The organism is Paenibacillus sp. D9 (assembly GCF_001188365.1).
In the GTDB taxonomy this organism is placed as follows: domain Bacteria; phylum Bacillota; class Bacilli; order Paenibacillales; family Paenibacillaceae; genus Paenibacillus_O; species Paenibacillus_O humicus.
In genome coordinates this window covers 2,434,333-2,491,647 of sequence record NZ_JZEJ01000001.1, presented here as the reverse complement: position 1 = coordinate 2,491,647, position 57,315 = coordinate 2,434,333, and the positions used below count along the sequence as shown (strand labels likewise).

Here is a 57,315-nt window from a genome sequence, read left to right as displayed (position 1 = left end):
TAGCTCCGTTTCCAGACGCTTTGCTCGTTGTGTCCTTCGGTATAAACGATCGTCTCGGGCTTCAGCTCCAGCACGACGATGTTGGGGTCCTCGGGGCCGTCCCAATACTGGCTCATGTCATCTTCCCAGAGTTCTTTCACGATGCCCTCGTCTTTTTTAATGCTCGCTGTCCCCTGCATGTCCACGATCACCCCGGGATGCTTGCGCCCCTCGAGCCCCAGCAGCAGGCTGGCATGCGGATTGTCCTCCAGCTGATCGACCTTATGGGATCTGCGGTCGGCGAGAAACAAGGCGTTCAGTCCGTCATGGAAGACGGCCATGTAACGAGAGCGCGGCTTGTCGTCCTCGATCGTGGACAACACGCCGTACTCGTATTTGTGCAAGGCTTCGGCAATTTTATTTTCCAGTTCGGCACCTTCAAGCTTGTTCGCCATAAGGCAATCTCTCCTGTCTGATGATGGAATAGGAAAAAAGAGTCGTCGTGTTCCTGTACCCTGCCCGGACAGGAATGAACCGAAGCGGGAGCGCTTTAAGGAAGGAGGCTTGGGGAACGGAACGCTCTCTCCGGAATCAGCCATTCATTTCGTCCTGACGATGTCCCTCATGTCGGCAGATTCCATGGAACGATCGGTTATGTTCCCATTCCTTAGGTTAATGTCCTGTAACAATGGAGAACGGAAGGAGGGGCTGGCTGTGAATGAGTGGATCGGCATGTTCTCATGGATGTTCATCCTGGTCATCGTCACGCTGCTGCTGATCAGCTTTAGTCTCTCCCTGGAAAAGCGCGCGGCCTGGAGAGAGGCGAGAGGAAGCCGCAGCCGTTACGATTCGATCTTCGAGCATAACCCGGACATGGTCTGCCTGTTCAATCCGGAGGGCGAGCTCATTCGGCTTAATCCGGCCGCCCTCAAGCTGACGGGATACCGATTCGGGGATTTGGCGGGACTTTCGTTCTGGCAGCTGATCCATCCCGACGACGCCATGCGTGTCAGCCGCAGCTTTCTGCGTGCAAGGCAAGGGATGACCCAGACGGCGGAGGTCCGAATCATCACGAAGGAAGGACGGGAGCTGGAGCTGTCCACGGCTTTCGTCCCGTGGAATGCCGGCTCGGGAGTAGCCGACATATATACGATCTCCAAGGATCTGACCCCGCGCAATGCGGCCCAGAGGGAGTTGTTGAAGGCGAAGACCGAGGCGGAGGAAGCGTTGAAAATCAAAAGCGAGTTCCTGGCTGTGATGAGCCATGAAATCCGGACTCCGATGAACGGCGTGCTCGGCATGAGCGACCTGCTGCTGGATACGGAGCTTAGCGAGGAACAACGGGAATATGTGCATATCATAAGGGGGAGCGGGGTCAACCTGCTGGCCGTCATCGACGACGTGCTGGATTATTCCAAGATGGAGTCGGGCCATATGACGCTTGCTTCCGACCCCTTTTCGCTGCGGGACGTCGTCCTGGATTCCATGCAGCTGTTCATCGGGAAGATGCGCGAGCGGCAGCTGCAGGCTCTGCTGGAGCTGGATTCCGGGCTCCCGGAAGTGCTTGTCGGGGATGAGATGAGACTGCGCCAGATTCTGACCAACCTGATCAGCAATGCGGTTAAATTCACGGAAGAGGGCGGAATCGCGGTCAAGGTCAGGGAGACGGGACGCAGCGGCTCGGAGATCGAGGTGGAGTTCCTGGTGGCGGATACCGGCATCGGCGTAGATCCGGATAAGCTCGATCTGCTGTTCCAGCCGTTCAGACAAACCGATTCGTCCATCTCCCGTCTGTACGGAGGGACGGGGCTTGGCCTTGCCATCTGCAAAAATCTCGTCCAGAGGATGGGCGGCGGCATCCATCTCAAGCCGCTCGACAAAGGAACGGAAGTCGCGTTTCGGATCAAAGCCGGCTATAAGGACAGCTAAGCGGCATCCTTCGGGCAAGACGAGAACCGGAAGCAGTCCGTTTGATACTAAGTAAAGAAATAACTTGAGAAACTAGGAGGATCGAGTATAATAAAGAAAAAAGCTTCCAGCCTATGGGAGCCGGAGGGATGGAGAGAACCATGAACATTGCCGTTATCGCCGGAGGAAACCGGATCAATTCGACCAGTACGCTGCTGCTTCGGTATATGGAGAAGGAGCTGATTAAGCAGGACATCGAGGTGACGTTCATCGATCTCCACAAGCTTCCGCTGCCGCTGTATTCCGCGGATCAGCCCGAAATTACGCAGGAGCTCCAGCTTCCGATCTTCACTTCTCCCGAGACGATGGAGTACTTCGAAAACAATGTGAAGCAGCTGGTCGAGGCGGCGCAAATAGCCGACGGCCTCATCCTCGGCACGCCGGAGTACCACGGCTCCTTCTCCGGTACGCTCAAAAACGCGCTTGATTATCTCGGCTCTGCCCAGTTCGAAGGCAAGCCGGTGCTCGTCGCGAGCTCCGCGGCGGGAGCTGTCGGAGTCAGCTCGCTGACGCAGCTCCAGACGATCGTGCGCAACCTGCACGGCATCAACTGCACGGAGTGGGTCTCCATCGGCGGAGACAACCGCAATTTCGGCGAAGACGGCGAGCCCGAGCAGGACAAGGTCAAGCAGCGCGTGCTCTATGCGCTGGAGCATCTGACCCGTCTGGTTCGTCAGCTGAGACTTTCCGGAGAGTAAGCTTTTCGAGCGGATCGTCTTCGGAGTAAGCTTCCTGTGCGGAGCGTCTTCGGCGAGCCGACGGGGTTCCTCTAGCGGCCGGTATTTCTCCTTCCCAATTGGAGGGGTGGCATTTCCTTGACCGATGATGAGAGCTGCGCTGGCCGCTGCCTCAATCAAAAAAACCGCGCTTTTCCTTCGACAGGAGAAGCGCGGTTTTTTGGGTTGGCCCATAGCAATCCTGGATGGCCGTAAATCCGGTTTTGGGCCGGTCGTGGTGGACTAGCGGTTCGAGGCCGAGGACGCAGCAGGCAGTCTGCTTGAAACTCGCCTGCAGATGAGTCGCTAGAGCCGAAAAAAACGTCTAATTCGCCTGCACGCGATTGGTTATACCATTATTTCAAGGCTCGTACAGGGCAGGAATACATGGGATTGAATTCAACATAAGCGAAAGTCCTGCGCAGAGAGGGAAAAGCCCCTCGCTCCCGTTCCAATCTTGAAGCGAGAGTAGGATGCAAGCCGAAAAGAGGCCGTCCCCAAGTCAACGGTTGACTTAAAGGCGGCCTCTTTATGCCTTAATCTCGATTGCCGGCTTTCCTCAATAGCCCCGGCCGTAATCCACGATGTTCCGCGCCGGCTTGCCGGTACGCACATATTCCTTGAGATTCTCGATGAACAGCGCCGCAATGCGCTCCTTATAGCGGTCGGTGTCGCCGCCGACATGCGGGGAGATGATGACCTGCTCCAGCTCCCAGAGCGGATGGCCCTGCGGCAGCGGTTCCGGCTCGGTTACATCGAGGCCCGCGCCTGCAATGGCGCCGGAGCGCAGAGCGTCGACGAGGGCATCCGTATCGACGGATTTGCCGCGTCCGATATTGATGAACACGGCGGAGTCCTTCATCGCTGCAAATTCCTTCTTGCCGTAGACGTTTTCCGTCTCGGATGTATGCGGCAGCACATTCACGACGTAATCCGCCTGCTCCAGAACGGAAGTCAGATCCGAGATTCCGAACACCTCGTCCATATGCGGGGTCGGCTTGGCCGTGCTGCGTACGCCAATCGTCGTCATGCCGAGCGCTTTGGCGATGCGGCCGAGCTCGGTGCCGATCTCGCCCGCTCCGATGACGGCCAGCGTGCGTCCGTACAGCTCGGTATGACCGCTGCGCTCCTGCCATTCGCCGCTCATCTGGGCGCGGATTGACAGATGCAGCTTACGCGAGAATGCCAGCATCATGCCGAGCGCCGTCTCCGACATCGGGACCGGATGGACGCCGCTGCCCGTCGTCAGGATGACGCCGGCCTGCTCCAGCTTGTCCAGCGGCATTTTTTCCACGCCGGCAGACCAGGACTGGAGCCATTTCAGGCTGCCGCCTTCGCCGAGCGATTCCTTCTCGACGGCAGGGCTCCAGCCGCAGACGATCTCGGCTTCACGGAAGAGGGCGTCCTCCAGCTCCTTGGGCCGTCCGAATACGATGTTCCAGCCCGGCGCGGCGTCGCGCACCTGCTGTTCGAGTTCTGGCGTGAGTCCGTGCAGACAAATCATGGTTGGCATAAGGGCTCATCTCCTAACGGGGTTATGCAGCCGCAGCTGCCGATGGTTCTTCTCCTAGTCTATCAACGAATGCGGTCTCAATTCAAACATCGGCCGCGGTCATGTCTTGACATTGCCGATTCGTGTTTGTAAGATAGTCCCTAATCGAATACGAGACGGCAATGACCGAAGACATGATCTCCGATACCGGACGGCACAGAGAGGGAAGCCCAGGCTGCAAGCTTCCCCGGGAACCGGGCGTGGATTACCCCTTCGCAGCCGTCCGCCGAAGCCCGCGCTGCGGGTGGGTAGGCGGCACCGGCCGATCCCCGTTACCCGATTCCATGAGGACTCGCAGCTCCGCACGCAGGGCATTTTTTCGCCTTTGCGCCTAGCGCCTGCTTGTCGAACAAGGGTGGAACCACGAGCTGAACGCACTCGTCCCTTTCCAGGGACGGAGGCGTTTTTTTTGTTGGGCGAAAAGCAGTTGTCGGCTGCTCTTCCCCTCCGGCGCCAGCGTCCGCTGCCGGATAAGGCGGCGAACAGCAAGCATGCGTTCAATATTCGGAAAGGGAGGAAGAAATCGTGGACATCAACATTCGGCTGGCAGACGGAAACGCAAGGAGGTACCCGCAGGGAACCACGGGCAGGGATATCGCAGAGTCGATCGGCCCAGGACTTGCCAAGCAGGCTGTCGCGGCAAAAATCGACGGAAGCTTGGCGGATCTCGGAGTCCCGGTACGGGACGGCTCGCTCGTCGAGATCGTCGCACTGAGCAGCGAGGACGGACTCGGAATCTACCGCCACAGCACGGCCCATATTCTGGCCCAGGCGCTCAAGCGGCTGTACGGCCAAGAAGCCGTCAAGCTCGGCATCGGTCCGGTCATCGCGGACGGGTTCTACTACGACATCGACATGGAACGAAGCTTGTCCAGCGAGGATCTGGCCTCCATCGAGCGGGAGATGGAAGCCGTCATCCGGGAAAACCTGCCGATCATCCGGAGAGAGGCGAGCCGGGAGGAGGCTCTTGCCCTCTTCCGAGATCAGGGGGAGCCTTACAAGGTTCAGCTTATTCAGGATCTCCCGGAGGATGCCGTCATCACTCTGTATGCTCAGGGCGAATTCGAGGATTTGTGCCGCGGTCCGCATCTGCCTTCGACGGGGCTCGTGAAGGCGTTCAAGCTGCAGAGCGTGGCGGGAGCGTACTGGCGCGGGGATTCGGCCGGTCCCATGCTGCAGCGCATCTACGGCACGGCCTTCTTCAAGAAGTCCGAGCTGGAAGAGCATCTGCAGCTGCTGGAGGAAGCGAAGAAAAGGGATCACCGCAAGCTCGGCAAAGAGCTCGGCCTGTTCATGTTCTCCGAGGAAGCGCCAGGGATGCCGTTCTATCTGCCGAACGGAATGACGATCCGCACGGAGCTGGAGGACTTCGCCCGGGAGCTGCAGCGCAAGCGGGATTACGACGAGGTGAGGACGCCGCTCATGATGAACAAGCGCCTGTGGCAGGAGTCCGGGCACTGGGACCATTACAAGGACAACATGTATTTCGCGCAGGTGGACGAGGCGGAATTCGCGCTCAAGCCGATGAACTGCCCGGGGCATATGCTGGTGTTCAAAAACAGCCTCCATTCCTACCGCGAGCTGCCGATCCGCATCTCCGAATTCGGCCAGGTGCACCGCCACGAGTTCAGCGGCGCTCTGAGCGGCATGACGCGAGTCCGGACGTTCTGCCAGGACGACGCCCATCTGTTCGTGCGGCCGGACCAGATCGAGAGCGAGATCGCTTCCATCATGGAGCTCATCGACCATGTGTACACGGTGTTCGGATTCACCTACGAGATCGAGCTGTCCACACGCCCGGAAGACTCGATGGGCTCTGAGGAGCTATGGGAGGAGGCGGAGCGCTCCCTGCGGCAGGTGCTGGAGAGCCGCGGCGTGAAGTATCGGCTGAACGAAGGCGACGGAGCCTTTTACGGGCCGAAGATCGATTATCATATCAAGGACGCTCTCAAGCGGAGCTGGCAGTGCGGCACGATCCAGCTCGACTTCCAGATGCCGGAGAAGTTCGGCCTCTCCTATGTGGGCGAGGACGGAGGCAAGCATACGCCTGTCGTCATCCACCGCGCCGTGTACGGGTCGATCGACCGGTTCATGGGCATTCTGACGGAGCATTACGAGGGAGCGTTTCCGCTCTGGCTGGCGCCCGTACAGGTCAGGCTGCTGCCGGTATCCGACAAGTATTTGGACGATGCGCTCCGGGTCAAGGCCCAGCTCCAGGCAGCGGGAATCCGAGTCGAGGCGGATGTCCGTACGGAGAAGCTCGGCTACAAGATCCGCGAAGCCCAGCTGCAGAAGGTGCCGTACATGCTGGTGCTCGGCGAGCAGGAGGCTGCTTCGGGCCGTGTAGCGGTACGCAAGCGCGGTGAAGGGGATCTCGGAACGATGAGTCTGGAGGATCTGATCATGAGCATGCGGGAGGAGATTGCTTCCCAGCGGAGAGGAGACGGGCCGTGCTGATCGATTTGACCCATGCGGTGCGCCACGATCGCCACGATCTTCCCGTCTACCCCGGCGACCGGGAGACGGTGCTCATCCAGTCCAGCGAGATCGGCCGGGATGGGTACAACAACCACCTCCTGACGGCCAATATGCATGCGGGAACCCATATCGACGGGCCGATGCATCTGCTCGACGTTCACGATTATCTGAGCCGGCAGCCGCTGGAATCGTTCATCGGGGAAGGCTGCCTGATCGAGGCGGAAGGCCTTGAGAAGGTGGAATACCGGGCGGAATATGAGGAGTTGTTGAAGCCCGGAGGAATTGTTTTGATCCGTACGGGGCATGACCGGCTGTTCGGGAACCCTGACTATTTCCAAGATTATCCGGTGCTGAGCGAAGCCTTCGCAGAGCTTCTCGTACGCAATCGGGTGAAAATGGTCGGACTGGATACGCCGTCTCCGGACCGGTATCCGTTCGAGGTGCACAAGCTCTTGTTCCGCAGCGGGATTCTGATCGCGGAAAATTTGACGGGCCTGGAGAAGCTGTCCGGCCAGGGGGCGTTCGAGGTCATCGCGCTCCCGCTCAAGATTGAAGCCGACTCGGCGCTGGCGCGGGTCGTCGCGCGCATTCTTGAAAAGTAAGTTCCTAAAAAGCCCGAATGCCCAGCGATATGCGGCATTCGGGCTTTTCTTCGACGTTCGACGAAAGCTCCAGACAGAGCGGTTATTAGCATCGACGGGCCAATTCGGAATAAATCTCGAACAGATCGGAAGCGAACTCTCGTTCAGTTTATGAAAATATATTCTATTATTGTAAAATGTAGCAATGAATGTATTCTATTTATACCAAGATACGATGTATAAGGAAGCGCATGAGACATGGCGAAAGGAGAGGGAACCCTTTTTCTGTGCTGAACGAGCCTGCCAGCGTAGAAATGAACATGAGGTCCGTAATTCAACACATCGCTAAACCGATCGGAGAAGGCCATAATAAATAGGCGAGACCGCTCCGGCGCAGAAAGGCTCTATGCCGAAAGGGATAGACAGTCAGCCCGGACGGTATCGCAACTATACCCGCAGCGGGGAGGGCAGAAGGCTGTGGCATGATGCCGCAGAAAATTGTAAGCGTTTACGGCTTGTCCTCTATCATTCTCTCTATTATTAAGGAGGCAATTGACGAATGGCAAAAACGAAACGCGCCTCAATGCTGCTGCTTGCCCTGGCGCTGATCTTCGGATCGCTGTCGCTGCATCCGAATGCGGCTGAAGCGGCGACGAACCTCGCGCTCGGCAAGTCCGTGGCGGCAAGCGGCTACGCGGATGTCTACCAGGCATCGAACATCAACGACGGCAATGCATCGACTTATTGGGAAAGCGTCAACAATGCTTGGCCGCAATGGGTCCGAATCGACCTCGGAAGCTCGCAGAGCGTCGGCCAAGTCGTCCTGAAGCTGCCTTCGGGATGGGAAGCCCGCACGCAGAATATCCTCATCTCCGGCAGTACGAACGATTCTGCTTATACCACTCTGAAAGCCGCCGCCAACTACACCTTCGATCCCGCCAGCGGCAATACGGTCACCGTCTCGTTCACGGCGGCAAGCGTACGTTACGTGAAGCTGACGATCGCCTCCAACACCGCTTGGCCGGCTGGCCAATTCTCGGAGTTCGAGATCTACGGCGGAACCGCCCCGACACCAACACCAACACCAACACCAACACCAACACCAACACCAACACCAACACCAACACCAACACCAACGCCAACGCCAACGCCAACACCGACACCGACACCGACACCAACACCGACACCAACCGTCACACCAACGCCTACAGCCACCCCGACGCCGGGTCCCGGCTCGAATCTTGCCCAGGGCAAGCCGATCTCGGCCAGCTCGACGGTGTATACCTTCGTAGCGGCCAACGCCAATGACGGCAACACGGCTACTTATTGGGAAGGCGCCGGCGGCTCCTATCCCAACACGCTGACCGTCAGCCTGGGCGCGAATGCTGCCTTGAGCTCGATCGTGCTGAAGCTGAACCCCGATTCGTCCTGGGGCAAGCGCACACAGACGATCCAGGTGATGGGCAAAACCCAGAACGGAAGCTCCTTCACGAGCCTCGTCGCCGCCAAGGACTACGTCTTCGATCCGGCTACGGGGAACACGGTGACGATTCCTGTCTCCGGCACCGCGAGCGACGTGCAGCTCGTCTTTACGGCGAACACGGGCTCCTCGGCAGGCCAGGTCGCCGAGTTCCAGGTCATCGGCACGCCGGCTCCGAATCCGGATCTGACGGTTTCCGCTCTCACCTGGACTCCAGCCTCTCCAGTGGAAACAGACTCCGTGACGCTCACTGCTGCCGTCCGCAACATCGGAACGGCGGCATCGGCCGCCACGAAGGTCAACTTCTACCTGGGCAGCACTTTGGCCGGAACAGCCGATGTCGGCGCTCTTGCGGCAGGCGCTTCCGTCAACGTGCCGCTCAGCATCGGGGCCAAGGACGCAGGCTCCTATCAAGCGACCGCCAAGGTCGACGAAAACAACGCGGTCGTTGAACTGAACGAGAACAACAACAGCTTCACGGCCTCGTCGCCGCTCGTTGTCAGCCCCGTATCGAGCTCCGACCTCATCGCTTCCAGCGTGAGCTGGAGTCCGGGCAATCCGGCTGCAGGCAATACGGTCAGCTTCTCGGTCATCCTCAAAAACCAAGGAACGGCGGCATCCGCGGCCGGCGCTCACGGCATTACTCTGACGCTGTCGGACGCATCGAGCGGAGCGGTGCTGAAAACGCTTACCGGTTCCTACAGCGGCACGCTTGCGGCCGGCGCTTCGACGCCTCCGATCAGCCTCGGCACCTGGACGGCCGTGAACGGCAAATATACCGTCAAAACCGTCATCGCCGTCGACGGCAACGAGCTGCCGGTCAAGCAGGCGAACAACACGAGCACGCAATCGTTCTTCGTCGGACGCGGCGCGAATATGCCGTATGACATGTACGAAGCCGAAGACGGCGCTACGGGCGGCGGCGCCTCCGTCGTCGGGCCGAACCGGAACATCGGCGACATCGCCGGCGAAGCTTCCGGCCGCAAGGCGGTCACGCTGAACTCGACCGGCAGCTATGTGCAGTTCACGACGAAGGCGAGCACGAACACGCTCGTCGTCCGCTTCTCCATTCCCGACGCTCCCGGCGGAGGAGGCATCGACTCCACCCTCAACGTGTACGTGAACGGCAGCTTCGCCAAAGCCATCCAGCTCACCAGCAAATACGCCTGGCTGTACGGCAATGAAACGAATCCCGACAACAGTCCTTCCTCCGGCGGACCGCGTCATATTTATGACGAGGCCAACATGATGTTCGACACGACGATTCCGGCGGGCAGCACGATCAAGCTGCAGAAGGATGCAGCCAACACGACGAACTATGCGATCGACTTCATCAACCTGGAGCAGGTGGCCCTGATCGCCAACCCGAACCCGGCGAAGTACGTCGTTCCGGCCGGCTTCACGCATCAGGACGTGCAGAACGCGCTGGACAAATTCCGCATGGACACGACCGGCACGCTGGAAGGCGTTTATCTGCCGGCGGGAACGTACTCGACCTCGAACAAGTTCCAGGTCTACGGCAAGCCGGTCAAAATCGTCGGCGCAGGCCCTTGGTATACGCGCTTCACGGCGCCGGCCAACCAGGACAATACGGACATCGGCTTCCGCGCCGAAGCGACGGCCAATGGCTCGACCTTCTCCGGCTTCGCCTACTTCGGCAACTACAAGAGCCGCATCGACGGACCGGGCAAAGTATTCGACTTCTCCAACGTGGCGAACATGACGATCGACAACATCTGGACGGAGCATCAGGTGTGCATGTACTGGGGCGCCAACACCGACTACATGACGATCAAAAATTCCCGCATCCGCAACACCTTTGCCGACGGCATCAACATGACCAACGGCAGCACGAACAATCTCGTCTCCAACATCGAGGCGCGGGCGACGGGCGACGACAGCTTCGCGCTGTTCTCGGCGATCGATGCAGGCGGAGCGGACGAGAAGGACAACATCTTCGAGAACCTGACCTCGATCCTTACCTGGCGCGCGGCAGGCCTGGCGGTGTACGGAGGTTACGGCAACACGTTCCGCAACATCTACATTGCCGACACGCTCTGCTACTCCGGCATCACGATCAGCTCGCTCGACTTCGGGTATCCGATGAACGGCTTCGGCGCTTCGCCGACGACCAATCTGCAGAACATTTCGGTCGTCCGCTCCGGCGGCCATTTCTGGGGACAGCAGGTATTCCCGGCCATCTGGGTGTTCTCGGCGTCCAAAGTATTCCAGGGCATCCGCGTCAGCGACGTGGACATCATCGACCCGACTTATGTCGGCATCATGTTCCAGACGAACTACAGCGGGGGCCAGCCGCAAAACCCGGTCACCGACACGATCTTCAGCAACATCTCGATCTCCGGTGCGCAGAAGAGCGGGGATGCCTACGACGCCAAGTCCGGCGTAGCCATCTGGGCCAATGAAATGCCTGAACCCGGCCAAGGGCCGGCAGTCGGTTCCGTGACATTCAACAACCTGAAAATGACGAACAACTTCACGAATATCAAAAACACGACCTCAACGTTCAAGATCGTGGTCAACTGATATCGACATGCGCGAGACTGCCCGCCGGATACATTCGGCGGGTTTTTTTGGCTTGGCAGCCAGCCTATCAACGACGATGCTCTATCATTCCTGCGTTCTCATCCCCGCAATCAATCGGTCGAAATAGAGCTCAATCGAGGAATAATCTTCATCCATCCATTTTTCATAGAAGACCTGATGCTTCATGGTCTTGAAAAAGTCCATCAGAGCTTGCTTCAAGGTCATATCTTGCAGCATCAGCCATTTGGGATCCAGCAGCTTCCGAAAGACAAGATCGACCTGGGTCAGATAAAGCCGCGTATTGATGGGATAAAATACCCCGAGCTGAATGCCGCTCTCGAAGTAGTCGGACAGCTTGATTTTGCAAAGCTCTACGGCTTCAGCAAGCTTGACGGCCAAGCTCGGATACGTCGCGCTCAGATCCTGAATCAGAACATCCGTCAAGTAGTAAGACAGCTTGATCGTGAGCTTGAACGCCTGGGCGAAGGATTCGTTGTAGAACCTCCGCTCCTCGGCGGACGGCTGCGAGAGCCGCTCCGGCGACAGCCTCGGCGGAGCTTCCGACAGCATTTGATCGGATACGAACGCCGCGAATTTGTGGACAATGCAGCCCACAATTTCATCTTTGGAAGCAAAATATTTATACATCGTCGCTTTGCTGATATCCATATATTTGGCCAGTTCATCCATTTTGAGCGGGCTGATGCCATGCTTATGGACATAGGGCATCAAGCGCAAGACAAGCTTCTCCCGTTTCTCGAACAGCGGATCAAATGGGGTTTCCGACATTTTAACACACCTCCAGGTTGGCCCCTTTAGTATAAATCATCTCTTCTTGAATATAAACGTGATATACGAATTGAACTTTTTTTATAAAATTAGTTTACTTTGTATGGTCTCCTATGCTACTTTAGGGGCAAGAAAATGAATACGCTTGGGGGAGATTGTCATGTCCACACAAACTGGAGAGTCCTTGCCCGTTCGTTCGCTTCTGGCTCCGCTGATTGCGATTGTCGTCGGGCTGTTCATGGTGATTCTGGATACGACGGCGGTGAACGTCGCTATTCCGGTACTGGCGGATGACTTGCATAGCAAGCTGAGCTTGATTCAATGGACGATTACGGGCTATTCGCTCGCGCAGGCTGTCGTCATTCCGATGGCGGGATGGTTCTCCGACCGGTTCGGGGCGAAGCAGACGTTCATCGTCTCGATTATCTTATTCACGGCGGGATCCATCCTTTGCGCTTTCGCGGGCACCGCAGAGCAATTGATCTTCTTTCGTGTCGTGCAGGGGCTGGGCGGCGGAATGGTCGTGCCGATTGCATTTGCGATGACCTACCGGATCAGTCCTCCCGAGTCGGTGGGCCGGATCATGGGCATGATGGGACTGCCTATCCTGCTTGCGCCTGCGCTCGGACCGGTCGTCTCCGGCTATCTCGTCGATTACGTCAGCTGGACGTGGATTTTCCTCATCAATATTCCGGTCGGGATTGCCGGAGTGGTCATGAGCGCCATGTTCCTGCCGAATCTACCGAAAAAAGCCTCGGCTCCGCTGGATTACGCCGGCATCGCGCTGGCGCCGTTCGCCTTCGGCGGCCTGTCGTACGGACTGAGCGAAGCGGGGGAGGGATGGTCCTCGGCAAAAACGATTGCCGGCCTGGCCGTAGGAGCTGTCGCGATGATCTTGTTTGCCGTCGTTGAGCTGCGGCGCCAAAAGGAGCCCCTGCTGGAGCTGAGGGTATTCCGGTCCATTCAATTTACGCGGGGAATTCTGGTGCAGTGGGTGATGCAATTCGCCATGTTCGGATTGATCTTCGCCATTCCGTATTTCATGCAGCGATTGATGGGAATGAGCGCGTTCGAGGCTGGGCTGTGGACGCTGCCGCAGGCGCTGGCCTCCGCGGTCATGATGCCGTTCAGCGGAAGGCTGTTCGATCGGATCGGAGCGCGTCCTTTGGTAATTGGCGGCTTGATCCTGATTACGGCCGGGGCTTATCTGGTCTCTCTCATCGATCCGAGCGACAGCCCGTGGCTGTTCTTGGTCCCGCGCGCGCTGATCGGATTCGGGACGGGAATGTCGTTCATTGCGCTGAATACGCATTTGATCCAAACGGCGCCCAAGGAGCTGGTCGGCAGGGTAACTTCGCTCACAAGCGCCGCCCAGCAGGTCGTCGGTTCGTTCGCCATCGCGGGACTTACGACGCTTCTGGTCAATCGCACCGACCATTATGCGCGCAAAGGGGAAGCGGTGCTTCCGGATGCGATGTCGCATGCGTTCCACAACGCGTATCAATTGATCGCCATTCTGGCGGCGGCAGGGCTGCTGCTGGCGATTACGCTGAAGAGGCCGGCCATCGAAAAAGCGGACCGGCCGGCTGTAGTCGCGGACGCAGGTCTTTGATGGAAGGCGATGAGGAGACGGCGCGGAGCCGGCCGCTCGGCTGGTCAGGAATCCTCGAGATCGGAACGAGGATCTCTTGACGCGCAGAATGCAAAAGACACCCGAAACGGGTGTCTTTTGCATTCTTGGGGTACAGCTGCGAGGCCATTCATGCGCCTTGCCCATGCAGCTCTCTATCCTTGGGCAGCAGCAGGGTGAAGATGCCGAGCAGCGGAAGGTAAGAGCAGATCTTCATGACCAGGCCGATGCTGGTCGCGTCCGCGATCTCGCCGAGCAAGGCGGAGCCGAGTCCGCCAAGTCCGAAGGCAAGGCCGAAGAACAAGCCGGAGACGAGGCCGATTTTGCCCGGCAGCAGCTCTTGGGCGTAGACCACGATGATAGAGAAGGCCGAGGAAAGCACGAACCCGGCGCATACGCACAGAACGGCCGACCAGAAGGGACTCGCATAAGGAAGCAAAAGGGAGAAAGGAGCGGTTCCCAGGATGGAGAGCCAGATGATATTGCGGCGGCCGAAGCGGTCTGCCAGCGGTCCGCCGATGAAGGTGCCGACGGCGGAAGCGACGAGGAAAGCGAACAGATACCATTGGGCCGACTGCTTGCCGATTCCGAAATCGTCGATCAGGTAGAGCGAGTAGAAGCTGGTGAAGCTGGACAGGTACACATGCTTGGAGAAGACAAGGAGCACCAGGATGCCGATGGAGAACTTCACCTTGCCCGAAGACAGCCTCGGCAGGGCGGAGCTTGCGGCCGCGGCCGTATTTTTGGGGCGGGGAGCGGCGTTGATGGAACTATACCAGCGCGCGACGAAAGTCTGGATCGCGATGCCTGCAACGGCGGCCGCGACGAACAGCAGCACTCCCTTTTGGCCAAGCGGGATGAAGATAAGCGCCGTCATGACGGGGCCGAGCGCGCTGCCGATATTGCCGCCGACCTGGAAGATCGACTGGGCGAGTCCTCTGCTGCTGCCTGCGGCCAGATAGGCGACGCGCGACGATTCGGGATGGAAGATGGCCGAGCCGACGCCGATTGCTGTTACCGACAGGAGAATGGTCACGAAATTCGGCGCAAGCGCAAGACAGACGACGCCGACGAGCGTGAAGCAGACGCCGAAGGGCAGGATGTAAGGGCGCGGCTTTTTGTCGGCGAACAGCCCGACGAGAGGCTGCAGGAATGAAGCCGTTATATTCATCATAAAAGCGATCAGGCCGATCTGCCCGTAGCTGAGATGCTGGGTCTCGCGAAGGACGGGAAAGAGGGCCGTCACGGTCGATTGCATGGAATCGTTGAGCAGGTGGACCGTGCTGATCATGAACAGGATCGGGAAAACGGTGGCATTCGTCGATATTCTACGGGCGACAGCTTGTGACATGGTTTCGGTTTCCTCTCTGTTCCAAGTGGTCTATTCATCTCTAGCTTCAAAACGTGGGGCTTCAGCTGTCATCAACCGAAATAAGCGGACATCCGCTTGCTCTGGCGGACATCGACCGGATCGGTTGGCATCAGCTGGCCTTGGCAGACATCGGCCGAATCAGCGGACAGGCATAAGGGATATCGGCTGGCATTAGCTCACATACAAGGCAGGGTTCTTTGCCGTCAAGGAATATCCCAGCCATAATCATGGCGGTAGCGGTCAAGCAGCTTCTCATAGTCGGAGCCGTAAGCTTCGGCCAGCTGAGGACCGAAGTCGCGCTCCATGTCCATCATCAGCAGGTCGTGATGGAATGCCTGCAGGAGCATTCCGGATACGGACGGATGGTCCGTCTCCAGGGCGGAAGGCTTGCCGGGCTCGTTGAAGCTGCCGAGCAGCCCGTCCTTCCAGTCGCAGAGGATGTAGAAGCCTCTCGATTTTTCCGGAAGCCACATCTCCATCCGCTTGTGGGTGAATACATGCCTGAGCCCGGTCTCGACCTCGCCGATCGTAATGACGATGACCGTCTTGCCCCGGCTTTCGGCTTCGGCCAGCATCGGCTCCAATTCATGGAAGTCCTCGCTCCATATATCGACGACGACGGTGCGGCGGGCGCCAGCGATCAGCCGGCGGATCGCGGTCCGCATATTCCCTTCGCCCGTCCAGGTATAGAAGCCCGGCGCAGGAGGCTGAGGCTTCAGATCCCGCTCCAGAATGCCGGCATTCTCTTCGAACTCCGAGCGCAGCTGGCGAATGACATCCTCGATGGGAATGGCGGCGTACATGGATGTCTCGCCTTCCGACACGCGGCAAATCCCCTTTTCCACGAGCGACCTCAGAGCCGCATAGACGTTCGTGCGCGAGACGGACACGCGCTTGGCGACTTCGTAGCCGGACAGCACAGGCTCTTCATGCAGCGCCAGATAACAGCGGGCTTCCAGCTCGGACATGCCGAGCCGCTTGAGCCGATCGATCATCGATGCCGACCTCCTTTATGTAGTAGTATTAATGAATACGACTAATTGGAATAAGCTGATTATGCCATTGAATCCGATTTTCCGTCAACAATAAAGATGAGCGGCAATTCCGAAAGATTTCCAGCCGGATATCATTATTCGCCGGCAGCTTTTCGATCGTAGGCGCAGCCTGCCCGAACTTTGCGGACGACGGACTTCGGTTAGGATCGCATGCTCCACTATGGTAAAGTAATAAGATCACGCATTTCCGCCCTGTAGGGGCAAGACTGTACATAAGGAGCTTGGTTGCCTCATGGAAATCTTCATCATGGTGATGGCGCTGCTGGTCCTGATCGGGGTCTCCAACATCATCAACCGCTTCATTCCGTTCGTTCCGGTGCCGATTATTCAGATCGCGCTCGGCATCGTGGCCGCCTATTTCCCGTGGCTGCATCATGTGCCGCTGAATCCGGAGCTGTTCTTCGTCCTGTTCATCGCGCCGCTGCTGTTCAACGACGGCAAGATCACGCCTCGCGAGGAGCTGTGGAAACTGCGCTCCTCCATCCTGCTGCTGGCGCTCGGCCTCGTGTTCGCGACCGTGCTCGTGGCCGGCCCGTTCATCCACTGGATGATTCCCGCCATCCCGCTCTCGGCGGCGTTCGCGCTGGCGGCGATCCTGTCGCCGACGGATGCCGTCGCCGTCGGCTCCATCGCGAGCCGCGTCAAGCTGCCGGGCAGCATCCTGCGGCTGCTGGAGGGCGAGGCGCTCATGAACGACGCCTCCGGCCTCGTCGCGTTCAACTTCGCCATCGCGGCGACAGTGACCGGCTACTTCTCGCTGACCAATGCCGTCGGCAGCTTTTTCGTGATCGCGCTCGGAGGGCTGGCGCTCGGAGCCGCGCTCGGCTTCGCCGTCGTCTGGCTGCGCGTCTGGCTGCGCCGCTGGGGGATGGAGGACGTCACGGTCCATATGCTGATCCTCATCCTGACTCCGTTCGTCATCTACCTTGCGGCGGAGCATCTGCATGTGTCCGGCATCCTGGCCGTCGTGGCCGCAGGCGTCGTGCATGCCATCGAGAGGGATCGGATGGGTCCGTCCACGATCAAGCTCAACGTCGTCTCCGACAGCACCTGGTCGGTCATCATCTTCTGCCTGAACGGTCTTGTGTTCATGCTGCTCGGCCTCGAAATTCCGGATGTCATCCAGGTGGTCTGGGAAGATCCGAACTACAACAACGGCAAGGTCATCGGGTACATTTTCGCCATTACGGCGCTGCTGCTCCTGCTCCGCATGGCTTGGGTATGGGCCAAGGAACGCAAGTTCAAGACGTCGCTGCTGACCGCCTTGTCCGGCGTGCGGGGCGCGGTGACGCTGGCGGGCGCGTTCTCCATTCCGCTTTTCCTCGGGGACGGCTCCGTGTTTCCGGAACGCAACCTGATCCTCTTCATCTGCGCCGGCGTCATCCTGATCACGCTGCTGCTCGCCAGCGTCATGCTGCCGCTGCTGACACGCTCGTCCGAAGACGGCAAGACCAAGGATATGGAGGCGGCGTCCAAGGAAGCGGAGCGCCGCGCGCGCATTCTGGTGCTGGACGCCGGGCTGAGGACGGTGCAAGGGGAAATGCGAGAGGACAACCAGGCGGCCGCTCTTGAGCTGCGCGCCGATTATGTCCAGCGCATCCAGCAGCTGCGGCTTGGCCTTGCTTCGGAGGCGGAATCCAGAAGCGCCGTCGTCGACCTGCGCCTTCACGCTCTCGAGGCGGAGCGCAAGGTTGCCCGCGAATGGCTGGAGGAAGGCAGAATCACGCCCGACATGGAAGAAGCCTTCCAGCATTATCTCAACCGCGTCGAGCTGGCCCTGACGAACCGGGTCAAGCTGCTGGCTACGCTGCTTTACGGCTTGTTCCTCCGCCTGTTCACCAAGCGGGGCAGGCACCGCAAGGCCAAGCTCAAGGGAACCCGGAGCAAGGAAGCCTATCTGGAGCTCAAGCAAGCTTCGGTCAAGGCGGCCGGGGAACGGATCAAGGAGCTGGAAGGCCGTTACAGCAAGGATATCGTGCTTGCCATGGTGGCGCATTACCGCGAGCTGGAGCTCCGTCTCTGCAGCGGCCAGGCGGCGCTCGGCCGCCCGCTGGGCTCCAAGGAAGGGCGCAAGGAGCTGGAGCAGAAGGCCGTCCAGGCCGAGCGCAATGAAATCCAGCGCTTGTTCGAGAGCGGGAACATCGACCGGAAGCTTGCAGGTAAGCTGAGGGTTTACGTCAATTACCGGGAAGCCAGCCTGCACGAGAACGAAGAAGTAGGGGCCCATGCCCATTAGGCTTCTATAGCTCGCTGTACGACGGCAGGCCCCATGACAAGGCTGATCCAGCCCAGTCAGCGGAGCAGATGGAATGATTCCGGAGAAGCGGAAGGAACGCTTGCGAAATGGTTTTCTCCGAAAAACGTTGGCGTTGACCTTTTAGCCTCAATTCCAATCCTGGGAATTGTCCAAAAATCCGGAAGTTACCGCGATCTGAACGAACATTCCGCCTGCACAGCGGCATTCATGAAAGGGGAATTGAGCCCGATGGACGGCATTCAGGAGCAGAAGCAAATGCAAGAGCAGGTGTTGGAGCCGATACGGTACCTGCCGATGGACGACAGCCATTACGACGACTCCGTCTCTCTGTGGAAGAGGATGGACGGGCTGGTGCTGAGCGGGGCTGATTCGCGCGAGGCGATCTCGGCCTATCTGGAGCGGAATCCCGGCCTGAGCCTGATCGCCTCAGCCGGGGACAAAGTCGTCGGCACGCTCATGGCGGGCCATGACGGAAGGCGCGGCTGGCTGTACCATCTGGCCGTAGACCCTAAATTCCGGGGAAGAGGCATAGGCAGCGAGCTCGCGGAGCGTTGCCTGCGCGGACTCGGAGAAGCCGGCATCGAGCGCTGTTATCTCATGGTCATGGAGAGCAACGACGGGGGAGCGGCTTTCTGGACGAAGGCCGGCTGGGAGAAGCGGGACGGCATTCTGCTGTTTTCGAGGGATCCGGAGAAGCCGGCTGCCGGCGCGGACAGATCGGGAGCCGCCGTCTCCAAGGAAGAGAAGAGGGCGGGAAGCAGCTGCAGCTGCTGAGCTTGGCCGACAAATCCGAGAATGGAAGGCGGGGCGGTTCATGCACACAACAAAGCTGCCGAAGGAACAGAAGAAGCAGCTCATCGGAGAGCTGCAGCATTATTTCCTCATGGAAAGGGACGAGGAGCTCGGAGAGCTGCCTGCGGAGCTGATGCTGGACTTCATGCTCTCGCTGCTGTCGCCGGTCATCCGCAATCAGGCCGTCGAGGATGCCGTCCGAACCGTGCGCGAGCGGATGGGGGCGCTGGAGGAGGACCTGTATTCTCTTCAGCAAGCGAGCCGGACGGCGCGGAAATGAACAGCGGCTGGGATATGGCGCCGCTTGAAAGAACCGCGGCTGAAAAAGAAGCGAAGCGGAAAAAGAACCGAAGCGGGAAAAGGATCGCAGCCGAAAAACTGCAAAAGAATTGAACAAGCCTGTCCTGCAGCCGGCGAGCCCGGCGCGGGACAGGCTTTTTTTTATTCAATACATGTTCTTGCCGTAGAAAATCTCGTCCATCTCGCCCTTGAGCTTCTCGGTTATCTCCTGCTGCTCTTCCTCGCTCAGCTTGTCCTTCGTATAACCGAACAAGTAGTTGTTGAGATCGAACTGCTTCAGCTTGCACTTCGTGTGGAAGATGTTCTCCTGATAGACGTTCACGTCGATCATGTGGAACAGGTCCTTCGCCTCGTCCGGAATGTAATTCTGGATGGAGCTGATATCGTGGTCGATGAACAGCTTATGTCCGGTAATGTCGCGGGTGAAGCCCCGCACCCGGTAGTCCAGCGTCATGATGTCGGTATCGAAGGAGGAGATGAGATAGGTCAGCGCCTTCAGCGGACTGATCTCGCCGCAGGTGGACACGTCGATGTCCGCGCGGAACGTGCTGATGCCTTCGTCGGGATGGAATTCGGGATACGTATGGACGGTGATATGGCTTTTGTCGAGCTGGAGGACGACGTTGGAGGGCATCGGTCCCGGAGATTCGCCGAAGGTACCCTGGGGAACCTGCACGACGGGGCCTTCGGAGACGAGCAGCGTGACGCTGGCGCCCTGCGGCTCGTAATCCTGCTTGGCCGTATTGAGCACATGCGCTCCGATGATATCCGACACATGATGAAGGATGTGGTTGAGACGGTCGGAGTTGTACTGCTCGTCGATGTAAGCCAGGTAGGCCTCGCGCTCCTGCTTGTTGCGCGTGTAGCATATATCGTACATGTTGAAGCTCAGCGATTTGGTCAGGTTGTTGAACCCGTGAAGGGCGATGACCTGCTCGTGGGTCAGTTTCATCCGGCAATCCTCTCCTTTGCGCGCCTGTGCCAAGTTATTCGTACTATTACCCCGGCCTGCAAAAGTTTACCCTCGCCCCCTTCTTGCCTGTGCCGGGGGAGGCAGGCGGCGAGGCTGAGCATCGCCGGATACGTTTAGCGCGCCAAGCGCCAGAGCCGCAAGGTTTGCAAAGCGTGCCAAGCACGCAAAGCTCATCGCCCGACCGGCATGGCGGCGAGGCCTCCCTATCCAAGCCTCCTTCCGCACAGGAGACAGCCTTTAAGCGCTGCTCCTCAGGAACGGGAGGGCAGGCTTAATCAGCCCTGCGCCTTGGGCACCGGCGGCACCGCCTGCTCCGCCTTGCCGCCGCCCCGCCTGCGCGAAGCCCGGTCGGCCGGATCGAACCGCCGCTGCACATATCCGAGCACAATGTCGGCGAAGATGGCGAGCAGGGCGGCAGGAAGAGCGCCGGCATAGATGCGCAGCGAATTTTGGCCGTTGATGCCGGCATACACTTCGCGGCCGAGGCCGTCGCCGCCCACGAGCGGGGCGATCGTGGCCACCCCGATGGCGATGACGGCCGCGATCCGGATGCCGGTCATCATATAGGGCAGCGACAGCGGCATGCGCACGCTCCACAGCAGCTGCCAGCGGCTCATGCCGACGCCCCGGCCGGCTTCGAGAAAGCTGCTGCCGACCTGCTGCAGACCGACATAGGTGTTGCGCACGATCGGGTTGAGGGAGTACAGGAAGAGGCCGGCCATGACGGTCGTGTTGCCCAGACCCATCCAGAGCATGAGCAGGACGAGCATCGCTAGGCTCGGCACGACCTGAAGGATGCCGGTGATCGCCAGGATGATCCGGGCGAGCGGCCTGCTCCTGGTGCACAGGATGCCGAGCGGCACGCCGGCCGCAAGCGCGAGCAGCACACCGGCCGCCACCAGCTGCACATGCTGGATGAAATATTCGGACAGCAGGCCGCGGTTGCGGTACAGGTAGTCCCAGAAGTCGGCAAGCGTCTCTCGCTGCTCGGGCATTATGGAATCAGTCCTTTCTCCTTCAGGTAGGCGAGCGCGACTTCGCGCTCGCTCTTTTTCTCGATGTCGACCTGGTAGTTGAGGCTCACCATCGTGTCGCGGTCCATCGTGCCGAACAGCGGGGCAATCGCTTGCTTGATCTCCGGATGGCGGGCTTCCATGTCCTTGCGCATGACGGCCGACGCGTCATAGGGCGGGAAGAAATGCTTGTCGTCCGCCAGAGTGGCCAGATCGAATGCTTTCAGCCGGGCGTCGGTCGAGTACGCGAGGACGATGTCGACCTGCTTGTTCTTGACGGCGGAATAAACGAGGCTGAGCTCCATCGGGTAGGACTTGGCGAAGGAAATGCCGTAAGCCTTCTGAAAGGCCGGGTAACCGTCGCTGACCCGCTCCAGCCAGGAAGTGTCCACGCCGAAGCGCATGGAGGCGGCATCCGGCTTGATGTCGGATATCTTCTTGTAACCTTTCTGCTCCGCGACCTCGCGCCGGACGGTGAAGGCGTACGTGTTCTCGAAGCCGAGCGGATCCATCCAGTCGAAGCCGAAATACTTGTCGAAGCCTTCCTTGGCTTGGCGCAGCACCTCGGCGCGATCCTTGGTCGGCTCAACGGGAAAGTGGTTGTTGAAGATCTCGCCGGAATACAGCGTGGCCAGATCGATGTCGCCCCTGTCGAGCGCGCTGAATACGAGCGGGCTGGCAGCCAGGTCGGGAATGACCTTCACCTGCAGATCCGTGCTGCGTTCAATGAGGGCTTTGTACATTTCGGCCAGAATCTTCGTTTCGGTAAAAGTCTGGGCGCCGATCCGCAGGTCCGCCTTGCCTGTGCAGCCCGGCGCGAGCAGAAGGAACGCCAGCAGCAGCGGCAGCGCCGCTATGCGGCCTGCCTTTCCGGAGTATTCCGGCTTTTCCGGCCGGCTTGACGCCTTCAGGAACGCGGATCGTGCCGCCTGCCTTGCCGCCTTAAGGAACGCGGACCGATCCCCCGGCGGGTTGATCGCCTTAGGGCGCGCCCTCCCAATCACGGACATGCCTGTCCAATGCCTTCTCCTCACGCGGCTGCGCCTCCCCTCAAGCCGAAGCGGCGGGTCAGGGCGCCTTCAATCCAGCCGAGCAGCAGATCGGCTGCCAGCGACAGCGCGATCGCACCGAGCGCACCGGCGACGATGAGGTAGGGCTGGTTGACGCCCATGCCGGAGACAATCAGCTGTCCGAGGCCGCCGGCTCCGATCAAGGTCGCCAGAGTGGCCCAACTGATGACGTAGACGGTCGTCAGCCGGATGCCGGACATGATGTAAGGCACGGCGAGCGGCAGCTGGACGCGCAGCAGCCGCTGAGCGGACGAATAGCCCATGCCGCGCGCCGATTCCAGCACATGGGGATCGACGCTGCGGAAGCCTTCATAGGTGTTGCGGAGCACCGGCATGATGGAGTAGAGCAGCAGCGCGAGCACCGCCGGCTTGACGCCGATGCCCATGAGCGGAATCAGGATGGCGAGCAGCGCCAGGCTCGGAATCGTCTGCAGCAGGTTGGCTGCGAAGAACACGGCGCTGTTCAGCCAGCGGATCCGGTTGTAGACGAGCAGCACGCCGAGCGGCAGCGAGATGGCGCAGCCGAGCAGCACGGCGGCGAGCGAAATGCCCAGATGCTCACGCAGCGCGGTCAGGATGTCGGGAAAGCGGTCCCGGACAAAAGAAAAGAAGCCGCTCATGAACGATCCTTCCCTTCGTCGTCGGAACGCTCCGGCGCCGTCCCGCCGTGTCCGACGCTATCCGAATTTTCCCTGCTGCCGGGGCTTATGGAGATCGAGGAGGTTCCCGTCGGTTCAGCGTCCGTTCCGCTCTGGCGGATGTCTCCGCCTTCTCCGCCTTGACCGCCTGGGGCTATGGTTTCGCCCAAGCTTTCTTGGCCCTTGCGGACTTCTCTCTCCGCACTGCCGCGAGCACCTTGATCGTCAGAATCTCTCTCCTCACCGCCGAGAGCTCTTTGCCCGCCAGCATCGGAGACGCTGTCCCCCGCGGAACCGCCGTAACCTCTCGTTCCGGTATCCCCTTCACGCTCCCCGTCGCCTCCATCGCCGAGCGACGGCAGCAGCTCCGCCAAGTGGCGGACGACGCTGCCGCGGGTAATAAGTCCGATGAAGCGCCCGCCTTCGTCCACGACAGCAACGTTATGCAGCCGGTGGCTGGCGAGCAGCTCAACGGCCTGCGCCAGCGGAGTGCCGGACTGGACGACGTAGCGCACCGGCATCATGACGTCGGACACAGTCTTTTCCTCTTCGCCGTACCGGTCCAGAACGTTGTAGATCGACACGCTGCCGAGCAGGCGCCGCTGGCGGTCCACGACATAGAGGGAATCGACCTTGCGCCGTTCCATCGTCAAAATCGCTTCGGCCAATCCGCGGTTCGGATAGGTGACGGCCGGCTGGGTGACCATGACGTCGTTGACGGAAGCGGAAGGGGAATCGATCGAAGCGTTCGCTCCTTCAAGCTGCAGCGCTTCTTCCTGTCCCATGCCCGCGTCCAAGCGCTTCTGCCCGATGAAGGTTCGGACGAAGTCGTTGGCCGGCCGGCGCAGAATCCGGTCCGGCGTATCGCTTTGCACGACTTCGCCGTCCTTCATGAGGACGATGCGGTCGGCGATCTTGAGCGCTTCGTCCATGTCATGCGTGACGAAGATGATGGTCTTGTGCAGCTCCTGCTGCAGCCGCGCCATGTCTTCCTGGAGCTGCTCGCGGCTGAGCGGATCGAGGGCGCTGAACGGCTCGTCCATGAGGATGATGTCGGGATCGGCCGCCAGAGCCCGGATGACCCCGATCCGCTGCTGCTGGCCGCCGCTCAGCTCCGAAGGGTACCGGTCGCGGTATTGATCCGGATTCAAGCCGACCATCTGGAGCAGCTCGTCGACGCGGCGCGCGATCCGCTCCTTGTCCCAATGCTTGAGGCGGGGAACGGTGGCCACGTTGCGTGCGATCGTCATGTGAGGGAACAGCCCGACGCTTTGAATGACGTAGCCGATGCTGCGGCGCAGCTCTACGGGATCGATCGATGCGATGTCCTTGCCGTCGATCGTGATGGAGCCGCTGGTCGGAACGACGAGGCGGTTGATGAGCCGCATCGTCGTCGATTTCCCGCAGCCGCTCGGTCCGATGAGGACGGTCATCTCGCCTTTGCGGAATTCGAGGTTGATATCTTTGAGGGCATGGAAGCCGTCGTCGTATTTCTTGTGGACATTCTTGATCACAATCATGGCACGCAACCTCCGCCCGATTCCTGAAGTGGTAGTTAAAGTATGGCCTTCCAGCGCCGTTTCATCCGCAGGAATTCCTTCCCGGGAACAGAAGGGGCGGTTGGACTTGAGCCTCTCGACTCAGCAGCGGAGAACAGGGATTTCGGGCTTCATGCCCGTTGCAGCCGGGGACGTATTGGCGCTGCTTCCCCGGTTAATGCTACAATTTAATTCTAGAGGAGGCGATTGACGTGGCGTTTTGGCAGCCTTCCAAGTTGACGGTCTATCTGGTCGCCGGCGTCGCGACTTATCCTTCCACGTTTCAGGAATGCAGGCGCATGCTGGATCGGCTCTTTGGCGAGCAGGGCACGGAGGCGACCATGGAGGTGCTGTTTCCCTATGGCGATTATTCCCGCAAGCTGTGGCGGCAAGTATGGGAGGTCCGGTCGGATCTGACCCGGCTGCTGCTCCCGAGCCGGATCGGAGCCCGCGCGATGATCCGCGATCTCGAGCGCTCCTATACGGGCGGACCGGTGCTTCTGCTCGGCCACAGCGGCGGAGGAGTGGCGGCATGCCGGGCCGCGCGGCTGCTGCTGGAGCAAGGCATATCGGCGGATGACATTCGGGTCGTCCAGATCGGTTCTCCCCGGGTGCCGGTTCCGGATGAGCTGCAGGAGAGCAGCGCGTATTTCTATGCGCTCGACGGCAGAGGCCGGCCGGACGATCCCGTGACGCGGCTCGGGAGCTGGGGAGGCTGGCTGCGGCTGCCTGGCGGAATTCCAGCCTGGAACCGGATGCGCTACGCGCCGGGTTATGTGAGGGGGCTGCCGGTCATCGGCGGGCATACGAATTATTTCCGCCACCAGCTTCCCTATGTGGACGGAGACTCCCGCAGCAATCTCGACAAGACGATCAGCGCCGTGGCGGACTGGTTGAAAGGCGACCTGCCTTCCGTTAAACTGCAAAAAGGTAAGTAAATATAATTAGAACAGAGAAAGGGGCAGGCCCATGTACGAGATTCGCCGCAACGAGGACCGTTCCCATCGCGAGAACGAGTGGCTGAAAAGCAGCCAGAGCTTCAGCTTCGGGGATTATTATGAAGAGGGCAACCGCAGCTTCGGCTCCATGGTCGTGTTCAACGAAGATATCGTCGCCGGAGGCCGAGGCTTCGGCGCCCATCCGCATCGCGAGATGGAGATCGTGTCCGTCGTCCTCAGCGGCAGGCTGAAGCATGAAGACAGCTCCGGCGGCAGCGCCGAGACGACCTACGGCGGCGTTCAGCGCATGACGGCCGGTACAGGCATCGTGCATTCGGAGGTCAATCCCGACCCCGACGAGCCGGTTCATTTCCTGCAGATCTGGTTCACTCCCGAGACCAGGAAGCTGGAGCCATCCTACGAAACGAGCTTTTTCGACCCGAAGTCCATCCATGGACAGCTGCTGCCGATCGTCTCCAGGGATGCTGCGGGACCTGGAGCTGCAGGCATCCATCAGGATGTGAACCTGTTTCTGAGCGCTCTCGACGGCGGACAGGGCATCACCCACTACACGCGCGGAGAGCGCCTGCTGGCCGTCTTCGTGCTGGACGGCAGCCTTGCCGTGGAGGGCGTCGACGGAGAGCTCGCCCAAGGCGATATGCTCCGGGCTTCGAGCTTCGACAAGCTGGAGCTGAAGGCGGGCCCGGACGGGACGCGGCTGCTGCTGATCGACATGGCTCCAGTCGGCAAGGGAGGCGATCCGGCATGAGCGAGCGGCTTCTGATCAAGCTGGTCATCGGCCGGACTCTCCTCGATACAGGGGCGCATTCCCTTGCTTTCCAGGTGGAAGAGGGCGGCAGGGGATGGGTCATTACGGTGTCCAACCTGGCTGCGGCCGACGCGTCCTATATCGGAGACAACATCGATCAGCTGAATTTCTTTCACTTTATAAGCGACGATTCCTCCGGACTTATCCGCAAGTTCTGGCTGTACGACCTGGACAGGCCTTCGTATGTGTACGATCCGGCGATGCAGGAAGCGGTATTCGAGGTGGATTCCAGGGTGGCTTACTCCAATGAGAAGGTGTAACCGCCCAGCAAGCGGTTTCATAGGATAGGGCATGAGGAAGGAGGAAGGGACTTATGGCAAATACGTATACGTACACGCGGCGCGAGGAAGTGGCCAATGCGGTCACGCATGGAATCGGCACGGCGCTGAGCGTCGCGGCACTCGTGCTGCTCATCGTGTTCGCGGCCGAGAAGGGAACGGCGCTGCATGTCGTCAGCTTCACGATCTACGGAGTGGCCATGCTGCTGCTGTATACGGCTTCGACGCTGGTGCACAGCTTCCGGGAGGGGCGGGCCAAGCAGGTGATGGAGGTGCTGGACCACTCCTTTATTTACGTGTTCATCGCGGGCACCTATACGCCTCTGCTGTTCCATATGGTCGGCGGCAAGCTAGGGTGGACGCTGTTCGGCATCATCTGGGGGATCACGGTATTCGGGGTGCTGTTCAAATCGTTTTTCGTGACGAGATTCCTGTTCACCTCGACGCTTCTGTACATTGCGATGGGATGGCTGATCGTATTTGCCTGGGGCCCCCTTACGGCTCACCTCGCTTCCGGCGGAGTCACTCTGCTCATTGCCGGCGGACTGCTCTACACGGTCGGCTCGGTCTTCTATGTATGGCGGGGATTCCCTTACCATCACGCGGTATGGCATCTGTTCGTGCTGGCCGGCTCGGCGGTCCATTTCTTCGCGATTCTGCTCTACGTGCTTCCCTGGAGCTGATGCAGCGATAGGCGATTCGGCTCCCCGCAGCAAGCTATATGGCAAAACAAAGAGGCTGTCCCTGAAGGTCATGAACATGACCGGGGGCAGCCTCTTTGTTAGATCCAGCGCATCCGTCTACAGCATATCGGAATCGATGATGCGCCAATGGAGGCGCACCGCCTGCTCCAGCTTCTCCTTGTCGCGGCTGCGGAACAGCTCGGCGATCAGGCGGTGCTCGCCGTTGATTTCCTGCAGGAGGGCGGCCAGCCTTTCCTTGTCCTCGCTGGCATAGGATTGGCGGAGAAATCCGTTCTTGAGGGAATCCAGCATCTCGATCAAGGTGGAATTGCCGCATCGGCGGAGATAGCATTCGTGGAACTGGGCCTGATGCTCGTAGTAACGGCTGAAGTCATAGGCATCCAGATCGTCCTGGATCGCCGCGACCAGATCGTCGAGCGCCTCAAGGTCCCTATCGCTCAATTGATCGACAGCCAGCGTGGCGGCCAGCGAATCCAGCGTTGCGATCAGGAGGGAGTAGTCCTCCTTTTTTTTCTGGTCGAAAGCTTTGACGGTGAAGCCCCGTCGAGGCAGGTATTCGAGCAGGTTGTCCGAGCTGAGCTGGAACAAAGCCTCGCGGGTAGGCGTCCTGCTGATGTCCAGCCTTTTGCATATTTCGGCCTCGTTGATCTTGGAGCCGGGAAGCAGCGTTCCTTCCTGGATCCGCTGGGCGATGTACTCATAGACATGATCCTTGAGGGACTGGTACTTCGGCTGCATGCCTTCACTCCTCTATTGAAGCGTTGCTAGTTATCCTGCATGGATATGCAAAATATTTGTATAAATACTCCATATGACACATATTATCATCGGTTTTGAGCTTCATCAAGGGCATAAAAGGAATAATGATGACAGTTTAATGTTCGGTTTATGCACATGTATTCAGCTAATCAAGAAAATCATTGTTGGATTCCATTTTCTATGTTATTATTCCTTTCATACGCGATAAGCGCTTCCATCCTTGTATATTGTATACAAATGAAGCGTGTTTTAACCGTCCGGATCTTTTTTGGCCGGGTGGAGGCAGGGCGCCTGGATGTTTCGCGGCATCCGGGATTTTTTATCCGTCATATTGTATACAAAATACAATATGCATTTATAAGGAGAGGAAAAACATGCAATCCGCAGAAGCCATCGCTTTATCCGAGCGGCATGCCGCCCGCAATTACCACCCTCTGCCCATCGTCATCGAGAAGGCCTCCGGCGTCTGGGTGCACAGCCCGGAAGGCGAGCGCTACATGGACATGCTGAGCGCTTATTCGGCACTGAACCATGGCCATCGCCATCCGGCGCTGATCCGGGCGCTGCAGGACCAGGCTGCCAAGGTGACGCTGACTTCCCGGGCGTTCCACAATGACGCGGCGGCTGCTTTCTACGGCAAGCTGGCCGACTTCACGGGCAAGCCGAAAATACTGGCCATGAATACGGGAGCCGAGGCGGTGGAGACGGCGCTGAAGGCCGCCCGCCGCTGGGGCTACACAGTCAAGGGAATTCACGAGGATCAGGCGGAAATCATCGTCTGCACGGGCAACTTCCATGGAAGAACGCTCGCCATCACCTCTTTTTCTTCGAGCGAGGAGTACAAGAGCGGATTCGGCCCTTTCCTGCCGGGCTTCAAGCTCGTTCCTTACGGCGATCTGGAGGCGATGGAGGCGGCGGTCGGGGACCATACCGCCGCCGTGCTCATCGAGCCGATCCAGGGAGAGGCGGGAATCGTCATTCCTCCGGACGGCTACCTGCGCGGGATCCGGGAGCTGTGCAGCCGCCGCGGCATGCTGATGATCGCCGACGAGATCCAGACCGGCTTCGGCCGCACCGGCAGGCGCTTTGCCTGCGATTGGGAAGAGGTGGAGCCGGACATGTACGTGCTGGGCAAGGCGCTCGGCGGCGGCATCATGCCGATCTCGGCCGTGGCGGCGGATGAAGATGTGCTCGGGGTGTTCGAGCCGGGCTCGCACGGGTCCACATTCGGCGGCAACCCGCTTGCCTGCGCGGTCGCTTCCGCGGCGCTGGACGTTCTGGAGGATGAAGCTCTGGCGGAGCGTTCCGAGCGTCTGGGAGCTTATTTGCTGGAAAGGCTGCATGCGATTCAAAGTCCCCGCATCCGGGAAATCCGCGGCCGCGGACTGTTCATCGGCATCGAGCTGGACCGTCCCGCGCGGCCGTATTGCGAAGCTTTGATGTCCAGGGGCCTTCTATGCAAGGAAACGCATGATACGACGATCCGTCTAGCTCCGCCTCTCGTCATTGCCGAGGAGGAGATCGACTGGGCGCTGGCAAGACTGGCGGAAGTGCTTGAAGCCGACATCGACGACAAAGGAGACGGTAACGATGATGAACATGGCGACGGACATGAATGAGCGGCTGCGGAGCGGGCAGCGCAAGATTCAGCTGATCAAGGTGCCTTTCTGGCTCGGCGGGGGCCGTGCGGGCACGGAGCTTGGACCGGAGAGCATCATCGAGGCCGGACTCAAGCGGCAGCTGAAGGCGATGGAGCTGGAGCTCGCGGAGGAATGGGAAGTCGACGTTCCGGGAGATGCTGCGGAGCCTGCCGCACCCGGATGCTTGATGAAGCATAAGGCCGAGGTGGCGGAAATGGCTGGGCTGGTCGGCGAGAAAGTGTATCGGAGCGTCAGCTCGGGGGCTTTTCCGCTCGTGCTCGGGGGAGACCACAGCGTCGCCATCGGAACGCTGGCCGGACTCAGCGGACATTACGGCAAGCTGGGCGTCATCTGGTTCGATGCGCATGGGGACTTGAACCACGAAGGCACGACCCCCTCGGGCAACATGCACGGCATGGCTCTGGCTGCTGCGGTCGGACACGGCTCCTTCACGCTGGCGGACATTCCGGGAGCAGGTCCGTTGATCCGGCCCGAGAATGTCGTTCTCGTCGGAGTAAGGGACCTGGATCCCGGTGAAAAGGAGTTCATCCGCTCGTCCGGCATGACTTGCTTCACGATGCATGAGATTGACCGGATGGGCATCCATGCGGTCATGGAACAAGCGATCGCCGCGGCAGGCCGGAATACCGACGGCGTCCATGTCAGCTTCGACCTGGATTGTCTCGACCCCATGCAGGCGCCGGGCGTAGGAACGCCGGTTCCCGGAGGTCTGAGCTACCGTGAAGCCCATTATGCGCTGGAGCTGCTGGCGGAAAGCGGAATCGCCACTTCGCTGGAGCTGGTGGAGGTCAATCCGATCCTGGATCCTGCGCGCCGGACGGCCAGGGCAGCGGTTGAGCTCGCGGCTTCCTTGCTCGGTAAGCGTATTTTATAGGCAGAAGGGCTGCGATGCGGGCTGCTGCATGATTATACGGGGCAGCCCCTTGCAAAAAGAGGGGTTTAATAGGCTGTTTGGTTGCTGTTTGGTAGATTTTCATCGCATAAAAAAGCGATTCAGGTCGGTAAATATCGAATCGTATACCAAATCGTAATATTTGAGAAGATAGATTGAGAGAATGGGATCGCAATGTTATAATTCCTACCATACGTTATACAGTGTTTTGTATATTGTATACATACCTAAGGGGGAATGTAATTTTGTCCAGCCGCTTGAAGCTGAACAGAAAGCTGTTGTCTGCCGTTATTGCCGGTTCGATGCTTGCATCGCTGCTGACTCCTGCGGCATCCGCCGCGCTGCCGGAGACTTATGAGGCGGCGACCGTCCAAACGACGGCCGCAGAAACGAGTGCTCCGCTTGACGGATCTCTTGTGCAGGGAGCGCCGGGGTACGAGGCGTACCGGTACATGCTCAATCTCACGGAAACGATCGGCACGAGGCCGGCCGGTTCCGCCAAAGAAAACGAGGCGCGGGATTATATCCGGGACGAGTTCGCCGCCATGGGATACAGCCCGACCGTCACCGAGTTCGTGTACAACGCCAAGAACGGCGGCAAAAGCTATAATGTCGTCGCCGAGAAGCATGGCGAATCGCCGCGCACGATCATCGTCGGCGCTCATTACGATTCCGTGAAGGCGCCTAGCCGCGGCGCGGACGACAATGCGTCCGGCGTCGCCGTCATGCTTGAATCTGCTAAAGCGGTATCGCAGCAGACCGTTCCTTATACGATCAAGTTCATCGCATTCGGTTCCGAGGAAGCCGGCCTGCAGGGCTCCAAAGCCTATGTGGCCGCCATGTCCGAAGCCGACAAGGCCAATACCGTCGCCATGATCAACCTGGACAGCCTCGCTGCCGGGGACAATATGTACGTCTACGGATCTGCCGGGAAGGGCGGCTTTGTTCGCGATCAAGCGCTGGCCATCGCCGGCAAGCTCGGGCTGAACCTGCAGACGCAGGGCGGGGATAATCCCGAGTATCCGGCCGGAACGACCGGCGACTGGAGCGACCATGCTCCGTTCAAGAGCGCCGGAATTCCTTACGCTTATCTGGAAGCGACCAATTGGGCGCTGGGCGACAAGGACGGTTACACCCAGACCGTGCAGGACGGGGCCATCTGGCATACCGCCAAGGATACGCTGGCGTATCTGAGCGCCAACTATCCCGGCCGGATCGAGGAACGTCTGAGCACCTTCTCGTCCGTTCTTACGAACCTGCTGCTGGAGATCGAGGAGCCGTCCAACAAGCTGACCTTGAGCAGCGACAAGGCCTCGATTACCGAGAAGCGCACGATCACGGCCGATTTCGCTCTTCCGGGGGGAATCTCCGCGACGGATGCCGTCTATCTGAATTGGACCTATGGAGGCAAGCCTCTCAGCGACTGGAAGAAATACAATGCGCAAAAAGGCGATTATTCCGGAGATCCCTTCATCTATCTGGAAGGCAAGCCGGTCGTAAGCGGACGCCATCTTACCGCCAGGATCACGTTCGATCTGCCTTATGACCGCGTCAACGTGTCCGGCACCCCCTACCGCCAGCTGTATCCGAAGCTGCTCGGCACGAACGAGCTGATGGTTTCCGGCGCGGAAGGGGCGGTCGCTTCGGCGCCGATCAAGCTGAACGTCTATGACACCTACCGCACTTATGACGAAATCAAGCCTGAGATCGACCGCATTACGGCGGGCGCGAAGAGCGGCCGCTACATCGAGACCCGCGTGCTCGGCAAGTCCGTCCAGGGCCGCGACATCAACTTTACGATTCTGGCCAAGGACAAGGCGTCCGTCGACCAGTATGTGAACGAGACGCTGCCAGCCATGATCAACGATCCGGCCGGATTGCAGGAGAAGATCCGCAGCGGCAAGCTGACGGACTACAAGGTGCCGGTCTGGATCAACAACATCCATCCGGACGAAGCTCCGGGCGTGGATGCGATCCTGAACTTCTTTGAGGAAATGACCAAGAAGGACACGATCCAGTACGACACGACCGACAGCTCCGGCGCAGCGCGCCAGGTAAGCTTCGACGTGGCGGATGCGCTGGACGATGTCATCTTCCTGCTCAACTACACGCAGAATCCGGACGGCCGCTACCTCAATACGCGGGCCAATGCCAACGGCTTCGACCTGAACCGCGACAACTCGTACCAGACCCAGCCGGAGACGCAGATCGTCGCCAGCGAGATCGCCAAGTGGTCGCCGCTGTCCTTCCTGGACTTCCATGGGTTCGTCGGCCAGTTCCTGATCGAGCCGTGCACGCCTCCCCATGATCCGAACATCGACTACGACCTGCTGATCGACAGCATGGTGGAGCAAGCCGATGCCATGGGCCGCGCGGCTGTCGCCAACACGAAGTATGATGTGTACCACATCCCATATCTGGAAGCCGAAAAAGCGGCCGCAGACCCGAGCTACAAGCCGATCGCCAACGCGACGGGCTGGGATGATGCTTCTCCCGCCTACACCGCCGTATTCGCCATGCACCAAGGCGCTCTCGGCCATACGATCGAGATTCCGGAACTGAATGAAGATTCCACGACGGCGCTGCTGTATACCGCGCTCGCCTCGACGGATTACGTCATGGCGAACAAGCAGAAGCTGTTCCTGAACCAGCTGGAGGTGTACAAGCGCGGCATCGAGAACGTGGACAGCCCGGCTGTCGACAAGTACCTGGTCAATGCCAAGCATGAGTCCATCGGCCGCCCGCGCGCCGAGGGCAAAAGCTTCTTCCCGGAATACTATGTCCTTCCAGTGGACGAGTCCAACCAGAAAAACGCGCTCGAAGCGGTCAACATGGTGAACTATCTGATCCGCAACAGCGTCAAGGTCGAGAAGACGACCGATTACGTCACCATTGAAGGAAGAACTTATCCTAAAGGCACTTATCTTGTTCCTATGCATCAAGCCAAGCGCAGCTTCGCCAATCTCGTGCTGTACGACGGCATCGACGTCTCCGATTTCAGCGAGATGTATGCCGACATCGTGCAAAGCTTCTCTTATATGAGAGGTTTCGACCGCTACGCGGTATTTGCGAAGGATGCTTTTACCGGCAAGACGGCTCCGGCGGCCTCCGCTGCAAAGCCGGCAACGAGCGTGGAAGGCACGGCTTCCCATTATGTCATCCGAAGCAGCAACAACGACGCGATTCGAGCCGTTAACGAGCTTGCGGGCGCCGGCAAGTCGGTAACGCTGCTGACTTACGGGGGGCCGGGGTATGAGACAGGCGATTATCTGGTGTCCTATGCCAACCTCAAGCTTGTCAAAGACAAGTATTCCTTAAGCACCGTTCCTTGGTATTCGCAGTATTCGCAGAAGGCGGAGGGCAAGCTTTTGAAATCCATCTCGGTATCTGCGTCCGGAGTTCCGGCGTTTGTGCTGAAGGATCTTGGTTTCAGAATTGCTGCCAGCCAGCCTGAGGCAGACGTGCTCGTCAATACGAGCGGAAGCAAGGCCGCCATCGAGGCAGGCAAGCCATTCATTGGTTACGGCCGCTCTGCGATGAGCACGCTCAAGCAAACGGGCCTGCTGCCTGGATTCGACTTCGCAACGACGGGCAGCACCCATGAAGGCCTGTTTAAAGCGATTCTCAATCAGAACAGCGTCATCACGGCTCCTTACCAAGCGAATGATTACCTGTACACTCAGTCCGGCTCTTATGTGAAATCCGTTCCGGAAGGCGCCGAAATTCTTGCCTCGGCAAGTGCTGCAGACGACTTCTTCCTTGCAGGCTGGTGGCCTGGGCATGAGGCCGTCAAAGGCAAGGTCATGGGCTTCAAGCTGAACAAAAATGCTCTGAACGTAACTGTCTTTGCCGGAGAGCTGACCAACAAAGCGCATCCGCAAGCCCAATATCGCCTGTTGGCTAATGCGCTCTATGCAGCCGCTCCTGCCGCTGCGGAGGGCTCGATGGATGACGGCAACGGCGAAACGCCGCCGATAATCCTACCGACACCGGCAGATCCGACGCCGACACCGGCAGATCCGACGCCGACACCGGCAGATCCGACGCCGACACCGGCAGATCCGACGCCGACACCGGCAGATCCGACGCCGACACCGGCAGATCCGACGCCGACACCGGCAGATCCGACGCCGACACCGGCAGATCCGACGCCGACACCGGCAGATCCAACGCCGACGCCTGCGCCAACGTTGAATCCTTGGACTCCGGCACCGACCGTAACGCCTACGCCGACACCAAGCGCGACGCCGGCTCCATCGCCTTCGGTTCAGCCTTCGGCTTCTCCGACGCCGGCGCCGGCCCACAGCTTCCGCGATCTCGACACCGTCGGCTCGTGGGCCGGGGATGCAATCGCAGAGCTGTACGCCAAGGGCATCATCAAAGGGCTGGATGACAACAGCTTCGCTCCTAAAAAAGAAGTAACCCGCGCCGAGTTCCTGACCATGCTCGTGCGGGCGCTCAACCTGCCGAGCGGATCGGCGAGCCTGTCGTTCGGCGACGTCAACCGGAATGCCTGGTATTATGACGCTGTCGCTGCCGCTGTGCAGGCTGGCATCGTCAAAGGTACGGGAGACGGAAAGTTCGAGCCCGGCCGGGCGATTACGCGGGAAGAGATGGCGATCATGGCCGCGAATGCATTGAAGCTGGCCGGCGGCATCGCAGCGGCTGATGCCTCTGCAGCGCTTGCAGCCTACAAAGACAGCGGCAAGATCGCTTCCTATGCCAAGCCTTCCGTAGCGCTGCTCAGTGAAAAAGGAATCCTTACAGGCACTGGCAACGGCGGATTTGAGCCGAAAGGCAAGGCCAACCGCGCTCAGGCAGCCGTCATCATCAGCCGGCTGCTCCACGTGTCCTAACGGATTGAAGTGAATGAAGGAAAGAACTGTTCCGAACAGTTCTTTCCTTGTTCATTTCTGCTTGAAACCATAAATAGCAAGAGAGCATGAATAAATATCTTTATTCCTAAATAACTACATCATAAAAAGTCGGAAATGGCATCATTTTGAAACTTATGCTTTAGACGTTGTGATTGCTTATTATCGGTGTTATACTGGCATTCGTAATTATTTATTCGTTTTTTCGCATATTTACTTTTGCATAGCCATCGGACGGGTTAAGCCCGCTCCACATCGATTAAATAGAGGCAGGAGAGATGATCATGAAGAAGGTTTGGACAGTAGCGATCGCGGCCATGCTGGTGCTGACCGCATGCGGCCAGAAGGGCAACGTCGAAAGCAATGCGGGCGGTGCCGCGAACACGGGCGCAGCCGAGAATACGAATGCGGGCACGGAGCAAAAAACGCTGGTGCTCGGCACGAGCGCGGATTATGCGCCGTACGAATTCCACAAAACGGTTGACGGCAAAGACACGATCGTCGGCTTCGACATCGAGATCGCCAAGGAAATCGCCAAGGATCTCAACGCGAAGCTGGAAATCAAGGACATGGACTTTGACGGCCTGCTGCTGTCGCTCAATACGGGCAAAGTCGATTTCGTCATCTCGGGCATGACGCCTACCGAGGAGCGCGCCAAAGCCGTCGACTTCTCGAAAATCTACTATATGGCCGATCAAGGCGTGCTCGCCAAAAAAGGAAACGAAGGAAGCTTCAACACGCTGGACGATCTGAAAGGCAAAAAAATCGGCGTCCAAAAAGGTTCGATCCAAGAAGGGATCGCCAAAGAAATCGAAGGCGCCAAGCTGACTTCGATCGCCAAGATCCCGGAACTGATCCTGGAGCTGAATTCGGGCCGCGTGGACGCTCTGATCCTGGAGAAGCCGGTTGCCGACCAGTACGTCAAAGCCCAGGATACAGTCGCCCTTACGAATGTGAAGATCGAGCAATCGGCAGATGAAGCGGGCTCCGCCATCGCCATCAAGAAAGGCAACCAGGAGCTCGTCGATTCCATCAACAAAACGATCGACCGTCTGAAGGAAAGCGGAGAGATCGACCGCTTCGTCGTCGAAGCCAATGAACTGGTCGGAAAATAAGGAACGGATGGTGCGAATAAAATGAATCTCGATTTTTCCGCACTCAACGGATACTGGTCTTACTTTGTGGACGGAGCCTGGCTTACGCTCCGTCTTTCCGTTTTGGGAGTGCTGTTCGGCACTTTCTTCGGCGTATTGCTTGCCCTTGTCCGCCTTTCCCGGATCTGGGTGCTCAAATTCCTGGCGGTAACGTACATCGAGATCATCCGCGGCACCCCTATGCTCGTGCAGATTCTGATCATCTACTACGCGCTGCCTACGGTCGGCATCAACCTGCCGGCATTCGTCGCGGGCGTCGTCGCCTTGACGATCAACAGCGCCGCTTATATGGCGGAAGTATTCAGGGCGGGCATCCAGGCCATCGACAAAGGCCAGACCGAAGCGGCCCGCTCCCTCGGGATGTCCCGCGGCATGACGATGCGGCTCATCGTGCTGCCGCAGGCTTTCCGCAACATGCTGCCGGCCATAGGCAACGAGCTTATCGTCATCATCAAGGATTCCTCGCTCATTTCGGTCGTCGGCCTCGCCGAGCTGCTGTACAACGCCCGGACGATCCAGGGCGTCACGTTCCGCTCGTTCGAGCCGCTTTTGGTCGCAGGCGGCATCTACTTCATCATGACCTTCACGCTGTCCCGCCTGCTTATCTTGCTTGAGAGGAGGATGGGCCAACGATGATTGAAATTCAAGAGCTCCGCAAGTCGTTCGGCAAAAACGAGGTGCTGAAGGGCATCAGCTCGACCATCAGCAAGGGCGAGGTCGTAGCGGTCATCGGCCCGAGCGGCTCCGGCAAGAGCACGTTCCTGCGCTGCCTGAACCGGCTCGAGGAGCCGACCGGCGGCACGATCCGCTTCGAGGGCCGCGACGTGACGGGCGCCCAGAAGGATCTGAACTCCATCCGCCAGAAGATGGGCATGGTGTTCCAGCACTTCAACCTGTTTCCGCATATGTCGGTTCTGGACAACCTGACCGTGTCTCCGCGCAAGGTGAAGGGGCTCGGCAAGGAAGAGGCCGAAAAGATCGCGCTTGAGCTGCTGCGCACGGTCGGCCTCGAGGACAAGCGCGATGCCCGTCCCGACAGCCTGTCCGGCGGCCAGAAGCAGCGCATCGCGATCGCCCGCGCGCTCGCCATGCAGCCGGATGTCATGCTCTTCGACGAGCCGACCTCCGCGCTGGATCCCGAGATGGTCGGCGAAGTGCTCGACGTCATGAAGAAGCTGGCCCAGCAGGGCATGACGATGATCATCGTCACCCATGAGATGGGCTTTGCCCGGGAAGTCGCCGACCGCCTGATCTTCATGGACGGCGGTTATATCGTAGAGGAAGGCAATCCCCGTGAGGTGTTTGCCGCACCGCAGCATGAGCGCACGCGCGAATTCCTTTCCAAAGTTCTATAAGCGGGGACTGAGCATCAACCGAACCATGAAAGCCCTGGGGCTTTCATGGTTTTTTTGCCTTCCTGTCCATCGATCCTGTTCCGAATCCGCTTCTGCCTGAAGATCATCGGAACGGCGAGGCGTTAAGGCAGCACCGAATCAGCTCGAGGATTTAAGGTCTTTGATTTGCTCGATATGCCGCTGCTCATGCAGATACAGCAGCTCAACCCATTGATCCAAGGGCAGATCGCCGAACCGGGGATGATTCACAGCTATTTCCTTCAACTTGGACTTAGGTTCGATACTATCCAGAAAGCCGATGAAATTTGATCGGGAATCGTTCAATTGCTGGACGATCTGAGCAACCTGAAAGGGGCCGGCATCGGGTTCCGAGACTTTGGGGGCTGGAAATTTCTCGGACCGGTCCGAGACGCTCTGAATCGGTTTTCGGGCGGGCTGCAAACGGTCGCCATGTTCAACTCCGAAGGAAAGGGCTTTGAGGAACAGCTTTTCCGTCTTCAACAAGTGGTGGCATACCTGAGCGATGCTCCACTTGCCGCTCCCGGCCATCCCATTGAATTCATCGTCGGTCAGAGCTGAGATCTCCTGCAGCAGCTTCATTCTTGTTGCGTGCAAATAGGGCTTCAAATCCTCCATGCTCTATCGCCTCCATATACGGTTGGTCCTTTCAGCCCATTGTACATCAAGGTATTAGGACTTGGTACTAATATTCAAGAGTACTTGTCCACGGGATGAATCGACCTTTCTTTCGCCGTCCACAACGACGGCATTTTTTAGCTTGCGCTCATTGATAAATATCCCAGATTTCGCAACATTTCCATCGGAACTGCGTTTTACTCTAAGTGCGATAAGCGACTCGGCCTTTTTTTACCGATTAGAATCAAAGGAGACCCGATCCATGAAACCGATGAAATGGCTGCTCATGCTTTCCTTGTTATTGCTTCCTGTGTACGGCGGCAGCGCGAATGCCAGCCCTCTGGACGGAGCCCAGACGCTCGTTCTGACCAAAAACAGCACCAAAATGATGATCAACGGCGCTCCTTACAACGCGGTGCAGCCGCTTACGATCAGCAAGGACTACTCCTACGCCGCCTTCAGCTCGCTTGCCAAGCTGTACGGCTATCAGGTCTCGTACGATGCCAAGACGAAGGAATCCATCGCGATCAGCGCCAAGGGCGAGATCCGGTTCAAGATGAACACGAAGGATATCCTTGTCAACGGCACGAAATGGACGGGAGAAGCGCCCGCCTACTCCTTGAAAGGATCGCTCATGATTCCGATCCGCACCTGGGCGCTCATATCCGAGAGCAAGATCGCCTTCTCCGGCAAGACGGTCACGCTGACCTGGCAGCAGTCGACGCCCAGCGCAGCGTTCCAGGTGACGCCGCAGCCTCTGTACGCTGGCGATCCTGTCCAATATGTGGACCAATATGCTTCGCCGGCCGGGCTGCCGATGCAGAATGAAGAATGGACCGGCCGCCAGGATGTATTCGCCGCGGCGGGAACGTATACGGTGACAAGGCGTGTTCAGGATTCCGCCGGCACCTGGAGCGATCCGTACTCGGTGACTGTGCAGGTCCTTCCGGTGAACATGCCGCCGGTGGCGGACTTCTCGACAGACAAGACAGTCTACCGTCAAGGCGAGCAGGTTCAGTTCACGGATCTCAGCACGGACGACAACAACGCGATCGATCCGGCCAAGACGAAGTGGACCGGGCGCCAGCTGGGCTATTTCGAGCCGGGAGAAAAAACAATCACGCTGAGCGTGACGGATACGCAAGGCCTCACCTCGACGGTGAGCAAGACGATCACCATTTCGAATGAAGTGCTCTACACGGAGACGGAGTTCGGCATGCTGTTCACTCCTGTCGGAGAGAAGTACAAAGTGGACGGAGGAGCGGTGCTGAGTATTCCGACTTTGTCTTATGATTTCCAGTCGGAGCCGTCCCGGATGATCCGGAGCAACAGCCCGGAGCTGTGGAAGCAGGAGGGCATCGCGTACGATGACCAGTTCTCCGGCAATATCCGCTTCCTCTTCCATAACAAGAACACGCTCAGCTACAATGTCCGCATGTACCTCGTCGTTACGAACGAAGGCAATATGCCGGCGAACTTCAGCGTGGGAGCGGTCGGCACCGGCGGACCGGATCCGTCCGAGATCCGTACCGGCAAGCTGTCCACTGTGCGTTACCTGAGTGCTCTGCAGGCCAATGGCGCAGCGGTGACGACGCAGGTGAAGCCGGGACAGTCGCTGAAAGTGCTGCCGCAAATCTCCGAGTCGGCGATCAAGCCGGGAATGGTGTACTCGGCCTACGCGGATGTCGCCGCCGACCAGACGCTCCGCTTCCGCGTCGTCGTTGTCGCGGACGGCAAGGATCCGCTGCAGAACCTGGATTCCATGGAGCTGATGCCGGCCGACGGAATCCATACGCGCGGCTCTTTCAACAATACGACCCGCGACATCCAGATCGACGGCGTCCTCGGCACGAAGGACGAGCGCGTCGTGCTCGGCGACAACGTGCTGGATCCCTACCTGGACGGCTACGACAACACGACCGGAACGCTGCAGTACAATGTCGGCAATTTCGGCGTCCTTTACAAAATGAAAGTGACCTTGGCGCCGCGCACGATCGTCTCCCTCAATCCAAGGGGAGGATTGTATGCGGGAGGTTTCCTCGTCAACGGGCAGCTGGTGCCGGTTACGAACAATGACCAGCTGAAGGACCAGAACGAAGCCGCCGTCATCTACCGTTCCGGAAACACGCAGGAAACGGTGGAGCTTGTCTACATGATCGCCTCGGGCAGCAACCTGCCGATAACGATGATGTTCCAGCCGATGCCGGCTGTGAAAGGCTGATCGATCCGGTTCAGGCCTGATCCAAGGTTTGATTCAAAGCCGCAAAAAACCGTCCGGTTTTCCGGACGGTTTTTGCTTTTCCCAAACGATGGCATGTACGGAGGTAAGCGGATGTCATCGCGCTCCGACGCGGCTGGATCCATCCAAGGAGCCTGGCCATTCTCATATGGCCAGGCAGGGCGGTCGCTGGCGTTATTGCCGTCCCGGCCGGATCTTGACCCCTTATCCTGAAGCCTTACCGCAGAGGCCTGCGTTCCGCGTTTGTTTCCTTCCTGGCGACGGCCATGCGGTAAGCCTCCAGGCTTGCTTGCAGAAAGGCTCCTTCATCGGCAGTCAGCCCCCGGAGCTCGACGTTGAGACAATCGGGGAGGGAGCCGGCGGCCGCTTGCAGTCCGAGCAGATCGTCAGAGGACACCTCGAACAGCCGGCAGAGGCGGGCAAGCATCCGAAGATCCGGTTCGTTCACGTTGTTCTCGTATTGGGAGACGGTCGACTTGGCGATTCCGAGAACGTCGGCCAGCTGCTGCTGCGTCCATCCTCGAACAAGCCGCAGCTCCCGGAGCCGGCCTCCGATAGCCGGCTCCGGAGCGGAGACGGGGTGGTCAGGCTTGGACATGGCGCCATCATTCCTCCGATCGAAAAAAGGCGGCCGGGAGACGGCCGCTCGTTTTTCTATTGTACCGGAGAACGGGCACGCTTGCGACTGCATGCTTGGATGAAACGACTGGCTTCGATGAGGCAGCATTCACATCTCGGCAGGCAGCTTGCAGACAGCTCGCAGACAGCTCGCAGACAACTCGCAGGCAACTCGCAGGCAGAGAGCAGGCGGCTCCCTGACTGGGCGCTGCGGCAGCTGAGCTCCCATGATGTTCCGACGGCTGCAGGGCGGATCGGGCTTGCCTGTGGTTGCTACTTCCCGCCTTCGCCCGGAAGGCTCGGAGAAGGACACCAGCCGATCGGATCCATGCACATGGCGTCGACGAATTCGGGCTCCTCCAGCGCGAGCGCGCGGAAGTAGCTGCTCAGCACATGGTTTCCCGATATGCCGCCGCCTTTGAAATCAAGCTCGCTCGAATGGCGGACATGCGAGTAATAGTAGATCGTCTTGGTTCGCGGATCCTGATAGACGAGCGGAGGCAGGTGGACGACGATATCGTCCTTGTTGGCGATGCGGAAGCTTTGGGGAACCGCCTTGTTGTATGCGGCGACGAATACCGGATTGCCGACACGGGGCGCTGCGAACGTATACACGACGGGAGCGGAGAAATCGCTGTTCTCCGCCAGATCGACCGCCGCCAGGGTGGCCAGCGCGCCGCCGAGGCTGTGTCCGGTCACGAACAGCGGATTGCCGGCCGGAGCTTGGCGCAGCAGCTCCATGACTTGCGGCCTGGCGCTGCGGTACAGCTCCGTGAATCCGCGGTGAGTAGCTCCGCCTTCGGGGATGAGATCGAAGTCCACCTGATCGGCCATGAAATCGGTGATCCATTCCAAGGTGGAGCTGGTGCCGCGGAAGGCGAGAATGGAAGCGCGGGCCGACTTCGCGACAAATCCGAACGGCTGGGAATACCCGTTCAAGCCTCCGGCTTGAAAGGTGCCGACAAGCTCATATTCCTCCGGAAGCCGGATCGTTCCCATGCCTTGGAGCTGCATATAAGTCTGCCCGCACATCGCCGCGAGAAAGAGAGCGGTGCGGGGATCCATCTCCGGGGAGGCGCTGCTCAGTTTGACCTCTCTGCTCACGCTTCCAACTCCTTTGCCGCTGTATGCTTGTGTATGCATTATATGCAGACGGCCAAGGATATGCGCCTATGGACGAGGGCTGGGAGCGGAGAATAAGCGCAGACGGAGATGTGCCGGAATGAAACCTGGAAAGCACCCCCGCGCTTCTGCCGGCCTACAGATGCTCGATCAAATCTCCGGCAATCAGGGAGGCCGGGAAGCGGCGGACGGCTGCGGCGCGGTCTCCCGCCGCTCCATGGCGCCAGACGCCGAGAGCGGCTGCGGCTGCCGGGCTCTTTCCTTGGGCGAGCAGACTGCCGATGATGCCTGCGAGCACGTCCCCGGTGCCGCCGGTCGCCATGCCCGCATTGCCGGTCGGATTCACGAAGCAGGTGCCGTCCGGAGCCGCGATGACGGTGCGGACTCCCTTCAGAACAAGCGTGACCCCGTGACCGGAGGCGTAGCGCCGGGCTGCTTCGATGCGGTTCCGCTGCACTTCCGGCGTGGACCATCCGGTCAGTCTGGACATCTCGCCGGGATGCGGGGTGAGGACGACGCCGCCCTGGCGGCGGGGCCAGGAAGCGAAGTCCTTTTCTGCGGCGAGATGGTTCAGCGCATCGGCATCCAGCACGAGCGGCAGCGATTCCGGCAGAGCTTCCCACAGCCGTCGCAGCCAGCCGGGAGGAAGCTTGCCGAGGCCGGGGCCGAGGACGAGCGAGTCCATCTCCGCAGCCGCGGAGGCGAGCTCGACGGGATCGACTTCCTGCCAGCCGCCGCTGCCTCCATCGTTAAGCGCAGCCAGCATGAGCTCCGGGCGCAGGCCGATGACGGCTTCCGCCATGCGGTCCGGCAGCGCCCAGGTGACGAGACCGGCTCCTGAGCGCAGCGCGGCTGTCGCGCAGAGCAAGCCGGCTCCGCTCATGAGGCGGCTTCCCGCAGCCGTCAGCACATGGCCGTACGTCCCTTTGTTGCTGTCGGCCTGACGTCGGTCATCCGGCTCCTCCCCCAGCGCATTCCGCAGCACGCGTTCAGACAGCATATGGACGGCTGGCAAGCCCAGGGCCGCAGCATCGAGAGAGGCGCCGATCGGAGCGACGAGGACGTCGCCGGCCATTCCGACGCCTGGATATTGGGCCAGGCCGATCTTGGCGAGGCCGAAGGCGACGGTAGCCGAAGCCTGGATGCAGGGATCCGATACGGCGCCTGTATCCGGTTCGACGCCGCTCGGCAGATCGGCCGAGACGATCGGCAAGCCGCTGCCGTTCGCTTCGCGGATCAGCGAGGCGACGGGCTCGCGGAGCGGGCCGGAGACCGTACCGGTTCCGAGCAGGGCATCGACGATGCCTCCGAAGCCGTTCCAGTCGATTGCGCCCGGCTCGTAGACTTGTTCATCCGGCTGGAGCGCAGCCGGAAGCTTGTGCAGCAGCCGGCGCTGGCGGACGGCTTCCTCGTCCAGCTGCTCCGGAGGAGCGGAATAGACGATGCGCGCCGGCACGCCGAGCAGCGCGAGATGCCTGGCGGCCGCGAGGCCGTCCCCGCCGTTGCGGCCCTTGCCCGTCAGAATGGCCCATGGCCGTACCTCGCCGCTGTTGCTGATCGTATGGACGCCGGACCGGCAGCTGCGGACAGCGCCTGTGCCCGGACTTCCCGGCAAGCGCCGGGCATACGGGCCTTCAAGCTCATGGCCGAGGGCGAATCGGTATACCGCCTCGGCCAATGCGCGGCCGGCGTTCTCCATCAGAGTCGCCGCCGTCAGGAGACCGCCTTCCATCGCTTTCTCTTCCAGGCGGCGCCTTTGCTGTGCGGTTGCGAGATTCATAGTCATCTCCTCCTTCTCGAGGCTGCTGCTTCCCTACCTCTCTTACCCTGGTTCGGATTCCTTCAATAAAATCCTTGTTCCGGAACGCAAAAAAAGCTTCCGCTTCCCGAAGGAAGCGAAAGCTTTCCGGCGTAGGCCCGTCCGGGACCGGACGGGCTTCGGCCTGCTGCTTATCCGTTCGCGCTGCCCCGTTAAGGGGTTGTTCTCCGGCCCGTAATGAGCGAGATGACGAACAGGATCAGGAAGATGAAGAAGAGGACCTTGGCAATGCCTGCCGCTGCGCCGACGATGCCGCCGAAACCGAAGATTGCCGCCACGATGGCGATGATAAGGAAAATAACTGCCCATCTCAACATGGGATTCACCGTACCCTTCATAAGTTAGTTTACGGATTCGACAGCCGGGCAGGACTGGATGCCTGCCCTTCTGTCAAACCCGCCGGACGACTGTGCCGTCCGCTGTTGTAGCAGTATTAACCGAGCCCGCAGGGGCCGAAACAACAGAGGGCATGCCTAAATTTTCCTACATCTATGACAAGATATTGCGAGAGACAAGGGCATGACGAGATAGGGCGGGAGAAAGGGGCGGGAGGCGCGACATTGCCCAGGACGCAGGGATGGATATCTCCTTCTGCATAGGCGGAATGCCGGCAGCCGCGGACAGGAGGAGGAAGAAAACGGCTTGATTGGATCGGCGGCCTGACGGGTAAAGACGTAAAAATCAAGCGGGCAGTCGCATGACCGCCAAGGAGGAAATGAAATGAGCATGATCTTGGAGATCAGCGTACTGATTATCGCCCTTTCGATCGCCGTTCTCGTCGGATTTTTGGTTCAGACGCTGCGCAAAGCCCAGCATTCGCTGGAAGCGGCAAGCGGAGCGATCCGCGAGGTTCAAGGGGCCGTCAAGGAATGGAAGGGCGATGTGGATGCCCTCGTCGTGAGCGTCAAGGATTTGACAAATCAGGTCAACCACCAGATCGATGCCGTCGATCCGTTGATGGCTTCGGTTCGCGAAGTCGGCAAGACGGTGCACGAAGTGGCGTCGGCCGCGCGGGAGTTCTCCTCCGGCTGGACCAACAAGCTGCGCCGCAAGGCGCATGAGTCGGCCGTTCATGCTCAGCTGGAAGAAGGCGCGGCAAGCGCGGCGGCTGCATCCGAGAAATCTTTTAGCGGCGCGGCTGCCGCTTATGCCGGAACGGCGGTCCCGCTGCGGTCCGGTACGCCGGCGACGGGAGAACGCCCGTCCAAGGTTCCCGTTCTTGCGGAGGAAGCTTCTTCCTCTCCGGCATGGGTAGGCTGGCTGGATGTAGGCATTCAGGCGGCGCGCCTGCTTCGTGCAGGCAAGAGCAAGGCGTAAGCAAGCGGCCAGCCGGCGGAAGGCTTCCGCTGGCTGGACTTTATCGGCTACATGGGCTACCATTAGGACAGAAAAAAGGCGGCAGAGGGACAAATCTTCCTTCTGTTTTTGCCATGATTTCCGGGGAGATTACATTAACATGCGCATAGTAGTAGTAGACGACAACGCGATGAATATAACGGTCGTTCAGGAAATGCTCAAGCGGGCCGGATACAGGGATATCCGGGCAGCCTCCTCGGGCATGGAGCTGTTCTCGATTCTCGGCTTGTCCGAGAATGGGGAAGAGATGCGCGAAGGAGCGCCTGATCCTGGCGTCGATCTGATCCTTCTGGATATGATGATGCCCCGCATCGACGGCATTGCGGCATGTCTGGCCATTCAGGCATCAGAGCGGCTTAGGGATATTCCTGTCATCATGGTGACGGCCATGGGTGACTCCAAGAAGCTGGCCGAGGCGCTCGATGCCGGTGCGATCGACTACGTCACCAAGCCGATCAACCGGATCGAGCTGCTCGCCCGAATCCGCGTGGCGCTGCGGCTCAAGCAGGAGAAGGATTGGCATAAGGAGCGCGACAGGCGCATCCGCGAGGAGCTTCAGCTCGCGAAGGAAGTGCAGTCGGCCGCACTGCCCGCCCGCCTGGAGGAAAGCGGCATCCGGATCGACGCGCTCTATCAGCCGTCCGAGGAGCTCTCCGGCGACCTCTATGCCTGGAACCGGATCGATGAGAACCGCTACGGCATCGCCGTCATCGATGCGATGGGCCACGGGATCTCTTCTTCTCTCGTCTGCATGTTCATCGCTTCCGTCCTGCGGGACGCGATGGTGACGAGAGTGGAGCCGGTCCGCGTCATGGAGGAGCTCAACCGGCGGGCGCTGCAGCTGCAGTTCGCCGATCAGCTCATCCAGTATTACTTCACGGCTCTCTATCTGGTCGTGGACCTGGCCAGCGGCACCGTCGAGTATGTCAATGCGGGCCACCCGCCGGGCATTCTGGTCCGCTGTGATGCCGCCCTTCCGCAGGAGAGGCTGTCCGGCGGCGGCATGGCGGTCGGAATGTTCGAGGACGTCTCCTTTACCAAGCATGTCCTGAAGCTGCAGCCGGGCGATCAGCTGCTGCTGTTCACCGACGGCCTGCTCGAGCTCGTCACCGGCCCGGAAGAGAGCCGGCTGGATACGCTGCTGGATCATTTGGCCGGCACGGTGCGCCATACCGGATCCCTGCAGGAGCTGGTGGGCGGAGAAGAAGGACTGGAACGGCCCGATGACTGCTGTCTGGTCCGGATTCAGATCAGCTGAAGAGGCTCCTGTCCAGCGAATCAAATGAGAAAGGCTGCACGCCTGTCATCCGGGGATGACGAGCTTGCAGCCTTTTTGCATCCGATTCAGCGCTTCTTGATCCATTTGTACCAGACATAGTAGACGAGAAGGGGGGTAGGGAAATGAAGAAGGCCCCAGATGCCCCAAAACCAGCGGCTGCGTCCCCGGCGCCCCGCATCGATGAACAGCCAGGTGCTCTGGGCCAGCAGCAAGGTGAAGACGAGGATCCAGACATAGATCGGCACATCGCTGATGGAAGGGTTATTCCTGCTCATGGGCGGCAGCCTTTCTTCCGGAAGCAAGCTTGAGCGCGCACGCGGCAGCCGCTCCGACGGTAACGAGAAGCTGGGCCGCGAGATAAGGAACGAGCGCGAACGCGGCTGCGCAGAATACAACCCCGAGCACGAGCGCGGCGACGCCCCAAAAGAGGAGGAGATCGCGAAGCAAAGCCTGGCGCTGTCTCGCCTGGACGGTTCGTACAAGCCCCTCCAGCTCGCTCAGGCCGGGGCTCCCTTCATCCGGCACCTCCCGGTCCAGCTGCCGCAGCTCGCGGACAAGTCTCGCTTCGACATCCATTTCCATGCCGTTCGCCGATTCCTTCTCATCCCATTCCTTCATGGGCATCCAGCTCCTTCCGCAGGCGGGCCAGACCGTGATGGACGCGCGACTTGGCCGTCCCCGGCGATACGCCTGACATCGTTCCGATTTCTTCGTACGAATAGCCGTAATAATGCTTGAGCAGCACGGCGGCTCGATGTTCCACCGACAGCGCCTCCAGCGCCTCCAGCAGCTCGATGGACAAGCCGGGACAGGCTTGCTGCAGGCGCAGCCGTTCGGAGTCCCGGTACGCCCTCAGCCAGCGACTTCTCCGGTCCTGCTTGCGCCTGTCGTCGAGAAACGCATGAGTCGCTATCTGCAGCAGCCAGGTTGTGAATTTTGCTTCCGACCGGTAGCTTCTGATCCCTTCAATGGCTCGGATCGCCGTTTCCTGAGCCAAATCCTCGGCATGAGGAAGGCTCAGCGTAAGCTTGATCAAGTACTTTTTCAAAAAGGGATAATGCTCGTGAAGCAGCGAAGCCAGCGCTTCCGGGCTGCCCTTGCGTGCGAGAGCTTCCCGGCTGCCCATAGAAATGTCCGCAGCAAGCTTGCTTGAATCTGTCATCTTCGCTCCATCCTGACCCGCCGGCGTTTTTGGCCCGCCTCGGCTTGTTTGTTGTCGGCCGTTAGTATATTTGTCGCCTGCCGGCGTTGAAACGTTCACCGGGAATCAAAAAAAGAATAAACGCTTTGCATCGCGCAAAGAGGTTTATTCTTCTTCGGATGGAGACCCCGGATAAGGCCGCCGGCTGCGACCGCCCGCGGAAGGCGATTTCCGGAACTTGCGGCGTTGACGGCGCTCGGGAGCCCGTGCGGCCGATCTGGAATTCGGAGAAGCCGAAGCCGAGGAATCGCCGGAAGGAGTCGACGGCCGGTCGGTGAGCAGATCGCCGGTCCAGCCTTTGTGCCACAGCCAGGCATAGAGAGCGCAAGTAACGGCAACGACGGCAACGCACATGATGATGAAGCCCCATTCGGAATTTCGGCCCGGCAGATGATGGAAGTTCACGCCCCACAAGGTTCCGGCGATGGTGGACGGAACGAACAGGGCGGTGAAGATGGTCAGCGTCTTCATGATGTCGTTGCCGCGGAAGTTCGCGATCGCGTCGTCCATGGCGATCAGCGTGTCCATCTCCGACGTGTAATGGGTCAGCAGCGAGTCGATCCGCTCCAGCTTGTAGCTGAGCCGCTGGAAGGAGGCCGACTGCACGATACCATCCATGAACGCTTCCTTGGCGGCGTCATGCACTTCGCGGACGGGGAGGAAGAGATGATTCCAGTGAAGCAGGTCATGGCGCCGCTCGAAGATGACGGGCAGCAAGGCGGTCCGGTTGCGGTTATGCACCGCATTCTCGAGTCCGGTCAGCCGCCGCTCGAATTCGTCGAGGCCGCTGTGGAACACCTCAAGGGCGGCGCTCAGCAGAACGGCGAAGCCTTCGGGAGCGGTGGCGCAGCGTTCCATCGATTCGGACCAGGCGGATGTCTGCAGCCGCAGCGGCAGCCGCAGATCCTCATGCCAGGTGACGAGGCGCGATTCCTGCAGCCAGAAGTGGAGAGGGCGGGTGTCGCGTCCTTGCTCCGACAGCTGGATCATCAGCGTGCCGGAGAGAATGGAGACGCCGCCGCCTTCCTCCGTGTACGAGACGAGATTGTGGCGGCGCTCCGAGGCTTCCCGAATCCATGAGCTGCAAAAAGGAAGCTCTCCGCACAGCCTGGACGTCTGCTCGGCGCGGCCTTCCTCGGCCGCAGCCTCCACTTGATCCGACGGGCCGGGAGGAGGCGCCGGGGTTCGCGACTTGCGGCTTCCGAGAGGGGGAGGAGGTGCTTCATCCGTGCTTCCCGGGGCTGCGGAATCCCGCTGCTCTTGAATGATATGCCATTCCCAGCCTGCCGCATAACGGAGCTTGCGGTGAATCATCGGCGCGCCTCCTTCCATGATGAATCGATCTTCAACATCATACCCCGAAGAGGTGCTGCTTACAACCGGACTCCGGGCAAGATGAAAAAACCGCATCCGGCAAGCCGGATGCGGCCAGTGAAAGACGATAGGAGGGCAAGAGGCGCCGAATCAGGCTTCATCATAGGCTTGTCCGTCTTCCGACAGGAGCCGTTTGAGCTTGTCGATGGCTCTCCTCTGTATGCGCGAGATGCTCATCTGGGAGACGCCTAGCCGATCGGCGATGAGACGCTGCGGAATGCCTTCCTCGAACGCGAGCATAAGCACCTGCTGCTCCTCCGGCTTCAACTGCTGGAGAGCAGCCTGCAGGTCCATCTTCTTGTCGACGGAATCGAAGTCGTCCGCCTGGGAGCCGATCAGCTCGCCGAGCGTCGTCGTGCTCTCGTCCTCCGATATCGGCGTATCGAGCGAAATATAATGATACAAGTCGCGGCCGCCGAGTATTTCCAGCGTTTCCTCGGTCGTAAGCTCCATCCGCTCCGCAATCTCTTCTACCCGGGGAGACCGCTCGAGGCGTATGGTCAGCTCGTCGATAGCCTGCTGGACGGCAATCCCTTTTTCCTTGATCCGCCGCGGAACCTGAATATACCAGGATTTGTCCCTCAGGTAGTTCTTCATATGGCCGATGATGCTTTTCATCGCATAGGGCTCGAACTGGACTCCCATCGAAGCGTCGAACTGGGCGAACAATCGAAGCAGGGCCATCTGGCCTACCTGATACAAGTCTTCGTATAGATCGGGCCGATTCCGCGCGATTTTGCCGGCTGCCATCTTGACCATCGGTTCGTAATGGGTGATAAGCAGCGTAGCCGTATCGTTGTTGGGATTGCTTTGATATTCCAAAATCAAGGCCGTGCCCGCTTGCGGCGATTGGCTAGCCGGGTTCATGGTCATGCCAATTCCCCACTTTTTACCAGACGTTTGGTAAGAACGACCTCCGTCCCGATCTCGCTGCGCACTTCGACCTCATCCATAAGCGCCTGCATCAGGTAGAGACCGAGTCCTCCCGCCTGAATGTCATGGATGGACTTGCCATGCAGAGGCTCCGCTTTTTGAGCGACGGAAGCGGCGTCGAAGCTGGCTCCTTCGTCCTTGACGATGATCGACAGCGCATCGGGGGTGCGGACGAAACGGATCTCCATTTCACCGGCTCCGTCCGAATCCGCGTGCCCCGCATATGCATAGAGCACAGCGTTGTTGCAGGCTTCGGATACGGCGACCTTCATATCTTCGATTTCTTCATACGTGAAGCCGACTTTGGTCGCGACTCCGTACAAGGTAAGACGAATCAGATCCAAATATTCGGATCTCGCCGGGAGGCGTAGAACAATTTTCTCTTCTGCAGAATTCATATCTTTTTTCGGTCCTTTCTCGGCGCAGGCGGAATTCTTAGGATTTGGTCAAAAAAGGAGTGATGCCGGTCATATCGAACAGCTTGCGGATACCCGGAGGGATGGCTTCGACCTCGAAGGGGGCGTTCTTGGCATGACGGGCTTTGAGCACGGAGACGAAGATGCCGATTCCCGTACTGTCAATATATTTAAGGTCACTCAGGTTAAGGATGAGCTCGCGGTCGGTCAGCTCCATAAGGGGAGCCATGGCGGCTCTGAGCTGGGACGCGGAGTCAAGGTCAAGCTCTCCGCTCAGGTAGACGATGCAGCGTCCTTCCTGAGTTTCGGTGCGCAGTTGGAACTTCTCGTTCTGGTTCATAGATCCCTCTCCTGATTAAGTGTCATAACAAAATGATTTCATTAAATGCTCATACAGCATAAATAACCTGTCCGTGGACATCTGAAACAGCTTTTGAACCGGTTTATCCATAAATATATTCTTTCCAGCGGCAGTTTTTCCTTCCAGAGGCATGGGTAATGAACCCTAAGCGAAATCGCAAGCGAAGGGAGGAACCGCATATGGATAACCGCAACGTACAAGTCGAAGAACGGCATGTCGAGCATAAGTCGGACTCCAGCATGGTAGCGGCCACATTCATCAAATACGCCGCTTACATCATCATCTTCTTCGGAGTGCTGTACTTCCTGATCCGCTATATCATCCCCATGTTCTGATCCGGTATGCGCCATGGCTCCGCGCGGTCCGCATGGGGCGGACACCGCGGGGGAATAGTGAGAATCGGCCCTACAATTTTGAATTGAAGGAGGAAGTCAGAATGAGCAAGACGATTGCTGTTTTCGACAATCAGGAAAATGCCGTCAAGGCGGTTCAGGCGCTCCGGAGCGGAGGATTCGCGCCGGATGAGATCAAGGTTCTCGGACGGGACCGCGACTCGATCCGCTTCATCGAATCCGACACCGACGTCCATGCCGACGAGCTCCAGGACATCAAGGAAGCCCGCCGCAACGACTCGGGAGCTTACCCGCTGGATCGAACGGGCTTTGTCGTCGGCGCCGCGCCGTTCGGCGGCAATACCATTTCCAGCGGCGGAGCGCCGTTTTTTGCCGGCGGATACGTGCTTGCCGACGATGTCATCGGCGGAGATACGCCGTTCGAGTCGATCTTCAAGGAGCTTGGGCTCAGCGAGAGCCTGGCCGAAAAGGCGAGGGACGCCGTTGCGGAAGGCGGAATCGTATTGATCGCCGATCGCGAGGACGGGTCGGACAGCGTCTACGAGGCCGATGGTCCTTCCCAGGATACGCTGGCCGGAGCCGAGGCGATCTTCCGTTCCAATGGCGCCACGACGATTCTGACCTAAGGAATGCCTTGCCATGCGGCCGCCTGCGGGCGGCTTTTTTGCGTTGCAGCCGAATCGCATTTATATAGAAGAAACAGCCCTACAGATGCTGTACGGGGTCAAAAACGAGCCTAAACGGAAGCAGGAGGCCTCTTTTGCGGACAATAGTCCGGTAGGCGGCGGCTCAGCCGGTTTGACGCTCCAAACGTTTTAGAAGTAAAATTTAATTCAATGAGTTAATTTCCGGGCCCTAACGCCTGGGTATAGAGAGAAAGCGAGAGTGGTGAAAACCGTATGAGTACCGCAAGTCCAACCGCTGCGGGAGGAGCAGCCGGATTCAAAAGAGCTCCTCTGGTAGCTGCATTGATTATAGGAGCTTTCGTGTCGCTGCTCAACCAGACGCTGATCAATGTCGCCCTGCCCCAAATGTCCGAGGATTTGAACATCACGACGAACACGGCCCAGTGGCTCACGACGGGCTTCATGCTCGTCAACGGCATCCTTGTTCCGCTGAGCGCTTATTTGGTCGCCCGTTTTTCAACGAGGCTGCTGTTTATTTTATCGATGGTTCTGTTCTGCATCGGCACCGTCGTCTGCGCCGTCGCGGGAGGGTTCCCGGTCCTGCTGACGGGCCGCTTGATCCAGGCCGCCGGCGCCGGCATCCTCATGCCGCTCATGAACGTCGTGTTCCTGACGATCTTCCCGGTCGAGAAGAGGGGCCAGGCGATGGGCATGATGGGCATCGCCATGATTTTCGCGCCGGCCGTCGGCCCGACGCTGTCGGGATGGGTCATCCAGCATTACAGCTGGCCGGTGCTCTTCTACATCGTCCTGCCGATCGCACTTGTCTCGCTCGTTCTCGGCATTTTCCGCATGCGCAACGTGCTGCCGCAGTCCAAGCCCGTTCTTGATTACTGGGGCGTCGTCCTGTCGACCACCGGCTTCGGCGGCCTTCTGTACGGCTTCAGCGAAGCCGGCACGAAAGGCTGGGACAGCCAGCTCGTCCTCTGGATGCTCATCATCGGGGGCGTCAGCCTCGTGCTGCTCGTATGGCGGCAGCTCGTCATCAAGAACCCGATCCTGGAGTTCCGCGTCTTCAAATTCGATATGTACACGCTGACGACCATCATCAACATTCTCGTGACGATGGCCATGTACGCCGCGATGATCCTGCTTCCTCTGTACCTGCAGAAGATTCTGGGCTTCACGCCGATGAAGGCCGGTCTGCTGCTGCTTCCCGGCGCGATCCTCATGGGCATTATGAGTCCGGTCACCGGCATCATCTTCGATAAAGTCGGAGCCCGCTGGCTCGCGGTCACCGGCCTTGCCATCACGGTCGTGACGACGTTCGAATTCAGCAGGCTGACCGACAACATGAGCTATACGCATCTGATCTGGCTGTATACCGCCCGGATGTTCGGCATGTCCATGCTCATGATGCCGATCATGACCGCGGGCCTGAACCAGCTCCCAAGGCGGATGATCGCATACGGAACGGCGATGTCCAATACCTTGAGGACCGTTGCCGGCGCTCTCGGCACGGCGCTGCTCGTGTCGATCATGAGCAGCAGCGCGAAGAGCAAGGGCGCCGAGATGATCACCGCCGCAGGACTTGATCCGAAGGACGCCGCGAACGCCAAAGCCGTCCTGCATATCACCCAGGAAGCGACGATCCACGGCATCAACCTGGCCTTCCTGGTGGCGACCTGGATATCCGCAGCCGCGCTCGTGCTGGCGTTCTTCATCCGCAAGACACAGCCGCATGTCGAGGTCACCTCGACACCGGACAGTCCCGCGAAGCCTGCGGGCTCCGCCCAGACTCCGGCAGCAAGCTCGCAGCAATAAAAAAAGAACGTTAAAAAAACCTCCTTTGTCCGTTCCACGGGCAAAGGAGGTTTTTTACGTCATATTCTCCCCGGACGGTCGAGGGCGACAAGGCTGGCCAGCGGATGCTCGAAGCCGAGGATGAAATCGCGGAGAATGGATGCCCCCAACATGCTGTGTACGGTTCCGTTGCCCCCGTAGCCAAGGCAGTAGTAGACGTTCCTCCAGGCAGGATCGCGGCCGATGAAGGGGAGATTGTCCAGCGACTCTCCGAACGCCGCGCTCCATCCGTATTCGAGCGTGCTGTCCAGCATGGGGAACATGGAGGCGAGGCTGCGGGACAGCTTGTCCATCCGGCGCAGGCGCTCCTGCCCGTCATGGACAGGAACGGCCGTCGGCTCGTCCAGGCCGCCGATGACCACTCTCCCCTCGGGAGTCGTACGGACGTAGAGGTAAGGACGGGCCGTCTCCCAGATCATCATGCGCTCGTGCCAGTCTGCGAACGATGACTGCACCGGCGTGACTCCGGCAAAGGAGCGGTTGATCTCCGCTTTGAGGAGCTTTCCCCTCAGCTCTTCGGGCTCGTAGCCGACGGCATAGACGACATGCTCGGCCTCGACGATCGAGCCGCCTGCCGTCTCCAGCCGGTGGACTCCATCGGTGCCGGTCGCATGCCGCGCCACCTCGGTTCCTTCATAGACGGCCGCTCCGTTCGCCGCCGCTTCCGCGGCAAGGGCATGAACCAAGCGGAAAGGGTTCACTTCCGCATCGCCCCGGGTCACGACCGCTCCCGGACCGGAAAACGGGAAGCGGGACCGGATATCCTCGGCACTCCAGTAATCGACGGGAAATCCGGCTTCATGCAAGGCTTTATACTCCTCCTGCACGCCCGCAAGGTCCTCCTCCGTGGAAGCGAGGTAGAGGCTGCTGCGGCGGCGGAAGCCGGGGTCCGCCGGAAGTGACCCTGCCACCTGGGCGAGGCGCTCCACCGATTCCTTGCATGCGCGGTAAAAGCGTACCGCATCCTGCTTGCCGATCTGCTCCATCAGGCGGCAGAGCATGATGTCGTTGGAAAACTGCAGCAGGCCGGTATTGGCCGCACTGCTTGCCCCGGCGACGGTATCCCTTTCCAGCACGCAGCATGAGATGCCGCTCCTCGCAAAGAGAAGCGCGCACAGCGCGCCGGACATGCCCCCCCCGATAATAGCAGCCTTCACCTTCGCATGGCCTTCAAGGGCGGAGTAGGAAGGAACGGCAGCAAGCGTATGAGGCCAATACAGGGTTCCAGCGTGATGGTCTTTCATGGCGGTGCACCTCCCGCCTTATTATGAACGATTACGCTGAATTCATGAGGATACGCCAAAAAGCGGCGCCGTCCGATGATGGACAGCGCCGCTGCTTGGGGGGGGGTCAGTCCTGGGCCGGATCGGGAACGAGCCCATCCTCTTCGAGCTCGGAATTGGTGCGCATCCTTTCCATGTCCTTGCCGAGCCGCTTCATATCCTGCTCGTCCTGAACCATGGAGCCGTTGCGCGCATCCTCGATATCCCGGTGCTTGCTGCCGGCCTGGCCGTCAGGCTGGGGGAATTCCTCCCGGGTGCCTCCGCTCATGGCCATCGCCCTCCTTAGTTGTTGAAGCTGGAGTTGGATTTGGTGATGGAAGGGGTGTCCTTCATCGCCTTGTCGTGGTTGTCGGAAGCTTCGCTCTTGATGTTGTCCATATGCCGGGTCGTCTCCGAAGCGACCTTCTGCGCATGGTCCTTCACGTCCGCCACGGCATCCTTCGTTTCCGCGATCGCGGTCGCCGCCGTTTCCTTGATGGCATCCTGCTGGATCAGCGCCGCATCCTTGGCCTTGGCGGCCAGCTCCTGAACCTTGGAGGTGAGGGCGGAAGCCTTCTCGCCCGCCGTGCTTGCGACGCCCTTCGCCTGCTCGGAGAGCATGGCTCCCTGACGCTTGGCGTATTCAGCCGCATCCGAGGATTTGCGGGCGAGATCGGAGCGGAGCTCCTTGCCTGCCTTCGGTGCGAACAGCAGTGCCGCCGCCGCGCCGATCGCGCCGCCGATCAGAAGTCCCTTTGTCATTCCGCCGCTTTTTGCCGTTGTTTCGTTTGCCATATCCGTTCATCTCCTTCAAGTGGTTGTTGTTGATTTTATAAACGTCTGCACGTCCGTTGAAACCTTAATTGCGGTCGCCGGCAGAAGGTTATCTTTGGAAGGAGTGGTGAACGGGCCGCCCGGACTGGTATAATGAATCGTCATGTTGAACGCTGCCGGAGCCGGACGGTTTGAACCTGCGGAGAGCCGGCAGAATATGAAGGTAGGATAACGTCCCGCGGGCAGGCAAGTCCGGCCGCGGGGGACGGGAAGGATGCTGAGGATGGAACAACGTAACGAAGCTTTCCGTGACGGCGTGGAGCTGTCCATGACGACGAGAGGGGAATGGAAGGAGAACAGCCATGCCGGGCATCTGGCTGCGCGGCATGCGTCCGGCGCGCCGGCCGCGAGCGCCGGCGATGCCGGGTCGGTCTCCTTCATGCGCTCGACGGCGAAGCCGCTGCAGGCCGCGGCAGGCATTGCGGCGGGCTTGATGGAGCATTACGGGCTCCCGGAAGGCGCGATCGCCCTGATGTCCGCATCGCACCGCGGCGGGGAGCAGCATGTCGAGCTGCTGGAAAAGATGCTGGAGCTGACCGGCGTCCGCGAGGAGCAGCTTGCTTTCCATCCCGATTATCCGCTCGGCCGGAACGAACGGGATGAGGCCATGCGCAGGCGGCTGCCGCCGCGCAAGCTGTACCATACCTGCTCAGGGAAGCATATCGGCCTGCTCGCCTTTTGCCGGATGAACGGCTGGCCTCTGGAAGGATATACGGCTATGGATCATCCGCTGCAGCGGGAGCTGCTCCGCCATATCGCCCTGTTCACGGATATGGACGAGAGCGCTATCGGACGCGCCGTCGACGGCTGCGGCCTGCCTGTATTCATCGTTCCTCTGGAGAGGCTCCCCCCGG

At 59.5% G+C, this 57,315-nt stretch carries 51 protein-coding genes and 1 pseudogene (1 of these 52 only partly in view); 26 read left to right on the top strand and 26 right to left on the bottom strand.

Going from position 1 to position 57,315, the window contains the following annotated elements:
• Positions 1–434 carry the 5' portion of a pyridoxamine 5'-phosphate oxidase family protein gene (locus tag VE23_RS11420; protein WP_048747364.1) on the bottom strand. 1 nt of this gene lie to the left of the window's left edge, so the window shows 434 of its 435 coding nt (coding positions 1–434); its start codon is at positions 432–434; its stop codon straddles the left edge of the window (only 2 of its three bases are visible, at positions 1–2).
• A gap of 259 nt (positions 435–693) precedes the next feature.
• Between VE23_RS11420 and VE23_RS11415 the strand changes: the two genes are divergently transcribed.
• Both VE23_RS11415 and VE23_RS11410 read left to right on the top strand, forming a co-directional pair.
• Positions 694–1,908, top strand: a complete 1,215-nt coding sequence (locus VE23_RS11415; RefSeq protein ID WP_049868000.1) for a PAS domain-containing hybrid sensor histidine kinase/response regulator — start codon at positions 694–696, stop codon at positions 1,906–1,908.
• A 140-nt stretch (positions 1,909–2,048) separates the two neighbouring features.
• Positions 2,049–2,645 carry an NADPH-dependent FMN reductase gene (locus VE23_RS11410; RefSeq protein WP_049869702.1) on the top strand — a complete coding sequence of 199 codons (597 nt, stop codon included), beginning with the start codon at positions 2,049–2,051 and terminating at the stop codon, positions 2,643–2,645.
• 577 nt (positions 2,646–3,222) lie between these two features.
• Here VE23_RS11410 and VE23_RS11405 read toward each other — a convergent pair.
• Positions 3,223–4,176: a D-2-hydroxyacid dehydrogenase gene (locus VE23_RS11405; RefSeq protein WP_049867999.1), complete on the bottom strand. Its 954-nt coding sequence runs from the start codon at positions 4,174–4,176 to the stop codon at positions 3,223–3,225.
• A 564-nt stretch (positions 4,177–4,740) separates the two neighbouring features.
• Between VE23_RS11405 and thrS the strand changes: the two genes are divergently transcribed.
• From thrS to VE23_RS11390, 3 genes are all read left to right on the top strand, one after another.
• Positions 4,741–6,672 carry a threonine--tRNA ligase gene (gene thrS / locus VE23_RS11400; protein ID WP_049867998.1) on the top strand — a complete coding sequence of 644 codons (1,932 nt, stop codon included), beginning with the start codon at positions 4,741–4,743 and terminating at the stop codon, positions 6,670–6,672.
• Positions 6,666–7,295, top strand: a complete 630-nt coding sequence (locus VE23_RS11395; protein WP_049867997.1) for a cyclase family protein — start codon at positions 6,666–6,668, stop codon at positions 7,293–7,295. The genes thrS and VE23_RS11395 overlap by 7 nt, the downstream gene beginning before the upstream one ends.
• A gap of 538 nt (positions 7,296–7,833) precedes the next feature.
• Entirely contained in the window at positions 7,834–11,298 is a 3,465-nt protein-coding gene (locus tag VE23_RS11390; RefSeq protein ID WP_049867996.1) for a galactose-binding domain-containing protein, read from the top strand.
• Between the two features lie 84 nt (positions 11,299–11,382).
• Here VE23_RS11390 and VE23_RS11385 read toward each other — a convergent pair whose 3' ends face one another.
• Positions 11,383–12,087 (bottom strand): TetR/AcrR family transcriptional regulator, encoded by a 705-nt coding sequence (locus tag VE23_RS11385; RefSeq protein ID WP_048746396.1) that lies wholly within the window; start codon positions 12,085–12,087, stop codon positions 11,383–11,385.
• Between the two features lie 160 nt (positions 12,088–12,247).
• Between VE23_RS11385 and VE23_RS11380 the strand changes: the two genes are divergently transcribed.
• A complete protein-coding gene (locus tag VE23_RS11380) occupies positions 12,248–13,699 on the top strand; it encodes a DHA2 family efflux MFS transporter permease subunit (protein WP_048746398.1) in 1,452 nt (483 codons plus the stop codon).
• A gap of 148 nt (positions 13,700–13,847) precedes the next feature.
• Here VE23_RS11380 and VE23_RS11375 read toward each other — a convergent pair whose 3' ends face one another.
• On the bottom strand, positions 13,848–15,068 hold the full coding sequence (locus VE23_RS11375; protein WP_049867995.1) for an MFS transporter: 1,221 nt from the start codon (positions 15,066–15,068) through the stop codon (positions 13,848–13,850).
• Positions 15,069–15,292: 224 nt separating this feature from the next.
• Positions 15,293–16,084: a TrmB family transcriptional regulator gene (locus VE23_RS11370; protein ID WP_021877718.1), complete on the bottom strand. Its 792-nt coding sequence runs from the start codon at positions 16,082–16,084 to the stop codon at positions 15,293–15,295.
• A 292-nt stretch (positions 16,085–16,376) separates the two neighbouring features.
• On the opposite strand from VE23_RS11370, the gene VE23_RS11365 reads away from it, so the two are divergent.
• The 3 genes from VE23_RS11365 (at position 16,377) to VE23_RS11355 (ending at position 19,473) form a co-directional block, all read left to right on the top strand.
• Positions 16,377–18,380, top strand: a complete 2,004-nt coding sequence (locus VE23_RS11365; RefSeq protein ID WP_021877717.1) for a Na+/H+ antiporter — start codon at positions 16,377–16,379, stop codon at positions 18,378–18,380.
• 249 nt (positions 18,381–18,629) lie between these two features.
• Positions 18,630–19,175, top strand: a complete 546-nt coding sequence (locus VE23_RS25810; protein WP_232313005.1) for a GNAT family N-acetyltransferase — start codon at positions 18,630–18,632, stop codon at positions 19,173–19,175.
• Between the two features lie 40 nt (positions 19,176–19,215).
• Positions 19,216–19,473: a DUF2164 domain-containing protein gene (locus tag VE23_RS11355; protein ID WP_021877715.1), complete on the top strand. Its 258-nt coding sequence runs from the start codon at positions 19,216–19,218 to the stop codon at positions 19,471–19,473.
• A gap of 165 nt (positions 19,474–19,638) precedes the next feature.
• Here VE23_RS11355 and speD read toward each other — a convergent pair whose 3' ends face one another.
• From speD to VE23_RS11330, 5 genes and pseudogenes are all read right to left on the bottom strand, one after another.
• On the bottom strand, positions 19,639–20,445 hold the full coding sequence (speD, locus tag VE23_RS11350; RefSeq protein WP_048746399.1) for an adenosylmethionine decarboxylase: 807 nt from the start codon (positions 20,443–20,445) through the stop codon (positions 19,639–19,641).
• Between the two features lie 296 nt (positions 20,446–20,741).
• On the bottom strand, positions 20,742–21,461 hold the full coding sequence (locus tag VE23_RS11345; protein ID WP_048746401.1) for an ABC transporter permease: 720 nt from the start codon (positions 21,459–21,461) through the stop codon (positions 20,742–20,744).
• Positions 21,461–22,489 carry a glycine betaine ABC transporter substrate-binding protein gene (locus VE23_RS11340; protein WP_083436421.1) on the bottom strand — a complete coding sequence of 343 codons (1,029 nt, stop codon included), beginning with the start codon at positions 22,487–22,489 and terminating at the stop codon, positions 21,461–21,463. Before VE23_RS11340 ends, VE23_RS11345 begins: the two co-directional genes overlap by 1 nt.
• A gap of 20 nt (positions 22,490–22,509) precedes the next feature.
• A complete protein-coding gene (locus VE23_RS11335; protein WP_048746404.1) occupies positions 22,510–23,169 on the bottom strand; it encodes an ABC transporter permease in 660 nt (219 codons plus the stop codon).
• Positions 23,170–23,537: 368 nt separating this feature from the next.
• Positions 23,538–24,707, bottom strand: a pseudogene (locus VE23_RS11330) (betaine/proline/choline family ABC transporter ATP-binding protein); the annotation flags it as partial.
• A 230-nt stretch (positions 24,708–24,937) separates the two neighbouring features.
• Here VE23_RS11330 and VE23_RS11325 point away from each other — a divergent pair.
• Genes VE23_RS11325 through trhA form a run of 4 tightly spaced genes read left to right on the top strand, consistent with a single transcriptional unit; the run spans position 24,938 to position 27,453 of the window.
• Positions 24,938–25,663, top strand: a complete 726-nt coding sequence (locus VE23_RS11325; protein ID WP_021879393.1) for a lipase family protein — start codon at positions 24,938–24,940, stop codon at positions 25,661–25,663.
• A 31-nt stretch (positions 25,664–25,694) separates the two neighbouring features.
• Entirely contained in the window at positions 25,695–26,432 is a 738-nt protein-coding gene (locus VE23_RS11320) for a pirin family protein (protein WP_021879394.1), read from the top strand.
• Positions 26,429–26,752: a hypothetical protein gene (locus tag VE23_RS11315; RefSeq protein WP_021879395.1), complete on the top strand. Its 324-nt coding sequence runs from the start codon at positions 26,429–26,431 to the stop codon at positions 26,750–26,752. Before VE23_RS11320 ends, VE23_RS11315 begins: the two co-directional genes overlap by 4 nt.
• 53 nt (positions 26,753–26,805) lie before the next feature.
• Positions 26,806–27,453, top strand: a complete 648-nt coding sequence (gene trhA / locus VE23_RS11310) for a PAQR family membrane homeostasis protein TrhA (RefSeq protein ID WP_021879396.1) — start codon at positions 26,806–26,808, stop codon at positions 27,451–27,453.
• 117 nt (positions 27,454–27,570) lie between these two features.
• On the opposite strand, the gene VE23_RS11305 is transcribed toward trhA, so the two are convergent.
• A complete protein-coding gene (locus VE23_RS11305) occupies positions 27,571–28,212 on the bottom strand; it encodes a GntR family transcriptional regulator (protein ID WP_021879397.1) in 642 nt (213 codons plus the stop codon).
• Between the two features lie 395 nt (positions 28,213–28,607).
• Between VE23_RS11305 and VE23_RS11300 the strand changes: the two genes are divergently transcribed.
• The 6 genes from VE23_RS11300 to VE23_RS11275 all read left to right on the top strand — a co-directional run bounded on the left by VE23_RS11300 (position 28,608) and on the right by VE23_RS11275 (position 38,169).
• Complete coding sequence (locus VE23_RS11300; RefSeq protein WP_048749139.1) at positions 28,608–29,852, top strand: ornithine--oxo-acid transaminase; 1,245 nt, start codon at positions 28,608–28,610, stop codon at positions 29,850–29,852.
• Entirely contained in the window at positions 29,824–30,768 is a 945-nt protein-coding gene (rocF, locus tag VE23_RS11295) for an arginase (RefSeq protein ID WP_232313279.1), read from the top strand. The genes VE23_RS11300 and rocF overlap by 29 nt, the downstream gene beginning before the upstream one ends.
• Positions 30,769–31,031: 263 nt before the next feature.
• On the top strand, positions 31,032–35,642 hold the full coding sequence (locus tag VE23_RS27645) for a M20/M25/M40 family metallo-hydrolase (RefSeq protein WP_049867994.1): 4,611 nt from the start codon (positions 31,032–31,034) through the stop codon (positions 35,640–35,642).
• A gap of 302 nt (positions 35,643–35,944) precedes the next feature.
• Positions 35,945–36,775, top strand: a complete 831-nt coding sequence (locus tag VE23_RS11285) for an ABC transporter substrate-binding protein (RefSeq protein ID WP_049867993.1) — start codon at positions 35,945–35,947, stop codon at positions 36,773–36,775.
• Between the two features lie 21 nt (positions 36,776–36,796).
• The gene (locus VE23_RS11280) at positions 36,797–37,450 is read left to right on the top strand and encodes an amino acid ABC transporter permease (protein WP_021879402.1); all 654 of its coding nucleotides are present in this window, start codon (positions 36,797–36,799) and stop codon (positions 37,448–37,450) included.
• A complete protein-coding gene (locus VE23_RS11275) occupies positions 37,447–38,169 on the top strand; it encodes an amino acid ABC transporter ATP-binding protein (RefSeq protein ID WP_021879403.1) in 723 nt (240 codons plus the stop codon). The genes VE23_RS11280 and VE23_RS11275 overlap by 4 nt, the downstream gene beginning before the upstream one ends.
• A 138-nt stretch (positions 38,170–38,307) precedes the next feature.
• Here the strand turns inward: VE23_RS11275 and VE23_RS11270 are convergent, their stop codons facing one another.
• Entirely contained in the window at positions 38,308–38,805 is a 498-nt protein-coding gene (locus VE23_RS11270) for a DinB family protein (protein WP_048749035.1), read from the bottom strand.
• 262 nt (positions 38,806–39,067) lie between these two features.
• On the opposite strand from VE23_RS11270, the gene VE23_RS11265 reads away from it, so the two are divergent.
• On the top strand, positions 39,068–41,026 hold the full coding sequence (locus VE23_RS11265) for a stalk domain-containing protein (protein ID WP_048749036.1): 1,959 nt from the start codon (positions 39,068–39,070) through the stop codon (positions 41,024–41,026).
• A 235-nt stretch (positions 41,027–41,261) separates the two neighbouring features.
• On the opposite strand, the gene VE23_RS11260 is transcribed toward VE23_RS11265, so the two are convergent.
• The 4 genes from VE23_RS11260 to VE23_RS25455 all read right to left on the bottom strand — a co-directional run bounded on the left by VE23_RS11260 (position 41,262) and on the right by VE23_RS25455 (position 44,920).
• Complete coding sequence (locus tag VE23_RS11260) at positions 41,262–41,642, bottom strand: helix-turn-helix domain-containing protein (protein ID WP_021879406.1); 381 nt, start codon at positions 41,640–41,642, stop codon at positions 41,262–41,264.
• 293 nt (positions 41,643–41,935) lie between these two features.
• Complete coding sequence (locus VE23_RS11255; RefSeq protein ID WP_232313272.1) at positions 41,936–42,766, bottom strand: lipase family protein; 831 nt, start codon at positions 42,764–42,766, stop codon at positions 41,936–41,938.
• A gap of 154 nt (positions 42,767–42,920) precedes the next feature.
• Positions 42,921–44,564 carry a bifunctional ADP-dependent NAD(P)H-hydrate dehydratase/NAD(P)H-hydrate epimerase gene (locus VE23_RS11250; RefSeq protein WP_049867992.1) on the bottom strand — a complete coding sequence of 548 codons (1,644 nt, stop codon included), beginning with the start codon at positions 44,562–44,564 and terminating at the stop codon, positions 42,921–42,923.
• A gap of 191 nt (positions 44,565–44,755) precedes the next feature.
• Complete coding sequence (locus VE23_RS25455) at positions 44,756–44,920, bottom strand: DUF1328 domain-containing protein (protein ID WP_048746322.1); 165 nt, start codon at positions 44,918–44,920, stop codon at positions 44,756–44,758.
• Between the two features lie 403 nt (positions 44,921–45,323).
• On the opposite strand from VE23_RS25455, the gene VE23_RS11245 reads away from it, so the two are divergent.
• Together VE23_RS11245 and VE23_RS11240 are read left to right on the top strand one after the other, a co-directional pair.
• Positions 45,324–45,920, top strand: a complete 597-nt coding sequence (locus tag VE23_RS11245; protein WP_021880232.1) for a DUF948 domain-containing protein — start codon at positions 45,324–45,326, stop codon at positions 45,918–45,920.
• 139 nt (positions 45,921–46,059) lie between these two features.
• Positions 46,060–47,217: a PP2C family protein-serine/threonine phosphatase gene (locus tag VE23_RS11240; protein ID WP_048748213.1), complete on the top strand. Its 1,158-nt coding sequence runs from the start codon at positions 46,060–46,062 to the stop codon at positions 47,215–47,217.
• A gap of 86 nt (positions 47,218–47,303) precedes the next feature.
• Here VE23_RS11240 and VE23_RS11235 read toward each other — a convergent pair whose 3' ends face one another.
• From VE23_RS11235 to VE23_RS11205, 7 genes are all read right to left on the bottom strand, one after another.
• Entirely contained in the window at positions 47,304–47,513 is a 210-nt protein-coding gene (locus VE23_RS11235) for a hypothetical protein (RefSeq protein ID WP_048748214.1), read from the bottom strand.
• Positions 47,500–47,856, bottom strand: coding sequence for a YxlC family protein (locus VE23_RS11230; RefSeq protein ID WP_048748215.1), 357 nt, complete (start codon positions 47,854–47,856; stop codon positions 47,500–47,502). Before VE23_RS11230 ends, VE23_RS11235 begins: the two co-directional genes overlap by 14 nt.
• Positions 47,840–48,400: a sigma-70 family RNA polymerase sigma factor gene (locus tag VE23_RS11225; protein ID WP_048748216.1), complete on the bottom strand. Its 561-nt coding sequence runs from the start codon at positions 48,398–48,400 to the stop codon at positions 47,840–47,842. Before VE23_RS11225 ends, VE23_RS11230 begins: the two co-directional genes overlap by 17 nt.
• Positions 48,401–48,544: 144 nt before the next feature.
• A complete protein-coding gene (locus VE23_RS11220; RefSeq protein WP_048748217.1) occupies positions 48,545–49,753 on the bottom strand; it encodes a magnesium transporter CorA family protein in 1,209 nt (402 codons plus the stop codon).
• Between the two features lie 150 nt (positions 49,754–49,903).
• Complete coding sequence (locus tag VE23_RS11215; RefSeq protein WP_094248204.1) at positions 49,904–50,686, bottom strand: sigma-70 family RNA polymerase sigma factor; 783 nt, start codon at positions 50,684–50,686, stop codon at positions 49,904–49,906.
• Positions 50,683–51,144: an anti-sigma B factor RsbW gene (rsbW, locus tag VE23_RS11210; protein WP_021880238.1), complete on the bottom strand. Its 462-nt coding sequence runs from the start codon at positions 51,142–51,144 to the stop codon at positions 50,683–50,685. The genes VE23_RS11215 and rsbW overlap by 4 nt, the downstream gene beginning before the upstream one ends.
• Before the next feature lie 37 nt (positions 51,145–51,181).
• Positions 51,182–51,502 carry an STAS domain-containing protein gene (locus VE23_RS11205; RefSeq protein WP_021880239.1) on the bottom strand — a complete coding sequence of 107 codons (321 nt, stop codon included), beginning with the start codon at positions 51,500–51,502 and terminating at the stop codon, positions 51,182–51,184.
• A 200-nt stretch (positions 51,503–51,702) separates the two neighbouring features.
• On the opposite strand from VE23_RS11205, the gene VE23_RS27010 reads away from it, so the two are divergent.
• From VE23_RS27010 to VE23_RS11190, 3 genes are all read left to right on the top strand, one after another.
• Complete coding sequence (locus VE23_RS27010; protein WP_021880240.1) at positions 51,703–51,858, top strand: hypothetical protein; 156 nt, start codon at positions 51,703–51,705, stop codon at positions 51,856–51,858.
• 101 nt (positions 51,859–51,959) lie between these two features.
• The gene (locus VE23_RS11200; protein WP_021880241.1) at positions 51,960–52,502 is read left to right on the top strand and encodes a general stress protein; all 543 of its coding nucleotides are present in this window, start codon (positions 51,960–51,962) and stop codon (positions 52,500–52,502) included.
• 273 nt (positions 52,503–52,775) lie between these two features.
• Positions 52,776–54,326 (top strand): DHA2 family efflux MFS transporter permease subunit, encoded by a 1,551-nt coding sequence (locus VE23_RS11190; protein WP_048748219.1) that lies wholly within the window; start codon positions 52,776–52,778, stop codon positions 54,324–54,326.
• Between the two features lie 59 nt (positions 54,327–54,385).
• Here the strand turns inward: VE23_RS11190 and VE23_RS11185 are convergent, their stop codons facing one another.
• The 3 genes from VE23_RS11185 to VE23_RS11175 form a co-directional block, all read right to left on the bottom strand.
• Positions 54,386–55,609, bottom strand: coding sequence for an NAD(P)/FAD-dependent oxidoreductase (locus VE23_RS11185; RefSeq protein WP_049867990.1), 1,224 nt, complete (start codon positions 55,607–55,609; stop codon positions 54,386–54,388).
• 106 nt (positions 55,610–55,715) lie between these two features.
• Positions 55,716–55,916 (bottom strand): hypothetical protein, encoded by a 201-nt coding sequence (locus VE23_RS11180; protein WP_021880245.1) that lies wholly within the window; start codon positions 55,914–55,916, stop codon positions 55,716–55,718.
• Between the two features lie 14 nt (positions 55,917–55,930).
• Positions 55,931–56,422, bottom strand: a complete 492-nt coding sequence (locus tag VE23_RS11175; protein ID WP_021880246.1) for a YtxH domain-containing protein — start codon at positions 56,420–56,422, stop codon at positions 55,931–55,933.
• A 262-nt stretch (positions 56,423–56,684) separates the two neighbouring features.
• On the opposite strand from VE23_RS11175, the gene VE23_RS11170 reads away from it, so the two are divergent.
• Positions 56,685–57,315 (top strand): asparaginase (locus tag VE23_RS11170; protein ID WP_198156160.1); only part of this gene is annotated, 631 nt, incomplete at its 3' end.

Excerpts from the sequence above, each read along its gene's own strand:
- VE23_RS11410 (WP_049869702.1), top strand. The coding sequence starts at position 2,049 with ATGAACATTGCCGTTATCGCCGGAGGAAACCGGATCAATTCGACCAGT.
- VE23_RS11405 (WP_049867999.1), bottom strand. The coding sequence starts at position 4,176 with ATGCCAACCATGATTTGTCTGCACGGACTCACGCCAGAACTCGAACAG.
- VE23_RS11390 (WP_049867996.1), top strand. The coding sequence starts at position 7,834 with ATGGCAAAAACGAAACGCGCCTCAATGCTGCTGCTTGCCCTGGCGCTG.
- VE23_RS11385 (WP_048746396.1), bottom strand. The coding sequence starts at position 12,087 with ATGTCGGAAACCCCATTTGATCCGCTGTTCGAGAAACGGGAGAAGCTT.
- VE23_RS11380 (WP_048746398.1), top strand. The coding sequence starts at position 12,248 with ATGTCCACACAAACTGGAGAGTCCTTGCCCGTTCGTTCGCTTCTGGCT.
- VE23_RS11375 (WP_049867995.1), bottom strand. The coding sequence starts at position 15,068 with ATGTCACAAGCTGTCGCCCGTAGAATATCGACGAATGCCACCGTTTTC.
- VE23_RS11370 (WP_021877718.1), bottom strand. The coding sequence starts at position 16,084 with ATGATCGATCGGCTCAAGCGGCTCGGCATGTCCGAGCTGGAAGCCCGC.
- VE23_RS11365 (WP_021877717.1), top strand. The coding sequence starts at position 16,377 with ATGGAAATCTTCATCATGGTGATGGCGCTGCTGGTCCTGATCGGGGTC.
- VE23_RS25810 (WP_232313005.1), top strand. The coding sequence starts at position 18,630 with ATGGACGGCATTCAGGAGCAGAAGCAAATGCAAGAGCAGGTGTTGGAG.
- VE23_RS11355 (WP_021877715.1), top strand. The coding sequence starts at position 19,216 with ATGCACACAACAAAGCTGCCGAAGGAACAGAAGAAGCAGCTCATCGGA.
- speD (WP_048746399.1), bottom strand. The coding sequence starts at position 20,445 with ATGAAACTGACCCACGAGCAGGTCATCGCCCTTCACGGGTTCAACAAC.
- VE23_RS11345 (WP_048746401.1), bottom strand. The coding sequence starts at position 21,461 with ATGCCCGAGCAGCGAGAGACGCTTGCCGACTTCTGGGACTACCTGTAC.
- VE23_RS11340 (WP_083436421.1), bottom strand. The coding sequence starts at position 22,489 with ATGTCCGTGATTGGGAGGGCGCGCCCTAAGGCGATCAACCCGCCGGGG.
- VE23_RS11335 (WP_048746404.1), bottom strand. The coding sequence starts at position 23,169 with ATGAGCGGCTTCTTTTCTTTTGTCCGGGACCGCTTTCCCGACATCCTG.
- VE23_RS11320 (WP_021879394.1), top strand. The coding sequence starts at position 25,695 with ATGTACGAGATTCGCCGCAACGAGGACCGTTCCCATCGCGAGAACGAG.
- VE23_RS11315 (WP_021879395.1), top strand. The coding sequence starts at position 26,429 with ATGAGCGAGCGGCTTCTGATCAAGCTGGTCATCGGCCGGACTCTCCTC.
- trhA (WP_021879396.1), top strand. The coding sequence starts at position 26,806 with ATGGCAAATACGTATACGTACACGCGGCGCGAGGAAGTGGCCAATGCG.
- VE23_RS11305 (WP_021879397.1), bottom strand. The coding sequence starts at position 28,212 with ATGCAGCCGAAGTACCAGTCCCTCAAGGATCATGTCTATGAGTACATC.
- VE23_RS11300 (WP_048749139.1), top strand. The coding sequence starts at position 28,608 with ATGCAATCCGCAGAAGCCATCGCTTTATCCGAGCGGCATGCCGCCCGC.
- rocF (WP_232313279.1), top strand. The coding sequence starts at position 29,824 with ATGATGAACATGGCGACGGACATGAATGAGCGGCTGCGGAGCGGGCAG.
- VE23_RS11285 (WP_049867993.1), top strand. The coding sequence starts at position 35,945 with ATGAAGAAGGTTTGGACAGTAGCGATCGCGGCCATGCTGGTGCTGACC.
- VE23_RS11280 (WP_021879402.1), top strand. The coding sequence starts at position 36,797 with ATGAATCTCGATTTTTCCGCACTCAACGGATACTGGTCTTACTTTGTG.
- VE23_RS11275 (WP_021879403.1), top strand. The coding sequence starts at position 37,447 with ATGATTGAAATTCAAGAGCTCCGCAAGTCGTTCGGCAAAAACGAGGTG.
- VE23_RS11270 (WP_048749035.1), bottom strand. The coding sequence starts at position 38,805 with ATGGAGGATTTGAAGCCCTATTTGCACGCAACAAGAATGAAGCTGCTG.
- VE23_RS11265 (WP_048749036.1), top strand. The coding sequence starts at position 39,068 with ATGAAACCGATGAAATGGCTGCTCATGCTTTCCTTGTTATTGCTTCCT.
- VE23_RS11260 (WP_021879406.1), bottom strand. The coding sequence starts at position 41,642 with ATGTCCAAGCCTGACCACCCCGTCTCCGCTCCGGAGCCGGCTATCGGA.
- VE23_RS11250 (WP_049867992.1), bottom strand. The coding sequence starts at position 44,564 with ATGAATCTCGCAACCGCACAGCAAAGGCGCCGCCTGGAAGAGAAAGCG.
- VE23_RS25455 (WP_048746322.1), bottom strand. The coding sequence starts at position 44,920 with ATGTTGAGATGGGCAGTTATTTTCCTTATCATCGCCATCGTGGCGGCA.
- VE23_RS11245 (WP_021880232.1), top strand. The coding sequence starts at position 45,324 with ATGAGCATGATCTTGGAGATCAGCGTACTGATTATCGCCCTTTCGATC.
- VE23_RS11240 (WP_048748213.1), top strand. The coding sequence starts at position 46,060 with ATGCGCATAGTAGTAGTAGACGACAACGCGATGAATATAACGGTCGTT.
- VE23_RS11235 (WP_048748214.1), bottom strand. The coding sequence starts at position 47,513 with ATGAGCAGGAATAACCCTTCCATCAGCGATGTGCCGATCTATGTCTGG.
- VE23_RS11230 (WP_048748215.1), bottom strand. The coding sequence starts at position 47,856 with ATGAAGGAATGGGATGAGAAGGAATCGGCGAACGGCATGGAAATGGAT.
- VE23_RS11225 (WP_048748216.1), bottom strand. The coding sequence starts at position 48,400 with ATGACAGATTCAAGCAAGCTTGCTGCGGACATTTCTATGGGCAGCCGG.
- VE23_RS11220 (WP_048748217.1), bottom strand. The coding sequence starts at position 49,753 with ATGATTCACCGCAAGCTCCGTTATGCGGCAGGCTGGGAATGGCATATC.
- VE23_RS11215 (WP_094248204.1), bottom strand. The coding sequence starts at position 50,686 with ATGACCATGAACCCGGCTAGCCAATCGCCGCAAGCGGGCACGGCCTTG.
- rsbW (WP_021880238.1), bottom strand. The coding sequence starts at position 51,144 with ATGAATTCTGCAGAAGAGAAAATTGTTCTACGCCTCCCGGCGAGATCC.
- VE23_RS11205 (WP_021880239.1), bottom strand. The coding sequence starts at position 51,502 with ATGAACCAGAACGAGAAGTTCCAACTGCGCACCGAAACTCAGGAAGGA.
- VE23_RS27010 (WP_021880240.1), top strand. The coding sequence starts at position 51,703 with ATGGATAACCGCAACGTACAAGTCGAAGAACGGCATGTCGAGCATAAG.
- VE23_RS11200 (WP_021880241.1), top strand. The coding sequence starts at position 51,960 with ATGAGCAAGACGATTGCTGTTTTCGACAATCAGGAAAATGCCGTCAAG.
- VE23_RS11190 (WP_048748219.1), top strand. The coding sequence starts at position 52,776 with ATGAGTACCGCAAGTCCAACCGCTGCGGGAGGAGCAGCCGGATTCAAA.
- VE23_RS11185 (WP_049867990.1), bottom strand. The coding sequence starts at position 55,609 with ATGAAAGACCATCACGCTGGAACCCTGTATTGGCCTCATACGCTTGCT.
- VE23_RS11180 (WP_021880245.1), bottom strand. The coding sequence starts at position 55,916 with ATGAGCGGAGGCACCCGGGAGGAATTCCCCCAGCCTGACGGCCAGGCC.
- VE23_RS11175 (WP_021880246.1), bottom strand. The coding sequence starts at position 56,422 with ATGGCAAACGAAACAACGGCAAAAAGCGGCGGAATGACAAAGGGACTT.